We start from the raw sequence: 57,671 nt of genomic DNA, 5'->3' as shown, positions 1-57,671 counted from the left end.
TCGGCACTCGACGAACTGGCTTTTGCCCTCAGCATCGATCCGCTGGAACTCCGGCTGCGCAACCACGCCGATTCCGACCCCGAACGCCATTTGCCGTGGTCGGCCAAGTCGCTGAAAGACTGTTACCGCATTGGGGCCGAGCAGTTTGGCTGGAAAAACCGGATACTGGAACCGCAAACCATGAAAGCAGACGGGATGCTGGTCGGCTACGGTATGGCTTCCAGTTTATACGGTTTTCACCGCCATCCTTCCAAAGCAAAAGCCGTTCTGCTGGCCGACGGTTCGGTGGTTGTCCAGAGTGCAACGATGGACATTGGCCCCGGAACCGGCACGGCGATGACGCAGATTGCCGCCACCATGCTCGGCGTCAATCCGAAAAAAATCCGGTTCGATCTGGGGGATTCCGGCCTGCCCGACGCGCCCGGCCAGAACGGTTCATCAACGATTCCGAGCGTAGGATCTGCCGTTCACGCAGTGTGTAAAGCACTGAAAATCAAATTATTGACTCTGGCGGTAGCGATACCCGGTTCGGGATTCGCCGACGTCCGGCCCGAGGATGTCACGGTTAAAAATGGCCGGCTTTTTCCGTCTGCCGACTCATCGCCGGGCATTGCTTACACGGATATTCTGAAGCATCACAAACTGACGCAGGTGGAGGTGACGGAAGAATCGAAGCCGGGTGCGGAGCGGGATCAGTATTCGATGTACTCGTTTGGCTGTCATTTCGTGGAGGTCCACGTGAGTCCGGTAACGGGTGAGGTGCGCGTCAAGCGGGTGGTGACCTGCGCGGATGTCGGCAAAATCATCAATTACAAAACCGCCCGCAGCCAGTCGATTGGTGGCGTCGTGGGCGGGATTGGCATGGCGTTGATGGAAGAATCGGCGATGGACCACCGGTATGGCCGTTACGTGACCACGGATTTTGCCAGTTACCACATCCCGGTTCACGCCGACATTCCGCAAATCGACGTATTTTTTGTGGATCAGCCAGATCCGTACGTAAACCCGATCGGTTCGAAAGGGCTCGGCGAAATCGCCATTGTCGGGGTGGCGGCTGCGGTTGCCAATGCGGTTTTTCACGCCACCGGCAAACGGATTCGGCAACTGCCAATTACGCCCGACAAGCTGCTGTAAGGTAACATTTTTACCCAATCAACAGATTCAGCGCCATGACGCCCGCCAGACCGGTGACCGAAACCAGCGTTTCCATCACCGACCAGGTTTTGAGTGTATCGGCCATCGACAGTTGAAAATACTCGCGGAACAGCCAGAAACCGGTGTCGTTCACGTGCGAAAACATCATACTCCCGGCTCCGATGCTCAACACCATCAGGTTGGGTTCTACGCCCGTTGCCGCCAGCATCGGTGCCACAAATCCGGCCGTCGTGATGCCCGAAACCGTCGACGATCCGGTGCAAACCCGGATGAGGGCGGCCATACCCCAGGCCAAAACGTACGGGTGCAGCGTCGAACTTTCCATCATCCCGGCAATGGATTGACTCACGCCCCCGTCGGTCAGCACCTGTTTTAAGGCACCTGCCCCCCCGAAAATCAGGAAAAGCATAGCCACATCTTTCACCGCTTCCCCAAAAAGAACCGTGACTTCCGGCATGGTTTTGCCCCGCCGAATTCCCAGCGTATAACTCGCCACCAAAACCGATAGAAACATGCTCACGACAGGTTCGCCTGCGAAGACAATGACCTGTTGAACCAACGAGCCTTCCGTCAATAACGGACTCAGGAAGGTACTGAGGCCAATGAGCAAAATGGGCAGCAAAACCGTCAGCAAACTCGTGGTGGCCGAGGGCATTTGTTCATCACTCAGGTCGGGCGCAATGAAAGCCGGATTGGCCAGGGTGGTGTAGCGTTTCAGCGTGGAGCCAAACAGGGCACCGGAAATCAGGATCGCCGGAATCGAGACGATAATGCCGTAAAAAAGCGTCAGGCCCATGTCGGCATTGAACTGTTTCAGAATGGCCAGCGGGGCCGGATGGGGCGGCAGATAACCCTGCGTCACCGAGAGCGACGCCAGCATGGGCAGGCCGATGTACAACGCGGGAAGTTTGTAACGATATGAAACCGTGATGACCAACGGGGCCAGCAGCAGAAAGCCCACGGAATAAAACAGCGGCAGGCCCACAATGAAACCGGTTACCAGAAAAGCCCAGCGGGCGTGGCGGGTGCCGACCAGCTCCATCAGTTGAACCGCAATTCGCTGGGCGGCACCGCTTTGGGCGACGAGTTTGCCCAGCATCGCACCCAGCGCAATGATGGCGGTAATGGAACCAAGCGTACCGCCGATTCCTTTTTGGATCGAGTCCAGAATTTCCAGCGGTTTTTGACCCAACGCCAGACCAACACCCAGCGAAACGGCCAGAAAAGCCAGAAACGTATGAATTCGGGCCAACGAGATGAGCGCAATGAGGGCCAGAATGCCCAGGATGGTTATGGTTAGGAGCATAACCAAACATAGGAAATATTATGATTCCACCGAAATAGTTGACTGAAGATTCAATTCGGAAGCCGCCCGACGCGCCTGTAACACGTGCCGCTGTTGGTGGGCAATCAGAAACCGGAACGTGTCGCCGACCGAAAGCCGGATGAATCGGGCGATGGAAATGGGGACCCGGAGCGTTTGAATATTCACCCGTTTGGCACGATCCAGCAAGTCCAGAATCGCCTGTTGCTGTTCCAGAAATAAGGTCAAAACCGCCCGCCCATCCAGGTTGGAAGCGGGCGTGTGGGCTTTGATGGCTTTCGATTTTAAGCCAATGGAACCGTCCGCTTTGGGCTTCATCGCGTTGGCGAAGTAATTACCCAGCCAGCCACTGCGGAAACGCGGAGGAGCCGCCAGTTGCTGCTGTTCTCCTTTCAAAACGGCGTTTTCGAGCAGCGGAATGTAATAGTGGCCGTAACTGTTGAGGTGGTCCAGACACTGCGCGATGCTCCAGCGATCCGGAGCCGGTTGCCGGTTTAAGTCCTTGCTGGTCATCCGACTAAATTCCTTTTCGACTGTCTCCGCGAGCGTGCGGGTGTCGCGGGCTAACTCATCGAGCAATTGATGACTTTGAAATTCGGGCATGGTGGTGTGTGTTTATGTTCACAAACCTAAGGCGGTTTTGACCGGAAAATCTTGGTCATCGCCAAGATTTTGAAAAGCCGCTACAACTTCACGGAAGCGAGCAGTTTGCTGAACGTGGTGGGATCCAGACCCAGATACGACGCCAGGTATTTGTGCGGAATCAGTTGCAATACGTGCGGACTTCGCGTCAGGAGTACCCGAAATTTCTCTTCGGCACTGAACGTCATCAATTCGATGTAGCGCTCCATCAGGCCCGACATGGCAGCCGCTGTTCCGATTCGCCCCCAGCGTTCGAGGGCCGGATAGGTGCTGAGGAGTCGGTCGAAGTCCGGAAATGAAAGGCGGAGAAGCCGGCTGGCGGTCAGCGTTTCGAGGTAATACAGCGACGGCTTTTGCAACTGAAACGAATCGATAATCCCCGACATGGAGCCGGTATACGAAAAAATCAGCGTTGCATCCCGTTTGCCGTCGCCCACATAATACGCCCGCTGAACGCCCTCGACCACAAAATACAAATACCGCTCAATTTCTCCGGCCGCCGTCAGGATGGTTTTTCGTTTGTATTCGACCGGATGCCAGCAGGCGGCAAAAGCTTCCCACTCGGTTTCGGTGAGCTTTCCGGCCTGAAAAGCGACGGTTTTCAACCGTTCCAACGATTTTGACCAGTCATTCATGCCTCAAACGCTCCGGATTTGATAAACTGGGTTTGGGGCAATTTCAGCAAACTCAGGATGACCTGAAACCAGCCATCAGCCTCACCAACCAGCGGCACCGGCTGGTTGAGCAGCCGGTATTTATGGTCGATATTGGATAAACCGACGCCGTTCGACTCGATACGCAGGTTTTTTCGTTGCAGGTTATTTTCGACAATCAGCAGGTCGTGCTCCGTCGTCCGAATCCGGATCGTGAGCGGTTGTTCGGGTAAAATAATGTTGTGCTTCACCGCATTTTCAACCAGCAACTGCAACGTCAGGGGCGGTAACAGAGCGGAATGGGAGTCGTCGGCAACCGAAATATGTAAGGCCACACTCGTTCCGAAGCGGGTTTGCAGCAGGTGGAAATACGACCGGATAAACCGGAGTTCGTCGCTGAGGCTAACCAGTTCGTTTTCGTTGCTACGGAGTAAATACCGGTACACATTGGACAGTTCATCGACAAATTCGCTGGCCAGCCGGGGGTTTTCGTCGATCAGCGAGGAGAGCGTATTGAGTCCGTTGAACAGAAAATGCGGATTGACCTGGCTCTGCAAGGCCCGCATCTGAACCTCCGTTTTTTCCTGTTGCATGCGTTGCAGAGCCAGATCCGCTTCCAGATTTTCGCGGTGTCGCTGTTCCCGTTCGCGCTCCAGATCCTTTTCCACCACGGCTTTGCGAATGGCTTCGCGCCGGTGCCGGTAGGAAATCCCCAGCGAAAAAAAGATCAGGTCCAGCACCACGCCGGTTTGAACGAACAAGTCGGGATGTTGCCAGAACGGCAGCGTTTGACTCAGGTTCGGCGAGCGAATCAACAGCACGGTGGTAATGGAATGATTGAGGAGCAGCGAAGCCGTTCCGGCCACAAAAAACCGGGCGACGGTATCTTTTGATCGGAAAAACGAGTAAACGATGTAGGTGCCCACCGACAGCAACGCAATCCGGACCGGCTGGAGGAGAATATTGTGCAGTTTGGTTTGCCAGAAATCCGTAAAAAGATAGATGTACGTTTTGGCAACACAGTAAAAAACCAGCACATATTGAACCCGCACCACCCAGCGCAGAAACCGGGGACGCTCCTTCAGATTCAGGAAAAGTTTGGCTAATTCGAGGTAAAGAATGTACCCGGTATACGACAGCATCAGTTTGTAAAAATTACCGATGTTGATGGGCAGGTTAAAATGATTGATGACAAAATAAATGGCCCAGGTCACTGTATACAGCGTATACAGGCCATAAATCCGCTCCCGGTACATCAACCACTGAATGGAAGTGACCAGAAAAATGGCCAGAACCATTCCCAGAAAGAGCGGAGACCAGGCTTCGTATGTCATTTTAGTGGTAAAGTTGTGGCATACACATCGTTAGAAGTGGAATCGGACGTAAATGTACAAAAAAGCGGAATAGCCCGATGCGCCCGATTAAGGTAGGTTTTGGTCGGTGTTTGCCTGAACCAATTTTTACCGCAAATCCTTCTTGATGTAGTAACACGAATTTAAAACTTTGATGGGAACACGGATGGAGCGGATTGAACGGATAAAAAACTGATTTTAATTTTTAATCGGTGTAAATCCGTTCAATCCGCTCCATCCGCGTTCCTATCCGAAATCAGCTTTTGATATGAAAGTAGAAATCTGGTCGGACGTAATGTGTCCGTTTTGCTACATCGGAAAGCGGAAATTTGAAGCCGCTCTGGAGAAATTCGATCACAAGGAATCGATCGAAGTGGTTTGGAAAAGCTTCCAGCTCAACCCCGCTCAGGAGACAGACCCGAGCAAAAGCATCACCGAATACCTGGCCGAAAACAAAGGCTGGACCCTCGGCTATGCCAAACAAATGAACGATTATGTAACCAACATGGCTGCTGAAGTCGGGCTTCACTACGACTTCGACAAAGCGGTAGTAGCCAACTCGTTCGACGCACACCGGGTGGTTCAGCTAGCCAAGAAACACGGCAAGGGCGACGATATGGAAGAGCGTCTGTTCAAGGCGTATTTTACCGAAGGAGCCAACACTGCCGACCACGAAACGCTGCTAAAGCTGGCGACCGACATTGGCCTGGATGCCGCCGAAGTGAAGCAGGTTCTGGCGTCCGACCACTACGCCACCGACGTAAAAGCGGATATTCGGGAAGCCCGTCAGGTGGGCGTTACCGGGGTTCCGTTTTTTGTGTTTAACCAGAAATACGCCGTTTCCGGTGCGCAGGCTCCCGAAACATTTCTGGGCGCCCTGACCAAATCGTTTGGCGAGTGGACCGATTCCCATGCGGTTGCGGAGCCGGTTCGAATAGACGGGCCGGTATGTACGCCGGATGGAAATTGTGATTAATTTCGCAGAAAAATAGCACCCATGTCCACTCCATCCGGATCAGATAGCCCCACGGTTCAGGAATCCTTTTTCAACCGCCGGTTTCTAATCAATACCGGGCTGATTCTGGCCAACAGCGTTCTGCTGCTGTTTGTGATCAAATGGGCTGATGTTGTCCACTGGCCTTATTTTCTGGCGGCTGTTACGGCGGCCATCATCGGTTTTCTGGAGCCCCGAAAAGGTTGGATGCTGGCGATTTTGCAAGCCGCCATTCTCTGGATTGGCTATACTTTTTTCACCTCGGCACCCACAAACGGCGGCAAAAAGGAACTCGAACTGTTTTGTCTGTACGGTTCCATCTTCCTTACTTTTCTGGGGAGTTTCGTTGGCGGGATTTTGAAACGCGCTTCCAGTAAATAAAATAGAAGCGACAGGCGAGACAAGAGAATAAAGATTTCAAACACGCTTTAGAGAGTGATGTTTTATCTTTGATCTCTTGTCTTTTTTCTTTTCTTACTCCATCCGAAAATCTTGAATCTTAATTTCCCGACATCGCTTTCTCCCCGGAAAATTCGGCTGGCTACGGCCGGTTTTTTCTTCATTTCGGGTTTTGGCTTCTCCACCTGGGCTTCCCGCATTCCATCGCTGCAACACCAACTCCGGCTGAACGAAGCCCAGTTGGGCGCGGTTTTGTTTGCCCTGCCGATGGGTCTGATCCTGACGCTGCCGCTTACCGGCCTGTTGATCAGCCGTTTCAGCAGCCGCACCATGATGCTGGTCGGGGCCCTTCTTCTGAATGGTATCCTGGCTTTGCTGGGTCAGGCGAGTCAAACGTGGCAGCTGGCGATTGTCTTATTCTGCTTCGGAGCCGCCCGCAATCAGCTGGGCATTTCGGTCAACGCTCAGGCCATTGGCGTTCAGGCTTTGTATGACCGGTCCATTCTGACGTCGTTCCACGGCATCTGGAGCGTAGCCGGTTTTGCCGGGGCGGCTTTGGGTTCGCTCATGATTTCGGCCAACATCTTACCGTCCTGGCACTTCATCATCGTCAGTATTTTCCTGACCCTGCTCGCCCTCCTTTTATTTCCGAATACCATTCCCGAACCGGTATCGCAGCAAACGTCCCGATCCGGTTTCGTGTTGCCCGACCGATCGCTGTTGAAATTCGGGATGATTTCGTTCACGTCGATGGCCTTCGAAGGCGTCATGTACGACTGGAGCGGTATTTATTTTCAGAAAATCGTTCACGCGCCCAAAGAACTGATCGCGGCCGGTTTCGTCGCGTTTATGGTTGCCATGACCATCGGGCGGTTTTCCGGCGACTGGCTGGTGAACCGGTACAGCAAAAAAACCGTCCTGACCGTCAGCGCGCTCCTCATGACCACCGGTTTGCTAGCAGCCGCGCTTTTTCCAACCGTGCTGGTAGCCAGTTCGGGTTTCATCCTGATCGGTTTTGGCTCATCCTGCGTCATTCCGCTGGTCATGAGTCTGGCCACGCAATCCAAACGGGGCGGCACCGGCTCGATCATTGCGGCCGTTTCCACCATTGCCTATTTCGGCTTTTTGATTGTTCCGCCGGTGGTTGGCTTCATGGCCGAATCGTTCAGTCTGCGCTGGTCGTTTGGCCTGATGTCCCTCCTGGGTCTGATGATGCTCTGGCTGGTCAGCCGCATCCCCGCTCATTCCGGCATGACCAGCGAAGGGTAAGCCTACCGTAACGGCTGCGGTTTGACGCCCTGTACCGTAATCTGCACCGGTTTGATCAGCCCTTTTTCATCGAATTCCATCGTATCGATGCAGGTCTCGCGGTGGTTGCCATCGGTTTCGGTAAGCGGACGGCGGTGATACACAATGTACCACTGGTCTTTCCCCGGCACCTGAATCACGGAATGATGGCCCGCGCCCGTGGCTACTTTCGGGTCCTGTTTCAGGATTTTATCGATGCGCTCGAAGGGTCCGAACGGTGAATCCGCCACAGCATAGGCCACCGAATAATCCGGGCCGGTCCAGCCGCCTTCCGACCACATGAAATAATATTTGCCATTGCGGACAAACATAAACGGCCCTTCCACGTAGCCTTTTGGCGTAATTTCCCGGAAGGTTGTGCCATCTGTAAAGGGCACAAAACCGGTAAAATCGTCTTTCAGTTTGGCGATATTGCAATGCCGCCAGCCGCCGTAAATCATGTAATACTGACCATCCTTGTCTTTGAAAACGAATTGGTCGATGGGCTGGGCACCGTTGATAATCTTGTCGATCAGCGGTTTGCCCAGATAATCCCTGAACGGACCGGCTGGATTGTCGGCCACGGCCACACCAATACCGCCCACATCTTTTTGATCATTCTGGATATCGTTGGCCCCAAAGAACAAATAATACTTCCCGCCTTTTTCAACGATGGCCGGTGCCCACATGGCCCGCCAGGCCCATTTGATGGCCGTCGTGTCGATGATCCGGCTGTGCTTCGTCCAGTTCACCAGGTCGGGCGACGAAAAAGCATCCATAAAAACCTGCTGGTTATAGGGTGCCGAATACGTGGGGTAAATCCAGTATTTATTTCCCAGAATAACACCTTCGGGATCGGCATACCAGCCCGGAAATACCGGATTGCCAGACATTGATTTTTTCTCTTTATTTTTTTGAGCCGCCGTTGAACCCTGGGAAAATGCCGGCAGGGTTGAACCAAAAAACAGGAAGATCAGAACAAAGTGTTTCATAAATTAGTGGGGGCAGGCGTTATTATTTAGGGGTTGGCAGATAAATTTTCACATCCGGATGCATGGTGTAAAGCCGGTATTGTGAACCGTCCTGCACCAAAATACCGCTCGACGTATTGTCGGCAATAATCGGGTTTTTATCGTATTTTTTCCAGTGAACCAGGTCTTTTGAAACCGCCACATTGGTCGACCATTCGTGCCAGTCCTTGAAAGCCGATGCGTGGTAATACAGGTAATAGAAGCCCTTATACCGGATAATCTGGTTGGCTGCCACCGCAAACTGGTCGTATTTTTCCGGGCCCATTTTTAAGACAGGCTCATCCTGCACATGCGTCCAGGTCTTCAAATCTCTGGAGGTTGCGAGCCAGACGGCGGCATCGTTTCGTTCATAAAACAAATACCAGACATTGCCTTCTTTCCAGATGGCCGGAGTCCCATAGGGGCCTTTCGAAATCGGTTTGCCATCGGTCTGCCGGATATCGATTGGTCCCTGCTCCCGCCAGTTGATCCGATCCGTTGAAGTCAGCAGGTGGGCGACATCGTCCTTGCCTTCCGCAAACATATAATAGGTATTACCAGACTTCAAAACCGCCATATCTTCCACCCAGTCTGTTTTATGAATCGGGTTGTTGGCGTACCGTTTCCACGTAAAACCGTCGGAAGATGTCGCATACCCGAGGTATTTTGTCGTACCTTTTCCATCTTCATACCCCGTATACCACATGTACCACTCCTTGCCTTCGCGGAGGATGTAACCCCGCTCCCGAATTTTATGGTCCCAGGTGGCCGCGCCGGTTCCGGCAAAAACCGGGTTGTTTTTGTAAGGGGTAAACTTGACCAGTTCATCCGGAAACTCGGCGTTAGGCACCGGTTTTTCGGACGAAATCCAGCCGATAAAAAGGGTTGAAAGCAGGAGAAACGCGTAACTTTTTTTCATGAAATGTACTTGATTAAGTCAGGGTTTAGAACGATGGGGTAGTAATGACTGTATAAATAGGAAGCGCATGGTCATTCTAATTTTTGACAGCAACTGCGGATTGCAACGGGGTCGCCCGGCGATCCGCGACAGAGGTGGCCAGGAACGGTCTGCCGTCGCGGTGCAAATCCTGACCCGCATTACTTCGTTTTGGTTTTAACGTACAATTCTTCCACTTTCTGGCGTGCCCAGGGTGTTTTTCGCAGAAAAGTCAGGCTGGATTTAAGGCTCGGATTGTCGGTAAAACAGCGAATGGTGATGCGTTGCCCCAACCGCTCCCAGCCAAAGTGATCGACTAATTCCGTCAGAATGTTTTCGAGGGTTTTGCCGTGGAGCGGATTATTGGGTTGGGAAGGGGTCATGAGTTGGAACCGGTTACTGATCGGGTGTAAAGATAGTTCAAGTTCTCAAACTGGCGTTTCTGCCCCCCATCTTCTTTTTAAATCACCAAACCTGCTTATATTCCGTTTTTTACGGCTATCTTAAACAGATTTAAGGTATAACGTTAGACAAGAGAATACCGTTTTGGTCGTTATGGGTTAACGAGCCTGTTTTCAGTATCTCATTTTTGTTTCCAGCTTTACAAACTCTAATCCCCAATCCCAAAAACCATGGCACAGCAAAAAGCACCCACGAAAGGAAGCGCCAAAAAACCGTCGGAGAAAACGTTGAAGGAAAAACGGGCCGATAAACAGGCAAAACGCGATAACAAAAAGGATTATTAATTTTACACAATCAGCAGTCCGTTCTGCCGCAAACTTCGCCAGGTCGCCGACTGCATAAAGGCCCCAAAACTCCCTAAGCCGGCGGCTTCAAAGTCCGCTTTCAAGCCGCCGAGGGAGTAGGGTTCTTCCTCCCCGATCACGAGTTTTGGCATAACGCCCTCCAGCCACGCTCCTACCGGCAAACTCGTTTCCAAAACCCACTCGCTTTTCTTCGTATGGAACGCCAATTCGGCGAGTTCGGTAACTTTATTGCCCTTTTTCACTTCCAGAATCGATACACCCGGCAAACCTCCCAACCAGATCGCCACGGCATTGGGCCGAAATTCATTGTCCGGCAAATAGCGAATGCTCTTCTCAATATACGTGGGAGGAATGGTGGTCGGGGGCGTTTTGAAATCGAACCAGTTCCTGAGCGGAAACTCGAAACACACCCCGTGCATGTAATTAAAAAGCGACTTCCGAAGCCCCTCCGAAAACAGGCTGTGGTCGCACCCCAGCGGGTCGTTGTGGTCCAGATCGTTGTCGGCAAACAACCCGGTTTCCGGACCGATTCGCATCACATCGAAACCGGCGGGATGCAACCCAACCGGACTGTGGGCCGTCATCGCAAACCGGTGCCAGAACCCCGACTGCACAATACCGGCTTCGAACAATTGCCGCACCATTTCCAGTGAATCGATTGTTTCCTGAGCGGTTTGCGTTGGAAAACCGTACATCAGATAGGCGTGCACCATAATCCCGGCCTGGGTAAAACCGTCGGCCACCCGGGCCACCTGCGCCACCGTAACGCCCTTTTTCATGCGTTCGAGCAGCCGGTCCGACGCCACTTCCAGTCCTCCCGAAACGGCAATACAGCCCGACGCTTTCAGCAACAGACACAGGTCGGGCGTAAAATTCTTTTCGAAGCGAATGTTCGTCCACCAGACCACCGTCAGCTTCCGGCGAATGATTTCCAGGGCCAGATCGCGCATCAGCGCGGGCGGGGCCGCTTCGTCTACAAAGTGAAAACCGTTCTGGCCCGTTTGTTCGATAATTTCCCCGATGCGGTCACAAAGCAAAGCCGCCGTCAGGGGTTCATACCGTTTGATATAATCCAGCGTCACATCGCAAAACGAGCACTTGCCCCAGTAACAACCGTGTGCCAGCGTCAGCTTGTTCCAACGGCCGTCGCTCCACAGCCGGTGCATCGGATTGACAATTTCAATGACTGACAAATAGTCGTTCAGCCGCAGGTCGCGGTAGTCGGGCGTACCGGTATCCCGTTGCGGCACATCGCGCTCCCGGTTTTGATTGTGATACGTCACCACACCTTCCGTCCGGGCGTATACCCGCTTCAGGCCGTCGCGGTCGCGCTGCCCGGCCAGATAATCGAGCAGCGAAAGCAGGGGCGCTTCACCGTCGTCGAGGCAGATGTAATCGACATAATCGAACACCCGCGGTTCTTTCAGGGACCGGAGTTCGGTGTTGGCGTACCCACCACCCATGATGACGGCGATTTCGGGATGGTGTTTTTTGAGGTACTGACCGCACTTCAGGGCTCCATAGAGATTACCAGGAAACGGAACGGTCAGACAAACCACCGTGGGTTGCCACTGCTGAAGCCGCTGTTCGAGCAAATTCGTCAACGTTGCCGTAACCCGGGTTTCGGGCGACTGCAAAGCCGTGTGCAATTCATCGAAATGCGTGGCCGAGCGCCCCAGACGTTCGGCATACCGGCTGAAGCCAAAATGCGAATCGACCGCTTCGGTGATCAGATCGGCCAGATCTTCGAGGTATAACGTGGCCAGATGGCGGGCTTTGTCGTGGATTCCCATCGTTCCGAAAGCCCAGTCCATGTCGTCCAGTTGGGCAAAACGCGATGCTTCGGGCAAATACGACCGGTCGCAAATGCTGTGGGCCAGCGTCGGATTTTTATTTTGCAGAAACCGGATCACCGGATCGATGGTGCTGATGTAGTCGGCGCGGAGCGAAAAAATACGGAAGCTGTTTTCGGTAAGTTCGGCGTCCGAAGCATCGAGGTCGGCAAACAGCGCCCGCAACCCTTTTGCCGAAAACAGGTCGAGAATTACCTCGATGCCCAAATCGACCTGATGCGAACGAAATCCTTTCGTATTCAGAAAACCTTTCAGGTAAGCCGTGGCCGGATACGGCGTGTTGAGCTGCGTAAAAGGGGGCGTGATGAAGAGGATTTTTTGTTCCAAGAGACTCCGTTGCTTCGTTCAGCACAAAGGTAGTTCTTGTTGGTCAGAAATAGCTCTTTTCATAAATGCGTCCTATTTTAGCGAAACGGAATACAGCCATGAAAAAACTTCTCCTGCCCCTGGCGTTGCTCACCGCTTCGGTTGCCAACAGTCAGCCCAAACCCGCCACCGGCGAACGACTGCCGGCTTCTTATTCGACCACTTATCAGGCACCGGTTTTTGCCGATCCGCAACGGGCCGAAAAGATCCGGGCGGCTTTGCCACTTGCCGAAAGTCTCTACCGGGATTATGCGACTAAAAACCATTTTCCGGGATTGGCCTTTGGAATCGTCGTCGATGGAAAACTGGTTCACGCCGGCGGTGCGGGCTACACGGATGTGGCTAAAAAGACGGCCGCAACGCCCCAATCGCTGTTTCGCATTGCGTCGATGAGCAAGAGTGTGACCACAATGGCGATTCTGAAACTGCGGGATGAAGGGAAAATACGGCTGGACGATCCGGCGTATCTCTACATTCCGGAGTTGAAAAAACTGCCGTACCTCACCGCCGATTCGCCCCTGATCACCGTCCGGAATCTGATGACGCATTCGGCGGGTTTTCCCGAAGACAACCCCTGGGGCGACCGGCAACTGGACGACACACCGGCGGACCTCATTAACCTCATCAAAGGCGGGCTTTCGCTTTCCAATGTACCGGGCGTTACCTACGAATACAGCAACCTGGGGTTTGCGATGCTGGGCGCGATTATTACCAAAGTGTCCGGGAAACCGTATCAGCAATACATCGATGAAGCGATTTTCAAACCGTTGGGCATGACGCATACGGTTTGGGAATATACCAAAATACCGCCGGACCAACTGGCGCACGGCTATCGCTGGCAGAATGACGACTGGCTGGAAGAACCGCTGCTCCACGATGGCTCGTATGGCGCGATGGGCGGCCTGATTACGTCGGTGGAGGATTTTAGCAAATATATGGCGTTCCACCAGTCGGCCTGGCCACCCCGGAGCGATGCAGAAATGGGTGGTCCGTCGCTACGGCCGATTAAACGCAGTTCGGTGCGCGAAATGCAACAGCCGTGGACGTTCAATTCCCTGAGCGCGAATTTCAAGTATCCAAGTGGCCGGGCCTGTCCGATGGTCAGCAGTTATGGGTATGGGATGCGCTGGAGCCGCGATTGCGAGGGTCGGGTGTATGTGGGTCATACCGGTGGACTGCCCGGTTTTGGCAGCCAGTGGTGGATTATGCCCGAATACGGCATTGGCGTGGTGGCCTACGGCAACCTGACCTACGCGGGCATGGCTTCGGTCAACTGGGCGGTACTGGACACGCTCATTGCCACGGCGGGTTTGAAACCGCGCGTAATGCCGGTTTCTAACCTACTGGCGCAACGAAAAGCCGAGTTGGTCCAGCTCCTGCCCGACTGGAGGAATGCGGCTGAAAGTAAGATTTTTGCCGAAAATTTCTTTCCGGATCAATCCCTGGAAATCCGTCGCAAACAGGTTCAGGATTTGTATGCCAAAGCCGGAAAAATTGTTCGTGTGGGCGAATTGATCCCCGAAAACCAATTGCGGGGCCGCTTTCTGATTGAGGGTGAAAACGCCAGCATTGAAGCTTTTTTTACCCTAACGCCCGAAAATCCGGCTTTGATTCAGCAACTGGATTTCAAAGAAGTAAAAGCCCGTAGCCCACAGAATCGGCCCTAAATTAAGTCATTACCAACCCTTTGTCAATCAGGACATTTTATGATCAGAAAAGCCGTTTTCATCTGTCTCCTTTCGCTACTCGGTTATCTTACCAGCGTTCAGGCCCAGCCTGGGAAGCCCCAATTTAAGGTAATCGCTTTTTATACGGCGAAAAACGACAAGGCACACATTAGTTTTGTGCATGAGGCCAATACATGGTTTTCAAAAATGGCCCATGAAAACCGGTTTAAATTTGATTCTACGTCAAACTGGAGCAACCTGAACACGGCTTTTCTTTCAGCTTATCAGGTGGTTGTTTTCTTCGACACCCGCCCGGAAGCGCCGGAACAACGGGCGGCTTTTCAATCCTATATGGAAAAAGGCGGAGCCTGGATGGGATTTCATTTCGCGGCTTTTGCACTTACCCCTTCGGCCTATCCCCAAAATTGGGACTGGTATCACGACGCGTTTCTTGGCTCCGGTTCGTATAAAAGCAATACGTGGCGACCAACCCCGGCAATTTTAAGAGTGGAAGATTCGAATCATCCGGCCACCAGAAATTTACCGGTAACGTTTAAATCCGCTCCAAATGAATGGTATCGGTGGACCAATGATTTGAAAAGTAACCCGGATATAAAAATTCTTGTATCGATTGATTCAACCAGTTTCCCACTGGGAACGGGGCCGAAATTACACGAGATCTGGCATAGCGGTTATTACCCGGTTGTCTGGACGAATAAAAAATACCGGATGCTTTATTTAAACATGGGCCATAATGATATAGATTACGAGAATAAAACCAATAAAGAATTATCCTCTTCGTTCGAAAGTGAAGCCCAGAATAAACTTATTCTCAACGGGTTATTATGGTTGGGAAAAGGAAAAAAGTAAATTCACTCCCCTGCTTAACGACAAACCGTTTCCTAATAATGTCTTGGTTTCTGCGGCTACCGGCTCCTATCTTCGCCGGGCAACCAACACGCAAATGGCACGGAAAGGGAAAGAAATCAGGAATCCGAAAACAGGACAAATTATTCAGTTTATACAAACCCGGGCGGACACCAACGGCCAGTTTCTGGAATTGATTTCAACCTACGAGGCCCATTCTAAAGAGCCGGTTCCGCATTATCATCCCCATCAGGACGAGCATTTTTTAGTGTTGCAGGGTGAGTTGTCCGTGCGATTAAACGGTGTTATGCAGGTTTTGCAGCCCGGTGATAAAATTCATATCGCAAAAAATTCCATTCACGCCATGTGGAATTCAACCAGTGATAAAACCGTCGTTTCCTGGAAAACCGCTCCGGCTATGGATACCGAATATTTTCTGGAGTTATCGACCGGTCTGGCCAGTGACGGCAAGACAAACGAAGACGGCATCCCGGGAATTTTGCAGGTGGCACTGATGATGAATCACTATGACCACGTGTTCCGGCTGGCCAAACCGCCGTTTGCCATTCAGAAAATTGTGTTTGGTATTCTGACGCCGTTGGCCCGGCTTTTTGGCTACAAACCGTATTATCAAAAGTACATCGACTAAGTCATGGCCGGGTTTCGGGTCCTAGTTCAGTTCCACCTCATTCAGTTGCTCATTGATAAAAGTCGTCTCCTCCGCCGTTAACTGCACTTCGATCGCTTTGGCATTCTGAACCGCCTGTTCAGCGTTTCGCGCCCCCACCAGAGCCACCGTAATACCGGGTCGGTCGATGGTCCAGCGAATCACCAACTGGCTCAATGACACTTGTTTCTGCTCGGCAATCGGTCGAATTTTAGCCAGGAATGACCAGACCCGTTCGCTATTTCCGTCTTTGAACGCCTTATAAGTGGCCCGGTGGTCGCCTTTTGCAAACTGGTGACCGGGTTTGATTTTCCCCGCCAGCAACCCCCGCTCCAACGGGCTGTAGGCCAGAATCGACCGGTTAGCAGAAAGGCAGTAGGGTACCAGATCGGCTTCAATATCGCGTTTTACCATGCTGAACGGAACCTGATTCGAAACCAGCTTCAAGGTCCGTTCAGCTTCTTTCATCTGCTCAACCGAGTAATTACAAACGCCGGCGGCCCGGACTTTTCCCTGCTCGATCAACCGGCCGACGGCTTCCATCGACTCGGAAATCGGCGTGGTAACATCGGGCCAATGAATCTGATACAGGTCAATGTAGTCGGTGCCCAGGCGTTTCAGGCTGGCTTCACATTCCCGCATGATGCTTTCTTTCGACGCATACTTGTAGACGTCGATCGGTGTTCCGTCATTAGCCTGGGTATGAAAAGCCAGCGTTCCTTTTGCCAGATCCCAGCGCATTCCGTATTTGGTCAGAATCTGCACCTGATCGCGAGGAAGGCCTTTGATGGCTTCTCCAACAATTTCCTCGCTGGTGCCCTGCCCGTAGACGGGAGCCGTGTCGATCGAGGTCACGCCCAGGTCAAACGAGGCTTTGATGGCTTCAACAGCATCATTCCGCTCCGTTCCACCCCACATCCAGCCCCCAACAGCCCAGGCTCCGAAGGCAATCGCTGAAACCTTTACATCCGAATCGCCTAGTATCCGATATTCCATTCGCCTAAATCCAATTATTACGTGAGAAATCCATTACGAAGTTAACTGAAACCGCTGAATCCGGCAATCCGACCAGTTTATCTGCTTATTGGCTTCCGTCAAATCGATAAAATCGTAATCCAGCAACAAATGTTTTAATTTCTCCCAGCATCCATTCAACCCATAATACGATTTAAACTGGCGCAACCGGCTGAGACCGGGCACCATCGGCTGGGCAGGATCGAAATCGCGGGGGTGAAAATACGTCATCACGTAAGACGAGTGACGCATAAAGTTCTGGATCATCGGATAGGGAAACAACCGAAAATAGCCTCCTCCCGAAAAAATCAGGTCTTTACCCAATAGTTTGACGGTATTGATTGGAAATTCTTTCAGCAACGAACCGTTGACATCGATGTAACAAGGCTCGGCAATGCCAAACGTGGTGTCACCACCGTGGGCCCGCTGGGCCGGAAACATCGAACAATCGATTTCGATTCCCAACTCCACCAGCAGCGGAAATATCCAGCGGTTCTGTTCTTTCACCGAAAAACCGGGGGCGCGGTAATACCTTATTTTCTTGCCGGTTACGTCCTGAAGCGATTTGATCGACCGTTCCAGGTCAGCCCGGCATTCCATGGGCGACTGTTCAAATACCAGCTGGTGCAGGTCGGAATGGGTGGCTACATCATACCCGGCGGCATCGATCCGCCGAATGACATCGGGGTATTTGCGGGCCACCCAGCCCAGGCAGAAAAATGTAGCCCGGCAATGAGTGTCATCCAGTAACCGAAAAATGCGATCCACATTGTGATGAATCCGGCATTCGTACCGGTTCCAGTCCTGCTCGGTTTTCGTCGACGGATTATCGAGCAGGTGAAACCATTCTTCAATATCAAAGGTGAGGATATTCATGGCTCAATAGAAGCGTTTGCCGGCGGCCAGAAATGCTTTCACATCCTCGCGCGCAGGAAATGAAAAATACGTCATCTGAGTAGCATCATTTTCAATCAGCTGATACGTGCCCGCATGAATTTTTTCAATGCATTCGACAATCGCATCCATACCGATTTGCTTGGTGTGTCTGATCAGTTCCGCCTGTGAACGGGTACCGATTTCAACCTGTCTCTGCACCAGAATCGGGCCACTATCGATGCCTTCATCGACGAAGAAAACCGACACTCCGGTGTATTTTTCGTTGTTTTTCAGGACCCAGAAGGAAGGCATCAGTCCCCGGTATTTGGGCAACAGAGCCGTATGCAGATTGAGGCATCCCAGGGGGGCAAGATCCAGTAGCGGGCGTTTGAAAATCTGATTACCGGCAATGGAAATGAGCAAATCAGGCTGATAAGCCGCTATTTTCTGTAGACTTTCCGGCTTGTTGATATTGCCTTCGAGCTGAATTAGCGGCACCTGATGGTGCTCCAGTACGTGTCTGACGCTGTTTTGCCGGTTGAGTTTGGAAGCAATGAATTTCAGGCTATAGCGCAGAAAAAAAGGCAGACCAAAAATTTCGTAGGTTTTTTGGGCTTTTTCCCTAAAACTTTCCCGTTTACCAAACGGTGAAACATCGGCAACGACGGTCCCCACCACCTTTGCATAAGGCGGTAATTTCTTCAGGAGATAATCAAGATTGCGGGCTAAATAGAAAGGATCGTCCTGGGTGATAAAGACTATTCTCATAGGCGGTCTTGATTTTATTGTCTTCAATATTAACAATAAAATCAAGACATGATACAATTTCTATACGTCTAAATTTTTACTTCTGCCTTGCAGGCCGCCCGTGTGGATGGCGACCACCCTGCTGTCTGGTAAAAAATAGCTTTTTTGGGCCAAATCGTAGATTCCGTAGAGCATCTTTCCCGTATAAACCTGTTCAAGCTGCACGCCGGTTTTTCGCTCAACGATCCGAATGAAGTCGATTAGTTCGGGGGCCGTTTTGGCATAACCGCCAAAATGATAGCCTGTTTGAACTTGGGCCGTGGTGTGGCTATCGGCTACAAACCCTTTCAACGCTGCAAACCCCAGGACCTTTACTCCGGCCGGAGCGGTTTTTTCCAGACCGGCCAATGTTCCTCCCGTGCCGACCGGACAACATACATAGTCCGGTAATTGATCGGATTGGCGCAAAATTTCCGGCATCAGTTCCGCTGTTCCGCGCACGGCCAGTTCGTTTGTTCCCCCCTCCGGCAACTCATAATACGAGCCGAAGCGTTGCCGGAGGTCCCGTTGCAAAACCGGATCGGTCAGGTTTCTGAATTGCAGCCGGGTCAGGAAGTGAAGTTGCATGCCCTGATTGCGGGCAAAGGCCAGCGTTGGGGTGTCGCGCTCCCGGTGATCTTCGCCCCGGATCAAACCAATGGTCGCAAAACCGCACGCCCTTCCCGCAGCCGCTACGGCATAAATGTGGTTGGAAAAGGCGCCACCGTAGGTCAACAGCGTGTGGCAGCCCAATCGCCGGGCTTCGGCCAGATTATACTTGAGTTTGCGCCATTTATTACCAGACACCAGGGGGTGAAGTTCGTCATCCCGTTTCAGATACAGCTGAATGGGCACAGGCTTGGGGAAAGGGTCCGGCAGGAATTGCAGCCGGGACATTTTAGAAGCGGCAAACAGATCTTCCACTGCCGGTTTTATTTACCGTCTACCTGTTTTTTCGCAAAAACCGCTCCGGCATATCCGTTATACCCTTTGATAGTGTAATGCAGAATCAAGGTTTCATCAACCATTTCACCCTCGCCGGAAATGGTATACTGATCGCCCAGATAGTTGGTAAACGCCTGCTGTTTAATCACCAGTCTTTTGCCCGTCGCCTTCCCTTCCAATGGGTTCTTGACCAGATTGGCCAGGTTTTCAATGGTAAAGGTGTTGGCTTTTTCGGGATTTTTACGCAGCGTCAGCAAATAGTTATCCTTGGGATTGGATTCCTGAACCGTAAAGGTACCATCGAACGCCGTTTGTGGAAGTATGACTTCGGTGGGAGTTGTGCAACTGCTCAGGCTCCAGAGAACCGACGTTAGCATCAGGGCAATTTTCGAACAGACAGCCCGCAAAGGCCTTACATGTGGTGGGAAGAAATCGATCATTATTTTCAGGTTGTACGTTGCCGTTATCATTACGACGACACAAAAGTAAGAAGGTCACACGATATTTTAACAAAAACCAGTGACCGTTCGCTAAAACGTCCTTTTCTTGGTACTTTTGTAAGATGGTACAACCCAATGCAATGGATCAGCAGGACGAAGAACCGGTGCTTGCTGACCCGGATGAAGACGAGCTTTACGAACACTACCGCATCGCAGTCGACCCCGGTCAGAATCTGATGCGAATCGACCGGTTTCTGACCGAACGCCTGCCCAATGCAACGCGGACTAAGATTCAGAACGGAATCGACACGGAAGCCATTAAAGTGAATGGCAGCGCGATCAAGGCGAGTTATAAAATTAAACCGCAGGATATCATCACGGTGGCGCTGCCTCATCCGCCCCGCGATACCGATATTTTGCCGGAAAATATTCCACTGAACATTGTATATGAAGATGATGAAGTACTGGTTTTGAATAAACCGGCCGGTATGGTGGTTCATCCGGCCTACAGCAACTGGACCGGGACGCTGGTCAACGCGCTGGTTTTTCACTTTCAGAATTTGCCCACTTCCCGCAACGGCAGCATCCGCCCCGGACTTGTCCACCGGATCGACAAGGACACATCGGGTCTGATGGTGATTGCCAAAACGGAATTTGCGATGACTCACCTCGGCCGCCAGTTTTTTGAACACACCATCGAGCGGACCTACAACGCCATTGCCTGGGGAGAATTAAAGGAAAGTGAAGGCACCATCGAGGGAAACATTGGGCGTAGCCTCCGCGACCGCAAGGTGCAGGCGGTTTTTCCGGACGGCAGTCAGGGCAAGCGCGCCGTAACCCATTACAAGGTTTTAAAATCACTGCATTACGTTTCGCTCGTGGAGTGTAAACTGGAAACCGGCCGAACGCACCAGATTCGGGCGCACATGCAATACCTGGGTCATCCGCTTTTCAGTGATGCCACGTATGGCGGTGACCGTATTCTGCGCGGCAATGCCAACGGTTCCTACAAATCGTTCGTTCAGAACTGTTTTGCCCTCATGCCCCGGCAGGCTCTCCATGCCAAATCGCTGGGATTTGAGCATCCGCGAACGCATCAGTGGCTCCAGTTCGATTCCGACTTACCGGATGATTTCAGATCAGTGCTGGAAAAATGGGAGAAATACCTTGAAAATCGATGACTGATTTCTCCGAATCTGGTAGTCAAGACCTGATTACCAATATGTATAGCCAAATTGATTTAAACACAACTTTTTAGCCTCGAATGACAATCCGCAAGGGTATTCCCACCGACGTTCCGCAGTTGTTTGAACTCGTTCAGGAACTGGCTTTGTACGAAAAAGCCCCCCATGAAGTTACCAATACGCCCGAGCAGATGCTGAAAGACGGTTTTGGCGAAAATCCGCTTTTTGGTGTGCTCGTCGCGGAAGTAGAAAACAAGATTGTGGCCATGTCGTTATACTATTACCGGTATTCGACCTGGAAAGGAAAACGGCTTTATCTGGAAGATATCATCGTCAATGAAGCCTTTCGCGGTCAAGGATTGGGCAAAGCCTTATTCGATGCAACCATCGAAACAGCCCGGCAAACCGATTGTACCGGCATGATGTGGCAGGTTCTTGACTGGAACGAACCCGCCATCCAGTTTTACAAGCAGTTTAACACCCGCTTCGACACGGGATGGTGGAATTGCCACCTTGATTTTGATAAATAGCCGTAACTTCGCACCACACCATGAAAGTGCCGGAATACCTTTCGGATCACTTTACTAGTTTACAATGCAAGTCAATAAAAAAAGAATACTGATTATTTCAGGCTGGGTCCTGCTGGGCATATTCGTTCTGGGCGCCATCGGAGCCGGTATTGTCTACAACAAGCGCGAAGCCCTGCTGAAAGAAGGGCTCGCCAAAGCCATCCGAAAGGCGAAACGGGACTACAATCTGAATGTAACCATTGGCAAAGCTCAATTTACAGGCTTGTCTACCGTGGCCTTTTCCAACATCACTGTGGTGCCCGAAGGCCGGGACAGTTTGCTGCGGGTCGGAAACACCGAAGTGGGCGTTAGCATCTGGCCGTTGCTCTACGGCCAGGTGGCGGTTTCGTCACTGACGCTGCAAAATGGGCTGGCCCACATCGTCCGGCGTGATAGCACGACCAACATCGATTTTCTCCTGAAATCGCAAAAGAAAGATTCTACGGCAACGAATGCCGACAATACCGATGCCGATGACCGTCGGGTCGATCTGGCGGTGGTGGCCGAAAAACTGGTCGACAATCTGCTGGCCAAAATTCCGGACAATATGGATATCCGGAATCTTGAACTCCGTTTAACCGACAACGACCGCCAGATCCGTTTCCTCACTGAAACCGCTACAATCGACGATGACGAACTGACGTCGACCATTCACGTCAACGGCGATGAGTCGGTCTGGCACCTGACGGGCACGGTGGACCCTTCAGACCAGGAAGCCAACGTAGCGCTTTATGCCGATGGAAAACCGCTCGAATTGCCCTATCTCGAACAGCGGTATAAGCTTAAATTGCAGGCCGATACCTTACGGGCGGAACTTCGCGATGTTGCCAGTTCGGGCGGGGAATTCAAAATTGAGGGCGCGGGAGCGGTGCGAAACCTGCGGATTCATCACCCGGCCGTTGCGTTGGGCGATGTGGTGGTTGAAAGTGCCGCTATGGATGCCAATCTGTTTGTGGGTGAGAATTACGTCGGGATCGACAGTACATCGACGATTTATTTAGGAAAAGTCAAAGCCCGGCCCTTTATAAAATACACGGTTTCGCCCGTTAAAATTTACGATGTCCAAATTCATACCGATCCGCTCGACGCCCAGGATTTGTTCGACTCCTTTCCTCAGGGCCTTTTCGAGTCGCTGGAGGGCATGAAGGTGGCCGGAAAATTAAAGTATGATGCGGTGCTTCATCTGGATAGCTCGCTGCCTGATTCCGTGCAGTTCAATTCCGGTTTGACCCCGGATCAATTCAAAATCCTGCAATTTGGGAAAGAAGATTTTAGCCGGGTCAACAAACCATTTGAACACGAAGTATATGAAAAGGACAAGCTCGTTCGCAAGTTTATTGTCGGACCGGCCAATCCGGATTTTGCCCCGCTCAATTCCATTTCGCCCAACCTGCGGAACGCCATTTTGACCGCCGAGGATTATAATTTCTTTACGCACCACGGTTTTAACGAAAAAGCCTTCCGGGTTTCCATTGCGACCAATTTCAAAACCAAGAAATTCAAACGGGGTGGCAGTACGATTTCGATGCAATTCGTCAAGAATGCTTTTTTGAATCGCAATAAAACGCTCTCCCGAAAAGCCGAGGAGATTCTGATTGTCTGGCTCATTGAGAATCAGCACATTATCAGCAAAGAGCGGATGTACGAAATCTATCTCAACTTCATCGAGTGGGGTCGGAATATCTACGGAATCGGCGAAGCTTCGCGGTATTATTTCGCCAAGAGCCCGGCCAATCTGGATATTGGCGAAAGTATTCTCCTGTCGTACGTCGTTCCATCGCCCAAAGCAACACTAAGCCGTTTTTACCCGGATGGATCGGTCAAAACATACCTGCGGGGTTATTTCAAACTGATTGGGCGGATCATGGCCTCCCGGGGATTAACGCCGTATGACACAACCGCTTACGGGTTCTACGGCGTTCGGTTGCGCGAAGGCCTGCGCCGGGAAATTGCTCCGGTGGACTCCATCGAGATCGACTCGCTGATGATGCCGGATGAACAAACGGATGAAACCAGCAATGGAATTAACGATTTTTTCCGGCGGGTTTTAGGACGGGATCGCGAAGAACCGGAAGTGGTAACGCCGGAACAGGAAGCAGCCAAAGGCGTTGTTACTCCGACGGATTCCGTTCCAAAATCGCGTCGGCAACTGCGCAAAGAGCGCCGGGAACAACGGCGGAGGGAAAAAGAACAGAAGGAAAACGAGTCATCCCAATAAACCGTGCGCTCATGGGCACGGTTTCAGGACAGTAAGTCAGGGCGCCGTTGTTTGGTTCGCTCCAGCGCTTTTTCAAACCGCCACTCATTGATTTTCGCTTCGTGGCCTGATAGCAAAATATCGGGCACCGAATGGCCTTCAAAATCGGCGGGGCGGGTATACACCGGAGGTGCCAGCAAATCGTCCTGAAACGAATCCGTCAGGGCCGAGGTTTCGTCGTTCAATACGCCCGGTAACAACCGGATGATCGCATCGGAAATAACCGCAGCGGGCAGTTCTCCACCCGACAAAACGTAATCGCCTACACTGATTTCTTTCGTTATAAATAATTCACGGACCCGTTCATCAACCCCTTTGTAATGCCCGCAAAGAATGATCAGGTTTTGGGCGAGCGACAATCGGTTGGCCGTCCGTTGCTCAAACCGTTCGCCATCGGGGGTGACGTAAATGATTTCGTCGTAGGTCCGTTCCGTCTGAAGCGTGCGAATGCAGCGGGCAATGGGTTCGATGGACATCACCATGCCGGCACCACCGCCAAAAGCATAATCATCGACCCGCCGGTGTTTGTCGAGCGTATACTCACGCAGGTCGTGCACCACCACGTCGACAAAACCGCCTTGCTGAGCCCGTTGCAGAATGGAATGGGCAAAGAAACTATCCAGCAAACGGGGCAGGCAGGTTAAAATATCAATCCTCATCGAGCGATTCTTCTTCGTCGGTTTCGTCCTTCTTCTTACCGATTTTGGCCGAAGGTTCTTCCAGGTAGATGTCGACCAGCCCTTCGGGCAACCGTACATGCAGAATTCGCTGCTCTTTATCCGCCGACGGCGTCAGTTCATCATTGACCGGGATGAGCACTTCTTTGCCCTGGTAATCCATCGAAATCAAATTCTGGGGTGCTACATTATAGACCGTCCGAACGGTTCCCAAATCGCCTAATTTTTCATCACGAACCAGAAAACCGACTATTTCGTGAAAGTAAAACTGTCCGGCTTCCAGTTCTTCGAGGTTATCGAGTGGTAAAAACAGGTCACAATTCACCAGCTTCTGAGCCTCTTCAATGGTTTCCACGCCTTCCAGCGCCACAATTCCCCGATTGCGGTTTACCGAAATGGATTCGATAAAATACGGAACCAGGTCTCCTTTTATTTCAATCAGAACCGAGTCCATTTCTGAATACAGTTCCGGCATATCGACATCCAGAAAGAATACCAGTTCACCCCGAACACCGTGCGTCTTGGTTATTTTCCCTAATTGAAAGCAATCATCTTTTGTCACGACTTCAACTTTTTACATCCCGGCTGATGCTTCGGGACAGGTCTGTATAAAATAATAACTGACGGAAATCCATTTCAAGAAACAGACTTCCATCAGTTGTTAATTCAATTCTTTACTAAATACTAAGCCTTTGATTCACCCTCATCAGCGCGTTTTTCTTCGGCAGCTGGTTCTTCAGCAACGGCGGTTTCAGCAACCGGTGCTTCAGCGGGAGCCTCAGTAACAGGTGCTTCAGTAACAGGAGCTTCGGCTACGGGTGCTTCTGCAGCGGGCTCTTCAGCAACGGGTGCCGCAGGTGCTTCAGCGACAGGAGCGGCTTCAGCAACGGGCTCCGCTGCGGGTGCTTCAACCGGTGCTTCAGCTACGGCCTCCACAGGAGCGGACTCTTCAGCAACGGGTTCAACGGCGGCTGGCTCCTCCACAACGGGTTCTTCAACCACATTTTTCTTAGCAATAGCCAGGGCACGGGCTTCGCTAACTTTTTTCTCAGCTTCCAGACGAGCCTGTTTGGCATCAGCTTTCAGTTGGGATTTGGTATCTGCGCTACCTTGCTTCCGACCTTCCTTGCCTTGTTTCCAGTCTTCAAACTTGGTATCGGCCTGTTCTTGCGAGATGGCCCCTTTGATAACACCCACTTGCAGGTGTTTTTTCAACATGACGCCTTCGTGCGATAAAATTGAACGAGCCGTATCGGTAGGTTGTGCCCCTTTTAACAGCCAATCTACCGCCCGGTCGCTTTTCAGGACAACCGTCGATGGATCGGTATTCGGGTTGTAGGAACCGATTTTTTCAATAAAGCTACCATCACGTGGTGCTCTGGCATCGGCTATTACGATGTCATAAATAGCCAGTTTTTTGCGTCCCCGACGCGATAAACGGATTTTAACTGCCATTTTATTGGTTTGTTTTTCGTGAAGGAAACGATTTATTCACAAAAGTGAGGTCGCCCTTCGATTAAATTAGGGTGCAAAGGTACAGATTATTTCTTGAAATTGCCTGATCTGTCTCTCAATAATATGAGGTACGGCGGAAAAGAATGCACCGTGCGGATCCCGTAGAAAGTGACGGGATTCTTTCCTTTTTAGTAGTGTCCGTAAGGAGTCTTCCCACAAACGACAAAACCCCGACCAAGGCCGGGGTTCTGCATTATCGCGTTCAGGTATTATCTCGGTTCTCTTGGGTCAAGGCGTTGGCCAGACTGGTAGATCGAACGAAGCATATTCATCGGAACAATCTTGATTTCTACGCGCCGGTTTCGCTGGAGGTTATCACCCGAGGTATTCGGTGCAATCGGCCGGTATTCGCCGTAGTATTCGACCGTCACCCGACTTGGATCAGTTAATCCGGCCCGGGTCAGGAATCGCTTGGCCGCATCGACCCGGCGTTTCGACAATTGAATGTTGTAGCCGTAGGAAGCCCGGTAATCGGCGTGTCCTACGAGGATGATACCGCAGTTCGTTTTAACGTTCAGCAGTTCAACCACCTTTTTCATGATATCCTGCGATGCGGGACGAATGGTTGCTTTGTCCGTATCGAATTCAATGTTGCTGAATAATGCTTCGCATTCCGGGGCAAACTTACCACGCAGAATCGAGCTGATGATGCTGTCGAGGTTCATCGCAACACCGGCTCCCGATACAACGCTACCGGCTGGCGTGGCGGGTTCTTTGTCGAACAAGTCGGCCACACCGTCATTATCCGTATCGGTATACAAACGGGGATCGACCGGTTTTGGCATATTCGCCTTGGCAATCGAATCGGCATCGTTCATGGTAGGATTGTACGGCTCTTTCAGCAAGTCTTTCGGATCGGCCCAACGCAGGTGATACCGACCTTTCGCCGGGTCATATACGCCGTCTTTGCCAACCCGAACCGCGTTTTTACCAATTTTGTAGGTAAGGGCCAGGCCCAAACCCGCCCATTTGTCCAGACCGGAATCCCCGCGTCTCCAGCCATACACATTGTTTGCTTTCGAGTTGTCAACTCCACCGACGGTCATATCCAGTTTTTCGGTATTGACCATATACAGGGTGGCATCGATACCAATGTCCAGACGAGATGTCAGCTCGTAATGCAGGGCTGAGCCAACGGGGAAAACAAACTCCCGGGTGTAGACGGAACCGTCACCTTCCCATTTTCCCTGCGTAACCGAGCTATAATTGCGCCGGTCATTGCTATAGCGGATCATCTGGCCGGTAGTCAGGTCATAAACCCGCGTATCGAACCACATCAGGCCCGCACCAGCGTGCAGATCCCATTTCCAGCGTTTGAGCTTGCGGGTGCCAAACAGCAGCGATTTCATGTTGACATTGGCGTTCAGCGTTCCTTGCAGGAAGTTAGAACGGAATGAAGCATTGTAGAGCGCCTGTTTCGATCCACGCAACGATCCGATGTGAAAATCAGCCGAAGCGCCGAAAAGGTGGCTCAACTGTTTGTTGATCGAAACGCCCAGTGCTCCGGTTGTTTTTGTGCTGGGGCCCTTTTGAGGAAAAGCCTTATAAAAACCGTAATTATCCAGGTCGCCAAAGAAACGGGTGATCGCGGGTGTGAGGGTCACTGACCAGGTATTCATTTTGTAGTCTCCTTCATAGGAACGACTACGGGTGGATGTTCCGGCAGAGGAACGGTTGGTGGTGTCAGTTTGGGCATACCCGACAGTCTGCGTCAGTAACAGAAGCGTCAGAGAAGCGAAAATGGAAATTTTCTTCATGAGAACTCAGGTTTAATTCATAAGCCTTTAACGTAGAACAATCGCACGGCAAGCCGGCGCTACGGCGGACCGTTTAAAAACTACTCTTTTTCATTAAATCAGCAACGTTCGCGAAGTAAATCTATAAGCCGGATTCTGTCTCCGATCCGATTGTCGAAACAACCCTTTCAGATTCTTATCATTTATCTCGATTCCGAATCACTTCGAAACTCTATCGATCTACCCGCATCAGCATCATTCCGAACGGATTCGAAATTACGGGAACGAGTCGCCCCCATTCTGATGCCTATTTGATCTTTCAGCCCATAAGGTTTACCCTGCCCCGTCTGTCACCAGCCGGGCGGTGGGCTCTTACCCCACCTTTTCACCCTTACCGGAGTACGTTTAGAAACTAAACGCGGCTCCGGCGGTACGTTTTCTGTGGCACTTTCTGTCAAATGGCCGTCAACGCAGAGCGTCTTCCGCCACCTGCCTTCCCGTTAGGAAGTATGGTACTCTGTGCTGTCCGGACTTTCCTCCCCGGTTCGTTAGTCCGTTCCGGAGCGATAAGACAATTTACCTCGCGTCGGTTGCCATTCCGTGATTACCGCAAATCTATAAATACTTAGGTTCTTTAAAAACCTGGTATCGAAAAACTGCAAATTTTTCGAGCCTATTACCGAAAAAGATGCATAAAATCGGGTTTAACTATAATCCTTCGACCTTCAAATTGATTCTACCGAAGGCATATACGACTGCCAGCATCGATTCCTGTGTCAAGTAAACCTGATCGGGCGTTACTTGTTCAAGTTTACCGTTGATAATAACTCCCTTTGTTATTTGATTGTTCGTTAATCGTTCCTGCAGCGATTTTCTGGCCTCATCGATTTGGCTGCCCACCGGAATCGTCAACTGTTTCTCCAACGTGCGTGCAAAGCTACCCTGTAATAACCAACTCGCCGTTTTATAAAGGATATTTTTTGTATCCAGGTCATAATGCAGGTCGCGAAGGGAAATCGTTCGGGTTTGCGCATCGTAGAATGGTTGTCCCCGCAAATAAATGGCACCATTGATACTGCCCTCCAGGGTGGCCTTGATGATCAGGTTGTTGTTCTGTCCGTACAAATCGATTCCGGTAATGGTGATCTTGTAACGCCCCTCCCGAAACTCGTACGATTTTCCCACAAATTCTTCGGAAACCACTTTACCGGCTTCTTTATACGTGGCCTCACTCAGCAATCCGATGCGAAACTGATCAGGGATTTCTTTTGAGACGATTAATTCAGGAATAGTAACAGCGGGCTTCACATCAGGTTTAGCGCCGGTTTGCGTCAAGGTGTAGCCTTCAATGCCGATGGTGGATCGAATAGCACCTTTTTCGAACCGAAAAGGCGTAATCAGAATTCGTTTGGGCACCACGAGCAGCCACGTACGGTATTTTTCGGAAACCAGGTAGGGCTGGCGGATGGTGTTCCAGGCATTCAGAAACGGTGTTCGCAGATCGATTTCCTTGCGGACCTGCTCGTCGAGTGCTTTCGTGATTTTTCCCAGGTTTTTGTCGATCAGCCGGCCAACCAGGCTCGTCACCGGAATATCAAAACCGGCAATTTTTACGGCCGGTTTTTTCACCCAGTCAAAGCCCTGAGCGGTGGTTTGGGTGCTGGCGCTCCAATCCCTGTCGATGGAAAACCGCGTGGCAAATTTGAGGTTCAGTTCAAATTCAGTCTCCTGAAATTTCGTAAACCCCAGCACGGTCATGCCGGCCTTGGCCCATATTTTGAGTGGTATCTGAAAAAAGAAGAGACTATCCTGAGCCGTTACCTGAATGGGCGCACGCTTCCAGACCTTGGTCATAAACTGGTCATCATCGTTGTCAGTCAGGCTGTTATCTTCGTAAATCAGGCCATTAACCTGAGTATTGATTTGCCGCTCGACGTCGGTCAGCGCAATGGATACAGGAATATTTACAGTCGATAGAAACTTGTCGTTCTGTACCTCCATTTTGGTTACCGGATAGGCTGCTTTCGGAGCCTTCGGATTTGTCATAGCGGTGTGTTGGCAGGCCTGTGCAACCAGAAAAACCAGCAGCAGACTCAGGATACGGGTCAATGTAGTAAAAATAATTTTATTTAATCTTAACCTTCGTCGCACCGTAGCCAAATTTTTCTTTTTGAGCATCTTCAAAATACGCAACCCCGGGGTATTTGCCCAGTCTTCGGTGCAGTTCATTCCGCAACACGCCATTGCCAACGCCGTGGATAAACGTAATATCGTCCATACCACTGGCAATCGCATTTTCCAGATTTCGTTCAAATTCCTGAAGCTGAACCTCAAGCAATTCGGCATTGGTCCGGCTACCAAACCCGTTGGGCAGCAATTTTCCGATGTGCAGGTCGATGATCGAGGAGGGCCGCGTCAGTGTACCCGGCTCTTTAGCCGCCGGTTCCTTCTTTTCCGCAACGCCCATCAGACTTTCCCGCAGCGCCGTCGCATTGAGCGGTTTGGCCGTTTCTTGCTTCACCGGCTCGGCCTGCACCGTTTCCTCAGCATCCAGTTGAAAAACCGCCCCGGTTTGGTTCAAAACCGGAATCGAACCGCTGTGGGCCTGAAAAGTCTGGGTCCGGCACTTAAGTCGTCTGATCAACGGCTCGCGCAGGGAAACCGATCCGCGCCGGTGCCAGAGCGCCTGAATCAGAAACGTCGGCCAGTTTTCGATGGTCGCCAGCGGATAGGGCTGCGCCAGTTTGAAAAAGGATCGCGATTTTAACACCTCGGAATACAAGCCGGTATACCGGTTCTCGCGTTCTTCACCGATGGCAAACGGCAATTCCCAATCGGTGTTGTTGACCAGATAAACGGTGGCTTCCTTCACACCGCCGGGTCCGCTTTGGGTCACAAAAGCCAGGTAAATTCCCGAGCTGCTGATGATCTCCGGCTTGGCCGATTTCTGACCTTCCAGACCGGGCTCGACTTGAAACCGCCGGGCCTCCATCTCCGAAACCACCACAATTTCTGACCGCAACACCGGAATCCGGAATCCGTCTTCTATTTCAATTTCGACCTGATTGCCGGGTAAGAAGCGCGTGACAATGCCCTGCTCCTTCGCCCGCAACATTCGTACTTTATCACCAATGTTCATAGTTTACATACCCACGAACAAAGTCCGTGAGTTTTAATTTACCCCAATGCCTACGGGAAAATGCAGCATCGGCCGTGTCCGGTCATGTGTATCAACTAAAAGTATAACGCATGAAAACGAAAACCGTTCCGACCCGTGTATTCCAATGTCGGCGCGGGCATTTTTAAGGTGTTTAACAAAAAAAACAAGGTTTTCAAGGCTTTTTTTCGGGTTCGTATCCGGGTAAAATCAATATCCAGCGAAAGATAATACTGGCGGTAAGGCCGGTATCCCAGTTCGATGCTTTTGGAAGTTTCAGCCGCCACCATATCCTGAATACCGTAGCCCGCGGCAATATTCAGCCATTTTGGAAATTTCGATTCCCGATTGGCAAACGCCGATGGATTCACCGACAGCCAGTACGTCTGCCCATTATAATCTTTCAGCCAGCGTTCGTTCCAGCTACTGCCCAGCAGATTTGGACGAACCCGGGCCAGTGCGGTATTGTGAAACGAAAATTTCGGCTGAATCCGTAGTTCACCCCAGGCCAGGTATTGACCGGTATACAAAGCCGGTCCTGAAATATTCGCAATCATGTCGCCCACCGAAAAACCGTATTCCGGCGAAAAACCGTCGAGAATCTCGATGGGCGTCTGAAAAATCAGTCCCGTGAGACCGGCGTAGATAGCGGCTTTTCGATCCGACAAACCCGTCCAGCGATACGCCTGAGCCGAGATCCGGGCAATCTGGTACGCCGTCACCATATGACCCACTTTATCGATTTGCAGCCATTCGTGGTTGTCGTTGAAGAAATGAAAATTCGTCAGCGGGTTGTTATACCAGGCATTGCTCAATCCGTATAAGGTCGCACTGTACACAATGGTTTCCCCAATGAGCAGCCCACGCAGACGGCAATGATAACAGGGCTCCGTTGCCCGATGGGTAGAATCCTGAGCATGGGCCGTAGAAAGGAACGCAGTAGCAAAGAAAAGGATGAAAAAAAACCGTACTCTTCTTCCCTTCCTCCCGCCCCGCCTGTGTCCGGCACGTGTTTCAATAAGCTCCATGGTATTTCCGCAAGCCCCACTCAACGCTGATCAACACGATAATCAGGAAAAACAACCAGCGTAGATTAATCAGTTCGTTCAACTCCTCATTGCTGCTCAGTCGTCCGGGCGGTTTCTTTTTTACCAGGTCATCGGCCAGCGACGAAAGTGTCGAAGCGTTGTAGAAACGACCGCCGGTTTGCTGGGCCAACTGCCGGAGCAGAAGATGATCGGCGGTTGTATTGATTGCTTCAAATTGCTGTTCCCGTACAATAAATTCGCCCGTGGCGGTTTCCGTCCGACCATTTAACGCAGCCGTAGCCCGGAACCGGTAAACGCCTTCGGGTAAACTGCTGACTTCGAAGCGGGAATTGCTGGCCGTTGGCGTATACGTAAAACTGCGGGGAACCGCCTTTTCGTTGGTAATCTCCAGACGTATCGGCCGGTCGAACAGCTTTTCGTAAATATCATTGTACATCTCCGTCTCGAACGTCACCTTTTCGCCCGCCAGAAATTCATTCCGAATGGGATAAACGCGCAGTTTACGGCGGTCTTCTTTAATCGAAATAAGCTGCATTACTTTCTGAAGAAGTTCGTCCACAACCGCCTGGTTATCGGTCAAGGCGTATTCTTCCAGCCGCCATTCCCACAGTCCCTCACCCGCCAGAACGGCGGCCTTGCGTTGAGAAGAGCTATTGATCGCCAGCAGTGGTTTGCTCGTACGAACACTTCCTACCTGCTGCCACAAAACCACCTCGCTCCCCGGCGACAGTTTGAAATCTCCGAACGGAACCAGCATCGGCGGCAACCGGTCCAGCAACGTCAGTTTCTGGGCGTCCAGATTCAGTTGATGAAAATCGGCATTAAAGCGCCCCGTCACTTTATCGGTCTGACCCCCGCCCGCCACAATCTGCATGACCGGATTCAATCCGTTGAACGATTGCAGGCCCGACTGATTACCCAGAATAAACAATACCGGCGTGTTTTTTTGCAGTACCCGCTGCAGTACGCCAGCACCCGCGTTCAGATTATCAGGCAGTTGGTGCAGAATAACCAGGTCATAGACTTTGTCGGGAATCTCCGCCGTTCCCCCGTTCAGGATGCGAATATCGAGTTCGTAATTCTGATTTTTCTCAATAATACTGCGTAAGGCTTTGATGTCGGGATGCGGTGTCAGCGCCAGCAGCAGGATTTTTTCTTTGCCGTCGATGATGTCGATGTAGACATCCCGGCGGTTATTTCGGGGTGTAAATTCACCGTCCTGGGGCAACACTTCTATGACGTAATGCTGCATTCCTTTCTGGCTGGAAAAGGTCTGAAACGTCAGTTGCTGAAACGTTTCCGGACGACTGAAGTTGACGGTTTGCCGACTCAGTTCCCGGCCATTCTGGCGCAAAACCACCGTTCCGCTCCGTCCCTGAAAACCGTAGCTGGCGACATCGGCCTGAATCGGGAACTGGTTGCCCAGGTAGGCGATTTTGTTGGCCACAGCATCCTTCAGCTGCACATCGCGCTTCGGAATCGTGTCGCCAACGCCGACGGTATGTAACGCAAAGTTATACCGACCAAACGTCGGTGAAAGCCCCTGATTGGCAATACCGTCCGAAATCAGTACGACATCGGTCAGGTTGCGCCCTTCGTAAGCGTTTCGAATACCGCCCAGCAGATTCGACAAATCGGTGGTCCGCTGGTTAAACGGAATCGTTTTCAGATCGCCGGTCACCAGGCTGTCGCCCAGCGTTTGCACCGACACATCAATATCGTCGCTGGTCAGGCGCTCCCGCAATTGGTTAGCGGCTTCCAGCGCCCGGTCGAGTTGTGCTCTTCCGGCCACCGTCATCGACTCCGAGTTATCAATCGCCAGTACGACTTTCGGTTTTTCAGTAATCGTCTGGGTGCTGCGAATCAGCGGATTGAGCAGCAGGAAACACACCACACTGACCACCAGAAACCGGAATGCCGCCAGGGACAGATTCATCCGCTGACTCCATCCGGAATTCCGCTGATACAATGCAAACGCATAAGCCGCCCCCACCGCCAGACACAGCAGCAACCACCAGGGAGACGATTGAAAATAAAGTTCGGAGCGCATCTTATTGAATGATGAGTTATGAATGATGAACGATGAATGAAAGATGGAGCAATCCCCACATCATTCATCGTTCATCATTCATCATTAAGTAAGCATTCCCCCGTCCACCTGCAGCACCTGGCCGGTGATGTAGCGGGAGAGGTCGGAAGCCAGAAACAGGGCGCAGTCGGCGACCTCCTCCGGTTGTCCACCACGCCGGAGCGGGATCGACTGCTTCCATTCTTCAACGGCTTTTTCATTGATTTCGCCGGTCATTTCGGTTTCAATAAAACCGGGAGCAATGGCATTCGAACGAATATTGCGGGAGCCCAGTTCCAGCGCCACCGACTTGGTAAATCCAATGATACCGGCTTTGGATGCGGCATAATTGGCCTGACCAGCATTGCCCCGAATACCGACTACCGAAGTCAGGTTGATGATCGAGCCTTTTTTGGCTTTCATCATCGGTTTGATCACGGCTTTGGTCAGGTTAAAGACCGACTTAAGATTAACGTTGATAACGACGTCCCATTGTTCTTCACTCATCCGCATCAGCAGGCCGTCGCGGGTAATACCGGCATTATTCACGACGGCATCAATAGTGCCAAAATCAGCCACAATCTGGTTGGCCAGTTCTTCGGCAGCTTTAAAATCCGAAGCATCCGAGCGATACCCTTTTACCTTAACTCCAAAAGCCGCTAATTCAGCTTCCAACGCCTGCCCTTTTTCAATACTTGACAGGTAAGTAAAGGCAATATTAGCGCCCTCCTGGGCAAAACGAATGGCAATGGCCCGGCCGATGCCCCGTGAGGCTCCGGTAATCAACGCAACTTTTCCTTGAAGTAAACTCATGAAGTAAATGTGAGTAACGAGGGTTTGTAAGATTGGCCGCAAAAATAGTAGTATATATTCGATCATCCGACTACTTTTGCCCGAAACGTTGCGAAAGAGTTGTACGGCTTTTTTTCTGAACCCTCCTCTGATAACTCATGACAAGATTTGCCTTTATCTTTTTGATGGTTTGCTTTAGTCAGTGGAGTGTGGCCCAGAAAATTCACGCCCACAACGACTACGAAAAACCGGAGCCACTCGTGGCCGCCATTCGCAACCAGGCCGGTTCCATTGAAGCCGACGTTTTCCTGGTTGACGGTAAGTTAATAGTTGCTCATGATAAATCCCAAATTCAGCCCGGCCGTACGCTGGATTCTCTCTATTTAAAGCCCATAGCCGCCTTGTTTGGTCAGAACAAAAGCCGCCAGTCGGCCAGTGGTTCGGTCAGTTCTGATCGGAAATACACGTTCCAGTTGCTGATTGATCTGAAGGAAAACGGGGTCGAAGCCATCGAGCAATTACAAAAAGCCGTTGCCCCCTACCGCACCTGCTTCGACCGCGCCATGAACCCCGTGGCGATTCAGCTGGTGGTCAGTGGTAACCGTCCGCCCATCGCCAACTGGGTCGATTACCCCACCTACATCCTGTTCGACGGCCGTCCCAGCGAATTATACGACGACGAAACCATCAAACACGTCGCTCTGTTCAGCGATACGTTTCAAACGTATTCCCGGTGGAACGGCGAGGGTGAAATGCCGGAAAAAGACCGCGAAACCCTGAAACGATTCATTAAGCGGGCGCACGGCCAGAACAAGCCCATCCGGTTCTGGGCTTCACCCGACAATCCCAATGCCTGGAAACAACTGGCTAAAATTGGTGTCGATTTTATCAATACCGACAAAGTGGAGGAGTGCGCTAAAGCATTGAAATAAAATACAGTCAGCAGACGCTGGTAAAAGATAACCCCGGTTCCGTCCCGACGATTGAACCGGGGTTATTTCTTTTAATCGAATACGTAGGTGACCGTTAAACGGGGTTGCAGGGTCGCTGAGGCACCGGTTGACCAGGAACTTTGGCTGGTTGCTTTCGGGTAAAAATTCCGGATAAAATACGCGTTGCCCACGGTTGCCTCGACAATAAATCGATCACCCAGGAGATAGGCTAACCCGGCACTGGCGGAAATACCGGCGGTTTGCTGAACGGAGGTACTGGCTCCCTCGGATTTACTACGAATCGAAGTGTAGGACAAATTGCCTTCAACAAAAGGCCGCAGCCGGTTATCAGAGACGTATTTTTTCAGATAAGGACTGATTCCATACCCTACAACCGACCCCTCTTTATTCCAAACAATCGACAACGGGACTAAAACACCAAGTTGAAGGTTCTTTTTGATAAACCATCCAATGGAAGGACTCAGCGCCAATGTGTTCAATCGTACTTCGCTGGCACCGGGTCGGTTTAGCTTCTCGCCCTGGGTATTTAAAGTAAATGTACCGCCCATAACCCAGCGCCCTTTTGCGGTTTGGGGAGCTTCGTAAACTCCAGTCGTGTTTTCTTTGCTGCCCCCGGTCAGGATGACCAATCCTAGTCCGAAGCCACTAAAAGCAAATGGAAATGAAGACGAGATGGCGGAGGCTTCCAGGCCAATCCGGTCCGTTAAAAAGTAATTGGCTCCTATTTGAGCAACGGGGGTAGCCGTCAGGGTATTCCGGTCCGGGCTGCTCGTACTCTCCCCTTCAAAATCCCCTCGTCCGTAGCTGAGCGATAAACCGCCCCCCAGCAAGACCCGCCACTTTTCTTTTCCCCAATACCGCCGGACAAACCCATTTAGACTGCTGTTGAAGTTGGAAAACCGAAAGCCCGGCAACTGGGGTGAATTTGGTGTACTTAAACGGGCCGTTTCCATCCCGATACTCAGCCCACCTCCGGCCAGCCATTGATCTTTAAAGAAAACACCCCGGCTGAATGAAAAACTACTTTTGGTGGTCCGGTATACATTGCGGTTTTGATTGAGACCATTTTTTTGTGACGTATGATCGAATTGGGCGCTTCCCGTCCAGATTCCCCGACCTTTTTCGGTTTGGGCCTGAACGAGTGGCGATAAAGCACAAAGACAGGCCAGGAGTAAAGCTTTTTTCATGTTGGCTTTTTTCGGGAAAATATAAGTAAATTTTCAGACATACATGAAAACATGTTGTTAAAAATAGTTAAGCATCACTACAGTAGGATTTTCAAGGTTCGGGAATAAACGATACCTATTGTTGAGAACAGGGGTTGGCCCAGTTTCGTCAGGTATTCACCCAAACCCACCCGGTATGCATTCCGCTTGTCAAAACCCGTTCCTGATGCCTACTTTTGGCGATCACTGCATCAGAATCAGCATGACATCGAACCGGATCTCCACATTTAAAAAACCGTCTGAAGCCACTTTATTCCTCGAAAACTGGAACCGGCAGGTAGAAGCCCTGAATGGTTTTACATACGAGCGAATTTCCATTCCCACTTCGTTTGGAAACACGCGGATCTGGGCGGCCAATCCGCACCTGACGGAAGCCCCAACGATCGTGTTCTTTCCCGGTGCCCGAACCTGCGGTTTGTTCTGGGATATGGATAATGCGCTGAAACCCTTCCGGGAAAGTTACCGGTATTACATCGTCGAGGTAAACGGTCAGCCCAGTCTTAGCGATGGACAAAATCCGGGTGTCAAAACGAATGATTACGGTCGTTGGGCAACGGAAATACTGGATGGCCTGGCCATAAAGAAAACGACTATTGCCGGTGCATCCCTCGGCGGTTTAATCTGTCTGAAGCTGTGTCTGGAATCGCCTGAACGGGTAAAAAAAGCAATATTGGTCAACCCGGCAGGTATTCAACCCTTTTCAACATCAATCCGAAATTTGTACTACAACCTGTTACCGATGATTTTTCCAACACCGGCTAATCTGAATAAATTTCTGGATAAAGCGATTTTTTGCCCACCTCATCAAACGGTTTCCCCGGTTTATCGGGAGTTAATCAGCAACTACCTGCTCTATGCACTCCTGAATCACCAGTTTCGGGGTGATTACCCGGCACCCTTGAAGAAAGAAGAGCTGCGCCGACTTACATCAGATATTTACCTGATTCTGGGTGAAAAAGATCCCTTATTTCCACCGGGTGAAACCATTCGACTAGCCGAAGAAAATATTCTGACGCTTCAGGGCAGTCAGATTATTCCCAATACCGGGCATGGTATTGAAACTTCCAAAAGAGCGCACGACCTGATCTGGAAGATGGTTAGCAAGCCCGCCGGTCATTCATATTAATTCCCAAAGCCCCGAGCTGCCCGTTAAAAAACGTATTGAACCGTAAAAGCCGGTGAGGTTGTCAGTTGCAATCCCTGAAGCCACAATCCATTTTTCAACTGGTTATTTTGGGTTTGCTTGCTAACATTGAGATTCAGCAGGTTGGCTTCAGCAATAAAGTTATCACCGAGCAGATAGGCCAGGCCACCGTTGAGCGTTCCTCCGGTGGTATGATTGATTTGTTCTTTGGGAAAGGGATCCTGTTTGAAAGAATAGGCAGAATACGTAAAGGTCGCGCCCACGTAAGGACGCAGCCGGGTATTAGAAAGATAAGCCCGAACATAGGGTGCGATGCCTAGCGTGGTTTCTGCAGCTTTGCTGGTTCCGCTCGTGGTACTCCAGGTAATGGGCACCGAAATGCCAACCAAAAAATTATTTGCCACAAAAAAACCAACCGCAGGGGCCGCTATCAGGCTTTTGGCGTCGGAGCGCCGATTATTCAATTCTTCGTTTCTGCCTGAAAATACGACACTTGCTCCTACCGTGAACCGGCCCGCTCGGGCCTGCGATCCGACCGTCGGCGGGGTAGCAGCCTGGATGTCTCGTTCTGACCGGGTCCGACCCGTCATGTAAATCAAGCCGGCAGTCAAACCGCTGAATGTGAAAGGGAATACGGTGCTGTTGGTGGACATTTCCAGGCCCCACCGGCCATCGAGGAAATAGACCCCGCCGATTTGTGTGAAGGGTGAAACCTGGTACGTATTTGTCCTGTTCTCCGTTCGGATGCTGGTTCCGGCATCATAAACCTCCTGGCTGTAGTTGTCGAGATTACCGCCAATACCACCACCGGCGTAAATCCGCCAATTGCTGGCTCCCCAGTATTTTCGGGCAAAAATCGATAATCCGCCCCGGCGATACTGCTGATTCAACGGGATGGTGTTTGCATTCACCTGTTTGTAGTACGAGCCATTAACCGCCAATCCCAGCAACCAGTTGTTTTGTAGAAATACGCCATGATTGACCGAGAAATTGAGTTGAGGACTGCGACGTGTATAACCGTTCGGATACTCTCCGGCGAGCTGGGTGGTATTTAGTTGCAAATTCCCGCTCCACAGAGCACGGCCGGGTTCAGTCTGAGCAGTAGAAAAATGAGGGATCAGGAGCAGGCAACCGGACAGGAGAGTCGCTAATTTCATATAAGTTGAGTTACAGTAAACGTGTAGCAATAATAATACCGGTTCAACTTTCCAATCCCATTTCGTTTCATTTCCCGTCAACTTCAAAAAAAATAGGCTGAACTTACGTCCAGCCTATTCGAAACTGTATATCAATTGTATCTAGTTAACCTTATTCGGTTACCGGCTCATGTTTCTTCACCGTGATGATCAGGTTTTCCCCGTTGTCATCGTAGTCAGCCATGATCACATCCCCTTCTTTGAGATCGCCTTTCAGGATTTCTTCCGCGACGGGATCTTCAAGGAATTTCTGGATAGCCCGGCTTAGCGGACGTGCACCGTATTGAGGATCGTAGCCTTTTTCCGACAGGAAGTCTTTGGCTTTATCCGTCAGTTCAACTTTGTAGCCCAGACTCGTGACACGGCCGAGCAGTTTGCCCAGCATCAGGTCAATAATCTTGTGGATATCTTCGCGTTGCAGCGAGTTGAACACGATCACATCATCCAGGCGGTTCAGGAATTCCGGCGAGAACGCTTTCCGCAGGGCATTCTGAATCGTGCTTTTCATGATTTCGTCCTGATTTTCGGACTTACCACGGGTGGCAAAACCGATCCCTGAACCGAAATCTTTGAGGTCGCGAACCCCGATATTCGAGGTCATGATGATAATGGTGTTCCGGAAATCGACCCGGCGACCCAGACCATCCGTCAGTATACCATCGTCGAGCACCTGCAACAGAATGTTGAACACATCCGGGTGGGCTTTTTCGATTTCATCCAACAGGACAACCGAATACGGTTTCCGACGAATTTTCTCCGTCAACTGACCGCCTTCTTCGTAACCCACATAGCCCGGAGGAGCTCCGACCAGACGGCTTACGCTGAATTTCTCCATGTATTCCGACATGTCGATCCGCACCAGTGCGTCATCTTTGTCGAAGAGGTAGGAAGCCAGCACCTTCGCCAGTTCGGTTTTACCAACACCAGTTGGCCCCAGGAAGATGAATGAACCGATTGGTTTCTTGGGATCTTTCAAACCGACCCGCGTCCGCTGAATGGCCTTCACCAGTTTCTGAACCGCCTTATCCTGACCAATCACACGACCGGTCAATTGTTCAGCCATGTTCAGCAGTTTGGCCCCTTCGTTGGTGGCTACGCGGCTGGTTGGAATACCGGTCATCATGGCGACAACCTCGGCCACGTTTTCTTCCGAAACCGTATAGCGTTTTTTCTTGGTTTCTTCTTCCCAGGCCAGTTTAGCGCGGTCCAGCTGATCGATCAGGCGTTTTTCCTTATCGCGAAGCTGAGCGGCTTCTTCGTATTTCTGACTTTTCACCACCTGGTTTTTCTCCTTCTTGATGTTCTCGATGCTGTCTTCCAGCCGGAGAATATCTTCGGGAACCGAGATGTTGGAGATATGTACGCGGGCCCCCACTTCGTCCAGTACGTCGATGGCTTTATCTGGCAGGAAACGATCAGAAATATACCGTTCTGATAATTTAACGGCTGCTTCAACCGCTTCCGGCGTGTAGTTGACGTGGTGGTGATCCTCGTATTTATCTTTGATGTTGTTCAGAATCTCGATGGTTTCTTCAACCGACGTAGCGTCGACCATCACGACCTGGAACCGACGGGCCAGAGCACCGTCTTTTTCAATGTACTGGCGGTATTCGTCCAGCGTGGTGGCACCAATACATTGGATGTCGCCCCGGGCCAGGGCCGGTTTGAACATGTTGGAAGCATCGAGCGAACCCGAAGCACCACCGGCACCGACGATTGTGTGTAACTCGTCAATGAAGAGAATGACTTCCGGCGATTTTTCCAGTTCATTCATGACCGCCTTCATGCGTTCTTCAAACTGGCCGCGGTATTTGGTTCCGGCCACTAACGAAGCCAGATCCAGCGTTACCACGCGTTTGCCAAACAGCACCCGCGATACTTTTTTCTGAACGATCCGCAGGGCCAGCCCTTCCGCGATGGCGGTTTTACCGACACCGGGTTCACCGATCAGGATCGGGTTGTTCTTTTTACGACGGCTCAGAATCTGAGCAACGCGTTCAATTTCTTTTTCACGGCCAACGATTGGGTCAAGTTTGCCCAGTTCAGCCAATTTCGTTAGGTCACGGCCGAAGTTATCCAAAACCGGCGTACGCGACTTTTCAGACCCTTTCGGATCTTTTCCCGATCCCGAGCTGCTGCTTCCGAACATGCCGCGGTCGTTGTCGTCGTCGTCAGTTTCGGGGCCCATATGCGGACGTGTACCGGAGGATTGATATTCCAGCATTTCCTTTATTACCTCGTAGTTGACATTAAATTTGTTCAAAATCTGGGTGGCTACATTGTCTTCATCGCGAAGAATGGACAGGAGCAGATGTTCCGTGCCAATCAGCGGACTTTTGAAGATTTTTGCTTCCAGGTACGTAATCTTAAGTACTTTTTCAGACTGACGTGTGAGTGGTATATTGGCCAGATTTTTGACATTGTTGGTTGCGGTTCCTTTGGTCGCCTGCTCGATGGTTACGCGGAGTTCGTCCAATGAAATGCCCAATTTTTTCAATAACCCAACGGCTACCCCTTCGCCTTCCCGAATCATACCCAGCAACAGATGCTCTGTGCCTATGTAGTCATGACCCAGACGCAGGGCTTCCTCTCTGCTGAGCGAGATAACTTCTTTAACTCGGTTCGAAAATTTAGCTTCCATTCGCTTAGGGTTGTATTATTTGCGTCTTACCGTAGTAACGATTTTTTTTTCGGTATTGTTCACTGGATCAACGACTGCTTTAAAACGTCGCTGGCCCTATTTCCCTGGCAGAAAATCAAGTCCAGAATGCTTAAATCAGGTACAAATACATTGCCAAAGTTCTGAAGATAAGAAACGGGATGATAAAACCTGCCATTTTGTATATTTCCCCGGGCATTGATTTGCGCGTGAGCATCCAGAACTTCCCTACTCAGTTGTCTTTCAAAGGTTTCTGTCAAAAGCAGCGTCTTCTGCCAGCCCAGCCATTTCAGACATAATGTCAGCAGTTCGAGATTTAAGTCAATTAAGAAGACCCATTTTTTCCGAAATACCAACTCCAGTTCATCAGCATAGTACTCAAAAAAAGGAGCTTTGCTGTAAGCCGTAACCAAACATCGCCAGTGACGATCCGGCCAGGCTTGACGGTCATCAATCCGTACCTCACGAATTAATTGCTTATGCGTACCATTCAGTACCGGAACCGTCAGTCGGTCGATGCCATTTGCCGTCAGGACATAACACCGATTTCTGTAACTTTGCTTTCCATAATGTTCGGCTGCTTCCAGCCAAACGGTATCGAAGGGTAAGAGTGCGGTGAAATAAGTCAGGCTGGGAAGGTAATGCAATTCAATCCGAATTGCCTGGCTTAATTGACCAACGTGGTACTTTTCCAATATACTCGACTCGTTGATAGCACCAAATAAATGAATTTCGCATTGAACAAGCAAACGGTTCCGCAAAATTTTAATTCGGCGGTATTTTTTTGCGGATCGGATTACCCATTTTCCAATGACACTATTCTTTTTCCGGTTATTTGCCAACGTTCCAATTGCCGCCCTTTACATCATTTCCGATGTTTTGTACTTTCTTTTGGCTTATCTCATCCGCTACCGAAAAAAGGTAATCGATACGAATTTAAAACGCTCCTTTCCTAAAAAATCAGATACGGAACGCCGGTATATCGCTAAAAAATTTTACCGAAACTTTGCGGATGTATTGGTTGAGACGCTTAAGTTACCGGGATTGTCACCCGCCGAGTTACAAAATCGGGTAACTTTTACCAACAAAGAACTGGTTGAGGAAAAACTGGGGCAGGGTCAGGCGGTTTTAATTATGGCTTCACACCAGTGCAACTGGGAATGGGCCCCTTCCGCATCGGTCGTGAATGGGATGCCCGCCGATGCGGTTTATAAAAAATTAACCAATCCGGTTTCGGAGCGATTGGTTCATTATATCCGCTCCAATTTTGGCGCCAAACCCGTGCCGATGAAGGCCCTGCTGCGGGAAATGGTTACCCGGCGAAAAGAGCCCCGCCTGATTGCTCTCGTTGCCGACCAGATTCCCGACCAGCCCGAATATGGCTATTGGACCACGTTCATGAATCAGGAAACGCCGTTTTATCCCGGCACGGAGCGGCTGGCCCGCAGTTTTAGCCTGCCGGTTTTTTACATTGAAATGCAACGCATCCGCCGGGGTCATTACACGATGACGTTCTACCCCATCGCCGAACCGCCGTATGACCATCTACCGGCAGGTGAAATACTCCACCGATACCGGGATCTTCTGGAAAAAACCATTCAAAAAGCGCCCTCCGACTGGCTCTGGTCGCACAAACGCTGGAAGCACAAACGCGACAAATACGTAAAGACGCAGGTGAAGTGGTAGAATGGGATAAAAGCCTGCATGAAGCATCCGACTAAGCCTGAAAGGCTTGAATAGATTAACCCCGGGTAGCGCCCGGGGATACCGGCCCAGCATCCACCTAAGCCTGAAAGGCTTGAACACGCTAACCCCGGGTACCGCCCGGGGGATACCCAGCTCAGCATCCACCAAGCCTGAAAGGCTTGAATACGCTAACCCCGGGCATCGCCCGGGGGATACCAGCCCAGCATCCGACTAAGCCTGAAAGGCTTGAATACGCTAACCCCGGGCACCGCCCGGGGCTCGCCATGACTCTGTCCGTAAGTAAGCTTATGGGATGAGTTGGCCTGTTCCGTAAGGGCGATGTATGCTTGTCGGATTAGACCCGGGCACCGCCCGGGGTTAGCGTATTCAAGCCTTTCAGGCTTAGTCTGGTATTGAGCCGGGTAGACCCGGGCGGTGTCGGGGTTAATCTATTCAGGCCTTTCAGGCTGCCGGTAATCTTACTACTGATATTGAATATAAAGTGGCTTGGGTTCCAAAGCCAGAACCTCTTCTGGTTCCATCAAATGCGGAACTTTATGGTTTGACCGGTGGTCCACTTTCTTCATATCATTTTTGTAGAAAAGCTTGAAGCCGGTATACTGAACCGGTTCTTTAACGATGTAATCTTTGTATGAATCGATCTTTAACGACGGTGGTCCCCAGCCGTCCATGTCCATGACAACCGCAACCCGGGGATCGAGCTTAATATTTTTGTAGTTCGTCACCATGCGTTGCGTGAACCGGTGGACCACCAGAATCTTCGGCGGAACGTTATTTTCTTTAACAATCCGGCTCAGAAACTGCACAGCATCGTTGACATCCGACGCGTCATAGGTACCAATTTTGGATCCCGGACGAGCACCGGTTTTCATCGAAAACTCCGGGTCAATCCCGAGGTGTACATAAGGCAGTTTCAGGTATTTTTCGAGAAAAGCCAGCTCGCCTTTCAGCGGGGCCAGACCCACCTGAATATCCAGAAAAACAATGGCTCCGTGCTGAGCACCCCAGCTGATGACTTTCCGGATCGTTTTGTCACTCATCCGAAGGCGGTAATTTCCGTCTTTACCGGGCGCTCCCTGTGCCGAAATTGCAACCAGATGCAAGGCTTTCTGAATGGGTTTTGAGGGGTCCGCTTTTTGCCATCTTTCGGCTTCCTGGTCGAGTTTGCGCAGCATCTCCTTGCGGGGAAACTCACCCAAAATACCCATTTTTTTTGAGTGCGGATTTCCGTAATATGCCAGAATCCGGTGCTTGGGCAGAAGCGTATCGGGCAAGGTTCCGGCAAATTGCAGGGTGTCGGCCTTCATCGGATCTTTTTCCGTTGTGTCGGCCGACGCCGTCTGAACGACGGCCACTTTCTGAACCGAATCCGTTACCGGCGCTGACGATTTGACGGCAACGCTATCGGTTTTGGTCTTTTCTTCACTGCTTCCATTGCTGGATGAACAGCCCGTTAACGCGTTGAATTGAATAACTATTGAAGTAATTGCCACTGCTTTCCATGCCGCTCGGCACGCCTTACACCCTCCGTTTACCACTGTTTTTGAATTAATAAATGTGAAATTAACAACCTACGGTTTTCAGACCGTGAAGGTCATAAAAAATACGGACTCTAATCCGTAGGTACACCAAAAATAGAAACTCTATTGTAAATCGAAATGGTATTCTGAAAATAATGAGTATGAGGTTTTGGTTTTAACTTTTTTAAACCCGTTTTACACCTCCGCCGGCCCCAATCCTTGCCGGACAATTTCAAAATCATCCGTTGTAGCGTCGATGATGGTTGAGGGAATATTTCCGCCTATTCCGCCGTCGATAACGATATCGACCAGGTGTTGAAACCGCTCAAAAATAATTTCGGGATCGGTAATATACTGGATAATATCGTCGTCGTCTTTGATGGTCGTCGTAATGATCGGATTGCCCAGCTCTTTCACAATTTCACGCGGAATGTTGTGGTCGGGAATCCGGATTCCCACCGTTCGTTTGTTGGTATGAAGGATTTTGGGCACCCGGTGGCTAACATCGAGAATAAACGTGTAGGGCCCCGGCAGCAGTCGCTTCATCATTTTAAACGCCATATTTCCAACTTTGGCATAGTCCGCGATGTGGCTCAAATCGTGGCAAATAAATGAAAAATCGTTCTTCTGGGGTTTGATGCCTTTGATGCGGGCAATGCGCTCGATGGCCCGGGTGTTGTGAATATCGCAACCCAATCCATAAATCGTGTCGGTTGGATAGATAATGACCCCGCCGTCGCGCAGGACATCGACCACATGGCGAATCTTCCGCTCCTCAGGGGTATCGGGATGAATCCGTAAAAACTCGGCTGACATACACTTCTCTTGATTATCTGCTTAACTAACCTGGGGCCTTTTGGTTGCAAATAACCGATTTCCTGGCTGAGATTAAAAGAAATCTGGCGTGGTTGTCAAACCAACATCCGGACATCGCCCCGACTAATCTGGCGGTTTTGCTGCCATTGGGCATACCGCCGGTATAACCTGTTGATCGGAATATGCCACTTGCAAAGACGCAGGATCACAGCTGTCTGGAAATCGGGCCTTTCCATGAATTCCAGCAATTCTTTAAACCGAAACGCCAGTTCGAACTGCTCGGTATAAAAGCATTGCCGGATAAACCAGCGAATACGTCCCGCCAACGCCTGGTATTCGTCCGTCGACTGGCACTGGTCGAAGGCTTTGTAACAAACCTTCAACGTTGACCCCAGCAGTGAGCTTTGCCGGTCGGCAAATTGGCTAGAAAGTGAGTTTCGAAGGATTCGCTTGCTCGTCAGCACTTCGTCCTGGTAATGATACCGGTAATCACGCGCCGTCCGGACCCAGAAATCAAAATCTTCATAACTCAGCGATTCGTCGTAGCCCCCCAGGCTTTCCAGAACATCTTTCCGCATCATCATGGTGGGAGTCGACACAAAATAAGACGCCAGAATTTCCTTAAAAACCCAACCTGATGGCACCTCCAGCGTGGTTTCTCCTCTCGAATTGACGGGGTAGTGATAGCCGGTCAACTGGCCGTTTTCGTCGATGTAAGCGGCATTACTGAAAATTACGGCATAGTCGCCCGCCAATCGTTCAAATCCGGCAACCTGCCGGGTAATCCGTTCGCGGTGCAGAACATCGTCGCCCGATAAATCAATTATATACCGTCCTTTGGCCCGTTTCAGTCCCTGGTTAAACGCCCGGCAGATCCCGGTATTTTCGGTGTTCCGAATCAACTGAATTTTCGGATGTTTTTGGATTACTTCCTCAATTCGAGCCACCGAGTGGTCACTGCTGTTGTTGTCAATTACAATCAATTCGACCAGCGGGTAAGTCTGGTTTAAAACCGACTCCAAAGCCGTCGTAATAAAGCGTTCGTGGTTATAACAGATGCAAATAACCGATACCAACGGTCGGACCGACGACAGGTAATCTGCCAGCAAGCCCTGCGGTTCCTCAACAAGAGTTTCAGCCATAATAGATGATGAAGGATAGGTAATTATCGAACAAAGAGACTGCAACTCTCCCTAGGGCAATAGTATGTATTATTCAAACGATAAATACAACATTTTTGAGTGAACGGTGCTGATTACGGAGTAGAAAGGGAAATGCGGGCCTGCAACCGAATAGTAAATTAAGTCAGCTTTGGCACGGTTTTTATGCTAATTATCAGCAAGAAACAGTCAGAGTTTAGGCCGAGAGCTTGGCTACTGATTTTTTGGGTTAGGGTTATTGTAAATGCTCTCTAAGCGGTTTGGGGAGCATTTATTGTTTTCTCTTCTACCTGCGGATTTTTATCGCCTTCCAGTTGATACAACGCCACATTCAAATCAAATCCGAGAATAAGCAGTAAACAGACCAGATTAATCCAGATCATGAGTACAATGAGTGTTCCGATGGAACCATAAAGCTTGTTGTAGGAGCCGAAGTTGGACACATAAAACGAAAACCCGTAGGTAGTCAACACCACCAGTACCGAGGCAATGATACTACCGGGCGTGACAAACTTCCATTTCATATCGATGTCGGGGCCAAATTTATAAATCACCGAAATAGCCCCAACAAATACCGCAAACACGACCAGATACCGGCTTACATTCAGGAGCGTTGTCACAACCACATTGTCAAGAATGCGGATGTGCTGGAGGTAATCCGTCAAAACGCCCCCCACGACTAAACCGGCAATCGCTAAAAACAGGGCGACCGCCAGCATAATGGTCAAACCGAAGGCAATCAGCCGGGTTTTCAGAAAACCGCGCCGTTCACCGGTTTTGTGAGACGAATTAAAAGCCATCATCAGCGACAGAATTCCGTTTGTTGCCGCATACAAAGCCAATAGAAAACCGAACGAAAGCACATTACCCCGGGGCCGGCTGATGATGTCGTAGATGGTGGTTTTGACGGTATCGTAGGTCGATGCGGGAAGAACCTGCGAGAAAAAGTCCATCACCTGACCTTCCAGGTTCGGAATCGGGATCAACGGAATCAGGGTAAACAGGAAAATGACGGCCGGAAAAACCGCCAGAATAAGGCTATACGCTACCGAAGCAGCCCGCTCACTGGTATCATTGTCGGCTATTTTGGGGAGAAATTTATTCAGAAACTGAAACCAGTCCTGTTTGGAATCAAAGGCCCGGTGCTTCTGAAGAAAAATAATAACGCGTTGAACGGCGCTATATCGCATCAATTTTTCCAACATGATCAGGTAGCGTTACTGGATGAAAATTAAACCCTGGATTCAAAAAAAGGTTTGAGTTTTTCGTTGAGATCAGCGGGCGATTTGGTCAGGCGTCCCGTAGCGGCCATCATAAAAACCAGCGTCGTTTCCCCGGTATTCAGATGGTCGCCGTGCTGGTTGTAAATGTCGTAGTGAAAAATGATCCGCACCCCGGGTTTTTCGTGGATCGATACCCGAATCGACAGCAGATCATCGTACCGGGCTGGCCGCAGATACCGCGAACGGTTTTCATAAACGGGCATCATCACGCCCGATGCTTCCATGTCCTTGTAATGAAACCCCAGACTCCGCAACGCTTCCACGCGTCCGATTTCATAATACCGGGCGTAATTGCCGTAATAAACATACCCCATCTGATCGGTGTCGGCATAACGAACCCGAATGGGTGGCACTTCGTACGTAAACATGGTTTCGTAAGATAGAGAGGCTGGACAAGAGAATGATGACTTTGGCGGCTTTTTGGCTACTATTCTCTGGTCTCGCTTCTTTAGTCTATTTATTTCATAATTCCCCGTTTGTTCAGTTCGGCGTGATAAATCCGGGCGTTGTTCAGGTGTTCTTCGTACGTTTTGGCGAAGGTGTGATAGCCGGAAAAATCCGATCGGGCTACAAAATACAGGTAATCATGGTTTTCGTGATTCAATACCGCATCGATCGAACTGAGCGTCGGCAGGTTGATCGGACCGGGCGGCAGGCCTTTAAACCGGTACGTATTGTACGGCGAATCGATGAGCTTATGAACGTTCAGCACCCGCCGGATGGTAAAATCGCGGAGGGCAAACACCAGCGTCGGGTCGGCTTCCAGCAACATACCCCGCTGCAATCGGTTCCAGTAAACGCCGGCAACCCGCGGTTTTTCGTCGTTCTTTTTACTTTCCGATTCAACAATGGAAGCCAGCGTTTGCACCTGCGTCTGGGTCAATCCCATGTCTTTTGCTTTTTGCTGACGCTCGGGGGTCCAGAATTTCTTGTATTCTTTTCCCATCCGGTCCAGAAAATTCGTGGCACTGGTGGTCCAGAAAAATTCGTACGTATTCGGCAAAAACATGCACATGATCGTCGTCGTATCGAAACCATACCGTTCACACACCCTGGGATCTTTCAAAAGGGTATCCAGCGTCTGAGGGCCGAATTCAAATTTGCTCCCCAGCTTGGCAATCAGTTCATCTTTTAACCGGATGTTATTGAAGGTCAGCTTCATGGGGTCCTGAGCACCCGAACGGAGTTTGCGAATCGCGTCCTGGTTGTTCATTTCCTTTTTAATAATATACCGACCGTTTTTCACATTATCGGTATACTTCATGAAGCGCGCCAGAAACCGAAACGACATTTTATCGTGCACGACATGGTGGGCATCAAGCGAGTCCATGACGGTTTTGAACGTCGCTCCACGCGGAATCAGCAGCTCAAAATCTTTGTCGCCTTCATCCGTTTGCAGGTTCGGCGTTTTGAAAATTTGCCACCCATAAAATGAGAACGTAGATAACAGAACGGATGCGACAATCAGAATTCCAATGACAAATGAACGGGACATAAGTACAAACAGTTGGGACTGCAAAGGTAGTAAGGATGGCGGTTCAATAATAACAAATCAAACTTTTGCCCCGACGGGTTTCCGGATGCGCTGGTAGTTGGGCAGATTGACCAGCAGTACGCCCGTCAGAATAACCACCAGCGCCAGCAATTGCCGGACCGAAATCGACTCGTTGGCAAACAGTCCGCCCAGCAAAACCGCAATGACCGGATTTACATACGCGTAGGTGCTGACAACCGCCGGTGGCCGCACTTTCAGAAGCCACAGGTAAGCCAGATACGTGACGATCGAGCCCATAGCTATCATATACACCAGCGCCAGCCAGGATTTAAGCAGCACCTGATCAAACTGAAAATCAGTCAGTTCGCCGGAAAGCAGACTAACCAGCCCGCTGAAAGTGCCCGCTGATAGCAGTTGGAAGCTGCCGTTCAAAACCGTTGAGGAGGAGGCCGGTTTGTATTTGGCGTAGAGTGAGCCGAAGGTCCAGAAAATACCGCCCGTCAATAATACGCCAACGCTTACCCAGAATTGTCCGGATGATTGCAGCAACTGCGCAGTCTGACCGGGTTGCGCCAGGAGCAATACCACTCCGGCAAAACCGATAACGACTCCGCTGGGAATCATCCAGTTGGCGAAATAATGACGCCACTGCCGCCGGTCCAGAATCACAAACCAGAACGGCAGCGTCGTCACCAGAATGGCGGCCAAACCGGAAGGCATGTATTGCTCGGCCCAGATCACGGAAACCGTGCCGCCGAACAACATCAAAACCCCACTCAAGGCGTTGCGGCCCAGATCCCGGGCTGTCAGTTTCGAATCACCTTTTAACAGACAGTAACCGAACAGCAAAATACCGGCAATCAGAAAACGCAACGAAGCCATTAGAAAAGGCGGAATACTCGCCAGACCCAGCAAAGCGGCCAGATACGTCGATCCCCAGATGATGTAAACGGCGGCAAAAGCCAGCAAAATCAGCCAGGGTTTGGGTTGAGGTTGAGTCATTAAATGATTATTGTCCGTTCGTCATTTGGGTGGAATCCCATTTCAATTCAAACCGTTCTGCCAGTTCGCGTAAACTCTGAATAACCGGTTCAATCAAGGGCAATCCGTTTGCCCCGCGCTCGGCTTCCATCGCGCGCTCGGGGTCGCCGGGAATCAATACGGTTTTTCCTTCCACCGCCCGGGCGTTGCGAAACGCGCCAATCCAGTTATCCATATGTTGTTTGAAGTCATCGGCGGTTCGGAAGGCGTCGATTCGCATTGCCCCGAAGAAGTGCCCGGTTCCGGCCCCAACGCCTTCCTGCGCGGCCATGAAACCCGCCGTAGCGAAAGGCGGAACCCACGGCCCGTAGTTGGCCCCCGACAGTACGCCGGAGAAAATATCGACAATGGCCCCTAAACCGTATCCTTTGTGACTACCGTGTTCACGATCTGAACCGAGTGGCAACAACGCGCCCCCGTTCTTAATTGGATTGGCATCGGTTGTGGTCTGGCCTTGCGCGTCCTGCGCCCAGCCCAAGGGTGCGTCCTGGCCTTTGCGCTGCAAAATTTCCATCTTGCCATACGCCACCGCCGTCGAAGCAAAATCAGCGACAAATGGCGGCTGGGTTAAAGCCGGCACCGCAACAGCGATCGGGTTGGTACCCAGCATTTTATCCAAAGAAAACGTGGGAGCGACGAGCGGAGCCGCGTTGGTCATCGTCAGGCCAATCATGTCGTGTTCGAGCGCCAGCATGGCGTGGTACCCGGCAATACCGAAGTGGTTGGAATTCCGGACGGCGACCCAGCCCGTGCCCGCCATCCGCGCTTTTTCGATGGCAATCTGCATGGCTTTCGGCCCTACAACCAGACCAACCCCGCGGTCGCCGTCGACCACCGCCGTGGACGGCGTTTCGTGAACGACCCGAATTTCCGGAGCCGGATTCAGGCGACCGTGGTCATACAGGCGCACATAGCCCGCCAGACGGGCCACGCCGTGGGAATCCACACCCCGGAGATCGGCCTGCACCAGAACCGTGGTCGCCAGATCGGCGTCGGCATCCGAAAATCCGATTTTAAGAAAAACTTGCTTCGTAAACGCTTTGAGTTGGTGAACTGGAATCATTGGATTGGCGGAAACAGACCGGAAATTTACAACCGGCTGGACGGTTTGTACGAACAATTCACTAAATCGAACCGGATTTCCGGCCGACTATTTTCACAAAAATAGCCGACAGACTAAACGAAACCGCTCCGAATGGTATCTATATTCTCGAACCAGCATTTTTCCATCCGTAATTCATGAAAAAAATCCTCTTTATCATAACCGCCTGTTTTTTGTTTTCGGTCGTACAAGCCCAGGAAGACGAACAGCGCGTCACCTCGACCCTGCAACACATTACGGTATTTCTGAACCGTGCCCAGATTAATGCGCAGGCGCGGGCAACCCTCACTCCGGGTACAACGCGGCTGATTATCGATAATGCGTCGGCCCAGACCGACCCCCAGAGTATTCAGGTCAGCGGCAAAGGCGACGCCGTTATTCAGGGCGTTCAGTTCCGGACCAACTTTCTGACCAAAGTACCAAAACCGGCTTCCCTGCAACGGCTGGAGGATTCGTTACGAACGGCCCGTGATTACTTCGACGGATTGACTCTTCAGAAAGAAGTGCTCGAAAACGAGAAGAAAATGGTGCTGGCCAATCAGAAAGTGGGCACCGAAAAAGGCACCGTCGTGAAGGAGGTGGCCGACATGGCCGACTTTTTCCGCCAGCGGCTGACCGACGTGGGCAAGAAACTCCTGGCGCTGGAAAAACTGGTGAAGGAGCAGAAACTGAAAGTCGACCGGCTCGAAGGACAGGTGAAAGAACAGAATGCGAAACGTGAGCGGCCGGTCGGCGAAATTGAAGTGACACTCTCGGCAAAAGCCCGGACGACCGTCGATCTGGAACTGAGTTACGTGGTGGACAACGCCGGTTGGGTTCCGTTTTACGACATTCGGGTTCGCGACACCAAAAAACCGGCCCTTCTGGCTTACAAAGCGAATGTGTACCAGAATACCGGTTTCGACTGGCAGAATGTCAGGCTGACTTTATCGACCTCCAACCCGGCTTTGCCCGGAACGCAGCCCCAGTTGGAAACGCAGTTTGTGAGTTTCTATGAACCCCGGCCGGTTCCGATGATGGCGCCCGCTCAGGCAAAATTACAATCAAGACAACAGAGCGGGGGCGCGGTGGCCAGCGAGGCCGCTTCAGCCGCCGATCTGGCCACCACCGCCGATTTTACCCAGGTTACGGAACAGCCAACGAGTGTCAAGTTTGAAATCTCGACGCCGTACACCATCTTGTCGAACAACCGCCCGCAGGTGGTCGATATTCAATCGGGTGAAGTACCGGCTAGTTATCGGTATACGGCGACGCCCAAGGTTGATTCGGATGCCTTTTTGATCGCGACCTTGTCGGGTTGGGAAAAATTAAATCTGCTAAACGGAATCGCCCGCACCTATTTTGACGGCACCTATGTTGGCGAAACGCGGGTCGATTTGCAGCAAGCGGGCGATACGTTGACGCTGGGACTGGGCCGCGACAGGAAAATCATCGTAAAACGGGAAAAAACGCAGGATTTCAGCAGCCGAAAAGGATTGGGGTCGGCTGTTCGTGATCAGTATAGCTACAAGATTTCGGTTCGGAATACGAAAACCGAGCCGGTAAATCTGACGCTTTTCGACCAGATTCCGGTTTCGACCGATAACCGGATCGAGGTGGAGTTGAATGACAGCGCCGGGGCGGAACGCAACGCCGAAACCGGTCGTCTGACCTGGAATTTGACGCTCAAACCGGGTGAAAACCGCGACCTCGTGTTTCGGTATACAGTCAAATATCCGAAAGGCAAACAGCTTGTCAATGCGGAATAATCCGGTTGTTTTGCGTAAAAATCCGGTAATTAGAAGCCAAATGGTTTATTTTTTGGTTAACAGATTGGTCATCGTCGGGGCAAACCCCAAAGTTGTGCCCCGACGATGGGTAATTTAGTTAAAATTCTTCGTTTAGAGACTATGATCCATCGTCTGCTCGTTTCGGTACTGCTGCTATTTTTCGTTCATTCCGTTGAGGCACAGAGCGATACGCTTTCTGTGGACTCGCTGATGATCAAGCAGAAGTCGCCCTACGCAGCCATGATTCGGCCGGGGCAGAAATACCTGGCGCTGGATGTGATGGGGCGGCTGGGCGGTTTTCGTCGCTACCGGTATTTTCCGAACGAGGAAATTAAATTTCGGTACAATGGCAAAAAATACCGGGAACCGCTTTACGGCGTCACGGACACGACGCTGATGCTGATTCTGGAAGATCCCAATACCTTTCTGCCCGAAACCGTTCATTTCAGAATCGACAAAATTCAAAAAGTATACGTCAACCGTCAGATTCCGTTCATCACGCAGGGCACCTACATTTTTCCCATCGCCGGAACCCTCTTTTTTCTGGCGGATGTCATCAACGTTTCCCGCAGCGAAAAGCGACTCGTTGCCGATTCCCGCGCGTTGAAAGCCCCGGCGGTCATGATTGCGCTGGGCGCGATCTGCTACAAAGTGAGCTATCCGCGCTACCGGATCAATAAAAACCACCGCCTGAAAGTCCTTGAAACCTACTAGCTTTCCGCGAATGAGGAATGAGGAATAATGAACGATGGATGCGCTACGACAGGCAATTCATCGTTCATCATTCCTCATTCCTCATTCCTTTGATTAGTTTTGCAGCACTATTAACCAATCCGTTTCTGATTTGAACGCTATACGTCTAACCCCACCGTCCGGGCCGGTCCGGGCTACCATTCCTCTGGCTTCTTCCAAAAGTGAAAGCAATCGCGCCCTGATTATCAATGCTTTGACTGGCTTTCGTGGCACGTTGCACAACGTTTCAGCAGCCCGCGACTCCCAGACCATGATCCGGCTTTTACAATCGGACGATTCGGTGGCCGACGTTCTAGATGCCGGCACTACCATGCGGTTTCTGACGGCTTATTTTGCCGTGACGGGCCAACACAAAACGCTGACCGGAACTCCGCGCATGTGCGAACGGCCCATTGGTATTCTCGTCGATGCGCTGCGGGCGCTGGGTGCCGACATCGACTACCTGAAAAATGACGGTTTTCCACCCCTTGCAACGAAAGGGTTTTCCGGGAATGGCACCAACCGGCTGGCGATCCGGGGCGATGTAAGCAGCCAGTATATTTCGGCTTTGCTGATGATCGCTCCCACCCTACCCGACGGCCTGACGCTCGAACTGACCGGCGATATCGGTTCGCGTCCTTACATCGAAATGACCCTGCGCCAAATGGAACATTTTGGTGTTCAGGCTCTGGCCGACTGGGCTACCAAAACCATTACCGTTCCGCCAACTCCCTATATGCCTGCCGATTACTCCATCGAATCCGACTGGTCGGGGGCCAGTTACTGGTTCAGTATGCTGTCGCTGGCCGAGGAGGAATCGTCCCAAATTGAATTATTGGGGTTAAAAGAAGCTTCGTTGCAGGGTGATAGTGCCATTGTAGACATCATGCGACCCCTCGGCGTGGAAAGTACGTTCACCGATCGAGGTGTCATTCTGACTAAAATACCGGCGCAATCGGCTTTAACCTGGGATTTTACGGATTGCCCCGATCTGGCCCAAACCGTGGCGGTTTGCTGCGCCGTAAAAGGCGTTGTTTTGACCCTGACCGGCGTCGAAAGTCTGAAAATCAAGGAAACCGACCGGGTTTTCGCGCTTCAGACCGAACTCCGAAAAATCGGGGCCGAGATGGTGGAAGTGGAGAAAAATACCCGCTACGAAGTTCGCACCACCCATTCCATCGACACGGTTCCTACGTTCGACACCTACGACGATCACCGGATGGCAATGGCTTTTGCGCCGGTGGCGATGCGGCAGGAAGTGGTGATTGAAGAACCGGGCGTGGTGGCCAAATCGTACCCCTCGTTCTGGGAAGACATGGCCCGGGTCGCCGGTGTCCGTTTTGAAGGCTAATTTACCCGTTTGCAGAATCCAACGGCCCATTTTTGTAACGCTCTCCAACAAACCTGCAAGGACAACGTGGCCTTGCAGGTTTTTTTTGTTTCATTGCTTACATTTACGTAACTCACTGAAACTTGATACGCTTGGAACTTCTCACATTACTTGGCACCATTTCCTGGTGGGGATGGCTACTGATTGGCTTACTGCTGCTGGCCCTCTACGACATCAATCAGAAGAAACACACCATCCGGCATAATTTCCCCATCGTCGGCAACATCCGGTATTTCCTGGAAAGTTTCGGGCCGGAATTGCGGCAATACATCGTGGCCAACAACCGCGAAGAACTGCCATTTAACCGCCAGCAGCGGGCGTGGATTTATGCTTCCTCGAAGCAGGAGAACAACTTTCAGGGTTTCGGTACCGACCAGGATATTACCAGTGCGGGGTATATTTTCATCAAACCCGCTTTGCTTCCGCTCAAGCTGTCGCCTGATAATCCCAATTACAACAGCCCCCATATTGCACCATCGGCCAAAGTCATCGGGCTTTTTCACAAACGCCGGAAACCGTATCACCCGCCCTCGATCGTCAACATCAGCGGCATGAGCTTCGGGTCGCTGTCGGCGGCAGCCATCGAATCAATGAACAAAGGGGCTCTGAAATTCGGCTGCTACCACAATACCGGCGAAGGCGGTTTGTCGCCCTACCACAAATTTGGCGCGGATGTCGTGGTCAATATCGGCACGTCGTATTTCGGGGTTCGGGACAATACCGGCAATTTTGTCATGGAAAAACTGGTGAAGCTGGTGGAGGAAAATCCGTTTGTCCGGATGCTGGAGCTGAAACTATCGCAGGGTGCCAAACCGGGTAAAGGGGGCGTGCTGCCAGCCGCCAAGATCACCGCCGAAATTGCCGAAATCCGCCACGTCGAGATGGGCAAGGATGTCATTTCTCCCGCTTCACACAGCGCCTTTTCCGATATTCCCACGATGGTGGCCTTCATCGAAGCGATGGCGACCGAAACCGGTCTGCCGGTGGGCATCAAGTCGGCGGTCGGCAAACTGGAATTGTGGGCCGAGTTGGCCGACTACATGCTGGAAACCGGAAAAGGTCCGGATTTTATTACCATCGACGGCGGGGAAGGCGGAACCGGAGCAGCCCCGCCGTCGTTTGCCGACCACGTTTCGCTGCCCTTCGTCTACGGCTTTTCAAAAGTCTACCAGATTTTTCAGCGACGCGGGTTGACCAGCCGCATCACCTTCATTGCTTCCGGCAAACTGGGGTTGCCCGAATCGGCCATCATGGCGTTTGCGATGGGTGCCGACCTGGTGAATGTGGGCCGGGAAGCGATGCTGTCCATCGGTTGCATTCAGGCCCAGATTTGCCACACCAACCGCTGTCCGTCGGGCGTTGCCACCCAAAGCAAATGGTTACAGGCCGGGATTGATACCACGCTGAAAAGTGAGCGGTTTTACAATTACATCAAGGCTTTGACCAAGGAAATTCTGGAAATCTCGCACGCTG

At 51.1% G+C, this 57,671-nt stretch carries 51 protein-coding genes and 1 other RNA gene (2 of these 52 only partly in view); 17 read left to right on the top strand and 35 right to left on the bottom strand.

Annotation, left to right across the window (positions count from 1 at the left end):
• Positions 1-1,134 carry the 3' portion of a xanthine dehydrogenase family protein molybdopterin-binding subunit gene (locus EHT87_RS04450; protein ID WP_124904252.1) on the top strand. 1,116 nt of this gene lie to the left of the window's left edge, so only the last 1,134 of its 2,250 coding nucleotides appear in the window; the start codon falls outside the window, past its left edge; it ends in the stop codon at positions 1,132-1,134.
• Between the two features lie 10 nt (positions 1,135-1,144).
• Here EHT87_RS04450 and EHT87_RS04445 read toward each other — a convergent pair whose 3' ends face one another.
• The 4 genes from EHT87_RS04445 to EHT87_RS04430 form a co-directional block, all read right to left on the bottom strand.
• Complete coding sequence (locus EHT87_RS04445) at positions 1,145-2,461, bottom strand: gluconate:H+ symporter (RefSeq protein WP_124904250.1); 1,317 nt, start codon at positions 2,459-2,461, stop codon at positions 1,145-1,147.
• 18 nt (positions 2,462-2,479) lie between these two features.
• Positions 2,480-3,082 carry a DinB family protein gene (locus EHT87_RS04440; RefSeq protein WP_124904248.1) on the bottom strand — a complete coding sequence of 201 codons (603 nt, stop codon included), beginning with the start codon at positions 3,080-3,082 and terminating at the stop codon, positions 2,480-2,482.
• 80 nt (positions 3,083-3,162) lie between these two features.
• Positions 3,163-3,756 carry a Crp/Fnr family transcriptional regulator gene (locus EHT87_RS04435; protein ID WP_124904246.1) on the bottom strand — a complete coding sequence of 198 codons (594 nt, stop codon included), beginning with the start codon at positions 3,754-3,756 and terminating at the stop codon, positions 3,163-3,165.
• Positions 3,753-5,108, bottom strand: a complete 1,356-nt coding sequence (locus tag EHT87_RS04430; protein ID WP_124904244.1) for a sensor histidine kinase — start codon at positions 5,106-5,108, stop codon at positions 3,753-3,755. Before EHT87_RS04430 ends, EHT87_RS04435 begins: the two co-directional genes overlap by 4 nt.
• A gap of 286 nt (positions 5,109-5,394) precedes the next feature.
• Here EHT87_RS04430 and EHT87_RS04425 point away from each other — a divergent pair, with 286 nt between their 5' ends.
• The 3 genes from EHT87_RS04425 (at position 5,395) to EHT87_RS04415 (ending at position 7,788) form a co-directional block, all read left to right on the top strand.
• The gene (locus EHT87_RS04425) at positions 5,395-6,102 is read left to right on the top strand and encodes a DsbA family oxidoreductase (protein WP_124904242.1); all 708 of its coding nucleotides are present in this window, start codon (positions 5,395-5,397) and stop codon (positions 6,100-6,102) included.
• A 21-nt stretch (positions 6,103-6,123) separates the two neighbouring features.
• Positions 6,124-6,501, top strand: coding sequence for a hypothetical protein (locus tag EHT87_RS04420; RefSeq protein ID WP_124904240.1), 378 nt, complete (start codon positions 6,124-6,126; stop codon positions 6,499-6,501).
• 111 nt (positions 6,502-6,612) lie between these two features.
• Positions 6,613-7,788, top strand: coding sequence for an MFS transporter (locus EHT87_RS04415; protein WP_124904238.1), 1,176 nt, complete (start codon positions 6,613-6,615; stop codon positions 7,786-7,788).
• Between the two features lie 2 nt (positions 7,789-7,790).
• Here EHT87_RS04415 and EHT87_RS04410 read toward each other — a convergent pair whose 3' ends face one another.
• The 4 genes from EHT87_RS04410 to EHT87_RS04395 all read right to left on the bottom strand — a co-directional run bounded on the left by EHT87_RS04410 (position 7,791) and on the right by EHT87_RS04395 (position 12,700).
• On the bottom strand, positions 7,791-8,798 hold the full coding sequence (locus tag EHT87_RS04410; protein WP_229320843.1) for a glycoside hydrolase family 43 protein: 1,008 nt from the start codon (positions 8,796-8,798) through the stop codon (positions 7,791-7,793).
• 22 nt (positions 8,799-8,820) lie between these two features.
• Positions 8,821-9,735, bottom strand: a complete 915-nt coding sequence (locus EHT87_RS04405; protein ID WP_124904236.1) for a glycoside hydrolase family protein — start codon at positions 9,733-9,735, stop codon at positions 8,821-8,823.
• A 179-nt stretch (positions 9,736-9,914) separates the two neighbouring features.
• Positions 9,915-10,136: a VF530 family protein gene (locus EHT87_RS04400; RefSeq protein ID WP_124904234.1), complete on the bottom strand. Its 222-nt coding sequence runs from the start codon at positions 10,134-10,136 to the stop codon at positions 9,915-9,917.
• A gap of 365 nt (positions 10,137-10,501) precedes the next feature.
• Positions 10,502-12,700, bottom strand: a complete 2,199-nt coding sequence (locus tag EHT87_RS04395; RefSeq protein ID WP_124904232.1) for a B12-binding domain-containing radical SAM protein — start codon at positions 12,698-12,700, stop codon at positions 10,502-10,504.
• A gap of 98 nt (positions 12,701-12,798) precedes the next feature.
• On the opposite strand from EHT87_RS04395, the gene EHT87_RS04390 reads away from it, so the two are divergent.
• The 3 genes from EHT87_RS04390 (at position 12,799) to EHT87_RS04380 (ending at position 15,922) form a co-directional block, all read left to right on the top strand.
• A complete protein-coding gene (locus EHT87_RS04390) occupies positions 12,799-14,406 on the top strand; it encodes a serine hydrolase domain-containing protein (protein WP_124904230.1) in 1,608 nt (535 codons plus the stop codon).
• Between the two features lie 39 nt (positions 14,407-14,445).
• The gene (locus EHT87_RS04385) at positions 14,446-15,276 is read left to right on the top strand and encodes a ThuA domain-containing protein (RefSeq protein ID WP_124904228.1); all 831 of its coding nucleotides are present in this window, start codon (positions 14,446-14,448) and stop codon (positions 15,274-15,276) included.
• Between the two features lie 94 nt (positions 15,277-15,370).
• Positions 15,371-15,922 carry a cupin domain-containing protein gene (locus EHT87_RS04380; RefSeq protein WP_124904226.1) on the top strand — a complete coding sequence of 184 codons (552 nt, stop codon included), beginning with the start codon at positions 15,371-15,373 and terminating at the stop codon, positions 15,920-15,922.
• Positions 15,923-15,943: 21 nt separating this feature from the next.
• Here EHT87_RS04380 and EHT87_RS04375 read toward each other — a convergent pair whose 3' ends face one another.
• From EHT87_RS04375 to EHT87_RS04355, 5 genes are read right to left on the bottom strand one after another with little or no spacing between them, the layout of a single operon-like run.
• The gene (locus tag EHT87_RS04375; protein WP_124904224.1) at positions 15,944-16,936 is read right to left on the bottom strand and encodes an aldo/keto reductase; all 993 of its coding nucleotides are present in this window, start codon (positions 16,934-16,936) and stop codon (positions 15,944-15,946) included.
• Between the two features lie 33 nt (positions 16,937-16,969).
• On the bottom strand, positions 16,970-17,830 hold the full coding sequence (locus EHT87_RS04370) for a polysaccharide deacetylase family protein (RefSeq protein ID WP_124904222.1): 861 nt from the start codon (positions 17,828-17,830) through the stop codon (positions 16,970-16,972).
• 3 nt (positions 17,831-17,833) lie between these two features.
• Positions 17,834-18,598, bottom strand: a complete 765-nt coding sequence (locus EHT87_RS04365) for a methionyl-tRNA formyltransferase (RefSeq protein ID WP_124904220.1) — start codon at positions 18,596-18,598, stop codon at positions 17,834-17,836.
• Between the two features lie 60 nt (positions 18,599-18,658).
• Positions 18,659-19,540: a 1-aminocyclopropane-1-carboxylate deaminase/D-cysteine desulfhydrase gene (locus EHT87_RS04360; RefSeq protein ID WP_229320841.1), complete on the bottom strand. Its 882-nt coding sequence runs from the start codon at positions 19,538-19,540 to the stop codon at positions 18,659-18,661.
• An 8-nt stretch (positions 19,541-19,548) separates the two neighbouring features.
• A complete protein-coding gene (locus EHT87_RS04355) occupies positions 19,549-19,938 on the bottom strand; it encodes a hypothetical protein (RefSeq protein WP_124904218.1) in 390 nt (129 codons plus the stop codon).
• Between the two features lie 203 nt (positions 19,939-20,141).
• On the opposite strand from EHT87_RS04355, the gene EHT87_RS04350 reads away from it, so the two are divergent.
• The 3 genes from EHT87_RS04350 to EHT87_RS04340 all read left to right on the top strand — a co-directional run bounded on the left by EHT87_RS04350 (position 20,142) and on the right by EHT87_RS04340 (position 23,972).
• Complete coding sequence (locus EHT87_RS04350) at positions 20,142-21,182, top strand: RluA family pseudouridine synthase (protein ID WP_124906013.1); 1,041 nt, start codon at positions 20,142-20,144, stop codon at positions 21,180-21,182.
• An 83-nt stretch (positions 21,183-21,265) separates the two neighbouring features.
• Positions 21,266-21,715, top strand: coding sequence for a GNAT family N-acetyltransferase (locus EHT87_RS04345; RefSeq protein ID WP_124904216.1), 450 nt, complete (start codon positions 21,266-21,268; stop codon positions 21,713-21,715).
• A 64-nt stretch (positions 21,716-21,779) separates the two neighbouring features.
• On the top strand, positions 21,780-23,972 hold the full coding sequence (locus tag EHT87_RS04340) for a transglycosylase domain-containing protein (RefSeq protein WP_124904214.1): 2,193 nt from the start codon (positions 21,780-21,782) through the stop codon (positions 23,970-23,972).
• A 23-nt stretch (positions 23,973-23,995) separates the two neighbouring features.
• On the opposite strand, the gene trmD is transcribed toward EHT87_RS04340, so the two are convergent.
• The 10 genes from trmD to fabG form a co-directional block, all read right to left on the bottom strand.
• Positions 23,996-24,670 carry a tRNA (guanosine(37)-N1)-methyltransferase TrmD gene (trmD, locus tag EHT87_RS04335; protein WP_124904212.1) on the bottom strand — a complete coding sequence of 225 codons (675 nt, stop codon included), beginning with the start codon at positions 24,668-24,670 and terminating at the stop codon, positions 23,996-23,998.
• The gene (gene rimM / locus EHT87_RS04330) at positions 24,660-25,250 is read right to left on the bottom strand and encodes a ribosome maturation factor RimM (protein ID WP_124904210.1); all 591 of its coding nucleotides are present in this window, start codon (positions 25,248-25,250) and stop codon (positions 24,660-24,662) included. Before rimM ends, trmD begins: the two co-directional genes overlap by 11 nt.
• A gap of 122 nt (positions 25,251-25,372) precedes the next feature.
• Entirely contained in the window at positions 25,373-26,143 is a 771-nt protein-coding gene (locus tag EHT87_RS04325) for a 30S ribosomal protein S16 (RefSeq protein ID WP_124904208.1), read from the bottom strand.
• A 269-nt stretch (positions 26,144-26,412) separates the two neighbouring features.
• On the bottom strand, positions 26,413-27,960 hold the full coding sequence (locus EHT87_RS04320) for an OmpA family protein (RefSeq protein ID WP_229320839.1): 1,548 nt from the start codon (positions 27,958-27,960) through the stop codon (positions 26,413-26,415).
• A gap of 108 nt (positions 27,961-28,068) precedes the next feature.
• An RNA gene (rnpB, locus tag EHT87_RS04315) (RNase P RNA component class A) lies at positions 28,069-28,522 on the bottom strand.
• Between the two features lie 125 nt (positions 28,523-28,647).
• Entirely contained in the window at positions 28,648-30,048 is a 1,401-nt protein-coding gene (locus EHT87_RS04310; protein WP_229320837.1) for a DUF4403 family protein, read from the bottom strand.
• Between the two features lie 16 nt (positions 30,049-30,064).
• The gene (locus tag EHT87_RS04305) at positions 30,065-31,078 is read right to left on the bottom strand and encodes a DUF8465 domain-containing protein (RefSeq protein ID WP_124904204.1); all 1,014 of its coding nucleotides are present in this window, start codon (positions 31,076-31,078) and stop codon (positions 30,065-30,067) included.
• Positions 31,079-31,173: 95 nt separating this feature from the next.
• Complete coding sequence (locus EHT87_RS04300) at positions 31,174-31,935, bottom strand: DUF2279 domain-containing protein (RefSeq protein ID WP_229320835.1); 762 nt, start codon at positions 31,933-31,935, stop codon at positions 31,174-31,176.
• A gap of 175 nt (positions 31,936-32,110) precedes the next feature.
• Positions 32,111-34,195, bottom strand: coding sequence for a vWA domain-containing protein (locus EHT87_RS04295; RefSeq protein WP_124904200.1), 2,085 nt, complete (start codon positions 34,193-34,195; stop codon positions 32,111-32,113).
• 84 nt (positions 34,196-34,279) lie between these two features.
• Positions 34,280-35,026 (bottom strand): 3-oxoacyl-[acyl-carrier-protein] reductase, encoded by a 747-nt coding sequence (fabG, locus tag EHT87_RS04290; protein WP_124904198.1) that lies wholly within the window; start codon positions 35,024-35,026, stop codon positions 34,280-34,282.
• Positions 35,027-35,163: 137 nt separating this feature from the next.
• Between fabG and EHT87_RS04285 the strand changes: the two genes are divergently transcribed.
• A complete protein-coding gene (locus EHT87_RS04285; protein ID WP_124904196.1) occupies positions 35,164-35,937 on the top strand; it encodes a phosphatidylinositol-specific phospholipase C/glycerophosphodiester phosphodiesterase family protein in 774 nt (257 codons plus the stop codon).
• A 71-nt stretch (positions 35,938-36,008) separates the two neighbouring features.
• On the opposite strand, the gene EHT87_RS04280 is transcribed toward EHT87_RS04285, so the two are convergent.
• Positions 36,009-37,145: a hypothetical protein gene (locus EHT87_RS04280; RefSeq protein ID WP_124904194.1), complete on the bottom strand. Its 1,137-nt coding sequence runs from the start codon at positions 37,143-37,145 to the stop codon at positions 36,009-36,011.
• A gap of 175 nt (positions 37,146-37,320) precedes the next feature.
• On the opposite strand from EHT87_RS04280, the gene EHT87_RS04275 reads away from it, so the two are divergent.
• Entirely contained in the window at positions 37,321-38,310 is a 990-nt protein-coding gene (locus EHT87_RS04275; protein WP_124904192.1) for an alpha/beta fold hydrolase, read from the top strand.
• A gap of 23 nt (positions 38,311-38,333) precedes the next feature.
• On the opposite strand, the gene EHT87_RS04270 is transcribed toward EHT87_RS04275, so the two are convergent.
• From EHT87_RS04270 to EHT87_RS04260, 3 genes are all read right to left on the bottom strand, one after another.
• Positions 38,334-39,485, bottom strand: coding sequence for an outer membrane protein (locus tag EHT87_RS04270; protein WP_124904190.1), 1,152 nt, complete (start codon positions 39,483-39,485; stop codon positions 38,334-38,336).
• A gap of 151 nt (positions 39,486-39,636) precedes the next feature.
• Entirely contained in the window at positions 39,637-42,165 is a 2,529-nt protein-coding gene (locus EHT87_RS04265) for an ATP-dependent Clp protease ATP-binding subunit (protein ID WP_124904188.1), read from the bottom strand.
• A gap of 59 nt (positions 42,166-42,224) precedes the next feature.
• The gene (locus EHT87_RS04260) at positions 42,225-42,878 is read right to left on the bottom strand and encodes a WbqC family protein (protein WP_124904186.1); all 654 of its coding nucleotides are present in this window, start codon (positions 42,876-42,878) and stop codon (positions 42,225-42,227) included.
• A 115-nt stretch (positions 42,879-42,993) separates the two neighbouring features.
• Between EHT87_RS04260 and EHT87_RS04255 the strand changes: the two genes are divergently transcribed.
• Positions 42,994-43,869 (top strand): lysophospholipid acyltransferase family protein, encoded by an 876-nt coding sequence (locus tag EHT87_RS04255; RefSeq protein WP_124904184.1) that lies wholly within the window; start codon positions 42,994-42,996, stop codon positions 43,867-43,869.
• Positions 43,870-44,351: 482 nt separating this feature from the next.
• Here the strand turns inward: EHT87_RS04255 and EHT87_RS04250 are convergent, their stop codons facing one another.
• The 8 genes from EHT87_RS04250 to EHT87_RS04215 all read right to left on the bottom strand — a co-directional run bounded on the left by EHT87_RS04250 (position 44,352) and on the right by EHT87_RS04215 (position 52,268).
• Complete coding sequence (locus tag EHT87_RS04250) at positions 44,352-45,197, bottom strand: hypothetical protein (RefSeq protein WP_124906009.1); 846 nt, start codon at positions 45,195-45,197, stop codon at positions 44,352-44,354.
• A gap of 408 nt (positions 45,198-45,605) precedes the next feature.
• Positions 45,606-46,226 (bottom strand): L-threonylcarbamoyladenylate synthase, encoded by a 621-nt coding sequence (locus EHT87_RS04245; protein WP_124904182.1) that lies wholly within the window; start codon positions 46,224-46,226, stop codon positions 45,606-45,608.
• Positions 46,227-46,321: 95 nt separating this feature from the next.
• Positions 46,322-47,368 carry a glycosyltransferase family 2 protein gene (locus EHT87_RS04240; protein WP_124904180.1) on the bottom strand — a complete coding sequence of 349 codons (1,047 nt, stop codon included), beginning with the start codon at positions 47,366-47,368 and terminating at the stop codon, positions 46,322-46,324.
• 269 nt (positions 47,369-47,637) lie between these two features.
• Positions 47,638-48,591: a YihY/virulence factor BrkB family protein gene (locus tag EHT87_RS04235; protein WP_124904178.1), complete on the bottom strand. Its 954-nt coding sequence runs from the start codon at positions 48,589-48,591 to the stop codon at positions 47,638-47,640.
• 26 nt (positions 48,592-48,617) lie between these two features.
• Positions 48,618-49,037: an acyl-CoA thioesterase gene (locus tag EHT87_RS04230; protein ID WP_124904176.1), complete on the bottom strand. Its 420-nt coding sequence runs from the start codon at positions 49,035-49,037 to the stop codon at positions 48,618-48,620.
• Between the two features lie 89 nt (positions 49,038-49,126).
• On the bottom strand, positions 49,127-50,164 hold the full coding sequence (mltG, locus tag EHT87_RS04225) for an endolytic transglycosylase MltG (RefSeq protein ID WP_124904174.1): 1,038 nt from the start codon (positions 50,162-50,164) through the stop codon (positions 49,127-49,129).
• A gap of 57 nt (positions 50,165-50,221) precedes the next feature.
• Positions 50,222-51,166, bottom strand: coding sequence for an EamA family transporter (locus EHT87_RS04220; protein WP_124904172.1), 945 nt, complete (start codon positions 51,164-51,166; stop codon positions 50,222-50,224).
• 7 nt (positions 51,167-51,173) lie between these two features.
• Positions 51,174-52,268 (bottom strand): Ldh family oxidoreductase, encoded by a 1,095-nt coding sequence (locus EHT87_RS04215; RefSeq protein WP_124904170.1) that lies wholly within the window; start codon positions 52,266-52,268, stop codon positions 51,174-51,176.
• Between the two features lie 176 nt (positions 52,269-52,444).
• Here EHT87_RS04215 and EHT87_RS04210 point away from each other — a divergent pair, with 176 nt between their 5' ends.
• From EHT87_RS04210 to EHT87_RS04195, 4 genes are all read left to right on the top strand, one after another.
• Entirely contained in the window at positions 52,445-54,055 is a 1,611-nt protein-coding gene (locus EHT87_RS04210; protein ID WP_124904168.1) for a DUF4139 domain-containing protein, read from the top strand.
• Positions 54,056-54,196: 141 nt separating this feature from the next.
• Entirely contained in the window at positions 54,197-54,790 is a 594-nt protein-coding gene (locus tag EHT87_RS04205) for a hypothetical protein (protein ID WP_124904166.1), read from the top strand.
• A 130-nt stretch (positions 54,791-54,920) separates the two neighbouring features.
• Positions 54,921-56,159 (top strand): 3-phosphoshikimate 1-carboxyvinyltransferase, encoded by a 1,239-nt coding sequence (locus EHT87_RS04200; RefSeq protein WP_124904164.1) that lies wholly within the window; start codon positions 54,921-54,923, stop codon positions 56,157-56,159.
• Between the two features lie 131 nt (positions 56,160-56,290).
• Positions 56,291-57,671, top strand: partial view of an FMN-binding glutamate synthase family protein gene (locus EHT87_RS04195; RefSeq protein ID WP_124904162.1) — the 5' portion only. 155 nt of this gene lie beyond the right edge of the window; the window shows 1,381 of its 1,536 coding nt (coding positions 1-1,381); it begins with the start codon at positions 56,291-56,293; its stop codon lies off the right edge, out of view.

Origin of the sequence: Larkinella knui (assembly GCF_003858645.1) — a bacterium.
Taxonomy (GTDB): domain Bacteria; phylum Bacteroidota; class Bacteroidia; order Cytophagales; family Spirosomataceae; genus Larkinella; species Larkinella knui.
Note: the sequence above shows the minus strand (reverse complement) of the source record. Positions and strands in the feature narration are given on the sequence as shown.

Excerpts from the sequence above, each read along its gene's own strand:
- fabG (WP_124904198.1), bottom strand. The coding sequence starts at position 35,026 with ATGAGTTTACTTCAAGGAAAAGTTGCGTTGATTACCGGAGCCTCACGG.
- trmD (WP_124904212.1), bottom strand. The coding sequence starts at position 24,670 with ATGAGGATTGATATTTTAACCTGCCTGCCCCGTTTGCTGGATAGTTTC.
- EHT87_RS04205 (WP_124904166.1), top strand. The coding sequence starts at position 54,197 with ATGATCCATCGTCTGCTCGTTTCGGTACTGCTGCTATTTTTCGTTCAT.
- EHT87_RS04215 (WP_124904170.1), bottom strand. The coding sequence starts at position 52,268 with ATGATTCCAGTTCACCAACTCAAAGCGTTTACGAAGCAAGTTTTTCTT.
- EHT87_RS04245 (WP_124904182.1), bottom strand. The coding sequence starts at position 46,226 with ATGTCAGCCGAGTTTTTACGGATTCATCCCGATACCCCTGAGGAGCGG.
- EHT87_RS04400 (WP_124904234.1), bottom strand. The coding sequence starts at position 10,136 with ATGACCCCTTCCCAACCCAATAATCCGCTCCACGGCAAAACCCTCGAA.
- EHT87_RS04365 (WP_124904220.1), bottom strand. The coding sequence starts at position 18,598 with ATGAGAATAGTCTTTATCACCCAGGACGATCCTTTCTATTTAGCCCGC.
- EHT87_RS04370 (WP_124904222.1), bottom strand. The coding sequence starts at position 17,830 with ATGAATATCCTCACCTTTGATATTGAAGAATGGTTTCACCTGCTCGAT.
- EHT87_RS04275 (WP_124904192.1), top strand. The coding sequence starts at position 37,321 with ATGCATTCCGCTTGTCAAAACCCGTTCCTGATGCCTACTTTTGGCGAT.
- EHT87_RS04345 (WP_124904216.1), top strand. The coding sequence starts at position 21,266 with ATGACAATCCGCAAGGGTATTCCCACCGACGTTCCGCAGTTGTTTGAA.
- EHT87_RS04445 (WP_124904250.1), bottom strand. The coding sequence starts at position 2,461 with ATGCTCCTAACCATAACCATCCTGGGCATTCTGGCCCTCATTGCGCTC.
- EHT87_RS04385 (WP_124904228.1), top strand. The coding sequence starts at position 14,446 with ATGATCAGAAAAGCCGTTTTCATCTGTCTCCTTTCGCTACTCGGTTAT.
- EHT87_RS04375 (WP_124904224.1), bottom strand. The coding sequence starts at position 16,936 with ATGGAATATCGGATACTAGGCGATTCGGATGTAAAGGTTTCAGCGATT.
- EHT87_RS04425 (WP_124904242.1), top strand. The coding sequence starts at position 5,395 with ATGAAAGTAGAAATCTGGTCGGACGTAATGTGTCCGTTTTGCTACATC.
- EHT87_RS04420 (WP_124904240.1), top strand. The coding sequence starts at position 6,124 with ATGTCCACTCCATCCGGATCAGATAGCCCCACGGTTCAGGAATCCTTT.
- EHT87_RS04430 (WP_124904244.1), bottom strand. The coding sequence starts at position 5,108 with ATGACATACGAAGCCTGGTCTCCGCTCTTTCTGGGAATGGTTCTGGCC.
- EHT87_RS04405 (WP_124904236.1), bottom strand. The coding sequence starts at position 9,735 with ATGAAAAAAAGTTACGCGTTTCTCCTGCTTTCAACCCTTTTTATCGGC.
- EHT87_RS04355 (WP_124904218.1), bottom strand. The coding sequence starts at position 19,938 with ATGCTAACGTCGGTTCTCTGGAGCCTGAGCAGTTGCACAACTCCCACC.
- EHT87_RS04220 (WP_124904172.1), bottom strand. The coding sequence starts at position 51,166 with ATGACTCAACCTCAACCCAAACCCTGGCTGATTTTGCTGGCTTTTGCC.
- EHT87_RS04390 (WP_124904230.1), top strand. The coding sequence starts at position 12,799 with ATGAAAAAACTTCTCCTGCCCCTGGCGTTGCTCACCGCTTCGGTTGCC.
- EHT87_RS04210 (WP_124904168.1), top strand. The coding sequence starts at position 52,445 with ATGAAAAAAATCCTCTTTATCATAACCGCCTGTTTTTTGTTTTCGGTC.
- EHT87_RS04410 (WP_229320843.1), bottom strand. The coding sequence starts at position 8,798 with ATGAAACACTTTGTTCTGATCTTCCTGTTTTTTGGTTCAACCCTGCCG.
- EHT87_RS04255 (WP_124904184.1), top strand. The coding sequence starts at position 42,994 with ATGACACTATTCTTTTTCCGGTTATTTGCCAACGTTCCAATTGCCGCC.
- EHT87_RS04305 (WP_124904204.1), bottom strand. The coding sequence starts at position 31,078 with ATGAACATTGGTGATAAAGTACGAATGTTGCGGGCGAAGGAGCAGGGC.
- EHT87_RS04240 (WP_124904180.1), bottom strand. The coding sequence starts at position 47,368 with ATGGCTGAAACTCTTGTTGAGGAACCGCAGGGCTTGCTGGCAGATTAC.
- EHT87_RS04230 (WP_124904176.1), bottom strand. The coding sequence starts at position 49,037 with ATGTTTACGTACGAAGTGCCACCCATTCGGGTTCGTTATGCCGACACC.
- EHT87_RS04350 (WP_124906013.1), top strand. The coding sequence starts at position 20,142 with ATGGATCAGCAGGACGAAGAACCGGTGCTTGCTGACCCGGATGAAGAC.
- EHT87_RS04380 (WP_124904226.1), top strand. The coding sequence starts at position 15,371 with ATGGCACGGAAAGGGAAAGAAATCAGGAATCCGAAAACAGGACAAATT.
- EHT87_RS04265 (WP_124904188.1), bottom strand. The coding sequence starts at position 42,165 with ATGGAAGCTAAATTTTCGAACCGAGTTAAAGAAGTTATCTCGCTCAGC.
- EHT87_RS04280 (WP_124904194.1), bottom strand. The coding sequence starts at position 37,145 with ATGAAAAAAGCTTTACTCCTGGCCTGTCTTTGTGCTTTATCGCCACTC.
- mltG (WP_124904174.1), bottom strand. The coding sequence starts at position 50,164 with ATGTCCCGTTCATTTGTCATTGGAATTCTGATTGTCGCATCCGTTCTG.
- EHT87_RS04235 (WP_124904178.1), bottom strand. The coding sequence starts at position 48,591 with ATGTTGGAAAAATTGATGCGATATAGCGCCGTTCAACGCGTTATTATT.
- EHT87_RS04440 (WP_124904248.1), bottom strand. The coding sequence starts at position 3,082 with ATGCCCGAATTTCAAAGTCATCAATTGCTCGATGAGTTAGCCCGCGAC.
- EHT87_RS04435 (WP_124904246.1), bottom strand. The coding sequence starts at position 3,756 with ATGAATGACTGGTCAAAATCGTTGGAACGGTTGAAAACCGTCGCTTTT.
- EHT87_RS04325 (WP_124904208.1), bottom strand. The coding sequence starts at position 26,143 with ATGGCAGTTAAAATCCGTTTATCGCGTCGGGGACGCAAAAAACTGGCT.
- EHT87_RS04250 (WP_124906009.1), bottom strand. The coding sequence starts at position 45,197 with ATGAAGGCCGACACCCTGCAATTTGCCGGAACCTTGCCCGATACGCTT.
- EHT87_RS04285 (WP_124904196.1), top strand. The coding sequence starts at position 35,164 with ATGACAAGATTTGCCTTTATCTTTTTGATGGTTTGCTTTAGTCAGTGG.
- EHT87_RS04295 (WP_124904200.1), bottom strand. The coding sequence starts at position 34,195 with ATGCGCTCCGAACTTTATTTTCAATCGTCTCCCTGGTGGTTGCTGCTG.
- EHT87_RS04340 (WP_124904214.1), top strand. The coding sequence starts at position 21,780 with ATGCAAGTCAATAAAAAAAGAATACTGATTATTTCAGGCTGGGTCCTG.
- EHT87_RS04320 (WP_229320839.1), bottom strand. The coding sequence starts at position 27,960 with ATGAAGAAAATTTCCATTTTCGCTTCTCTGACGCTTCTGTTACTGACG.
- EHT87_RS04270 (WP_124904190.1), bottom strand. The coding sequence starts at position 39,485 with ATGAAATTAGCGACTCTCCTGTCCGGTTGCCTGCTCCTGATCCCTCAT.